This window comes from Myxococcaceae bacterium JPH2, from assembly GCA_016458225.1.
Lineage (GTDB): Bacteria > Myxococcota > Myxococcia > Myxococcales > Myxococcaceae > Citreicoccus.
On the sequence record JAEMGR010000017.1, the window covers coordinates 56746 to 114416 of the forward strand.

The following is a 57671-nucleotide window of genomic DNA, read 5'->3' on the forward strand; positions in this document are numbered from 1 at the left end:
TCGCCGCTGGGAAGCGTCCTGGACTTCTTCAAGAAGTTCTCGCCCGCGTTCCTGGGCACGTTCGTCATCTCCAAGAACTACGGCCTTCCGGGCACGCTGGAGTGCGCGGGCGTCAACACGTTCCCCGCCAATGGCGTCCACGGCCTCCAGGACCAGATGACCAAGTCCAAGTCGCTCTTGGACTACGAGCGGCCCCAGTGCTTCGACACCGCGCCGTTCCGCGACCGGGAGTTGGAGAAGTCGCAGTACATCAAGATCTTCGAGGCGCGCGGCGAGAACTTCATGGGCTGCAAGAACGCGCAGGCCGAGGACCCGTCCGCCGCCAACAGCGTGGCCGCCACCAAGGGCGATGAGAACCAGGACATCCGAAATTGTGAGTAGCGCGGCGGCGCGGCGGGGTCTGGTCCTCGTGTTGCTGCTCGGGGCGCTCAGTGCGAGCGCTCAGCAGGAGCTGCCCGTGTATCCGGGCACCGTCCACACGCGCATCGGGAACGATCTGGTCATCGCGGGGGAGTACTACCGCATGGCCTACTTCCTCACCGACGACCCGATGGACAAGGTCGTGGACTACTTCGTCAAGCAGTGGCGCTCCCAGGGCTATCCCACCGCGGTGGATGGCGACCTGAAGGAAGAGGCAGTCGTCTCGGCGCTCTACACACGCGAGGGACTCCAGCGCGGGGTGGTGCTGCGGCGGCATCTGGGGAAGACGCTCGGGTTCACGGTGTTGCGCGACCTGTGGATGAGCGCGCCCAAGAGTCCCGCGTCGGGGCTGGTAAAGTTGGAGGGCACGTTGTTCAGCGAGGACCTCGCGTCGCGCGACGTGACCGGAGGGGCGCAGCATCGCTCGGCGCTCATCGAGGGAGACATGGCCACGGTGCGCCAGCGCGTGGTGCAGGAGATGACCAAGCAAGGCTATTCGCCGGTGCGCGAGTCCGCGGTGAAGGTGGGCGGACAGACGCGCGTGACGCTGGAGCACGCGCGCAAGGGCGAGCAGGTGGTCACCAATCTGAGTCCCGTGGACGAGGGCGTCACCGCCATGCTGCAGATGTGGGTGGGCTCGGATCGCCCGGACGGCGTTCCCAACGACGCCGCGGTGCGCGAGAGCAAGGCCGCGTACGAGCGCGCGCAGAAGACCCAGAAGGAGGCAGCGCCGTGAGGGGCTGGGTGGCGATGGTGGCGTTGGCCGTGGGGTTGGTGGCTTCGCCCGGTCGGGCGAGCGCTCCTCCGCCCATGATGCGCGCGTTGATGGACCACATGGCCCGCGGCGTGCGCAGCGCCCAGGTGGGCGACTGGGTGACGTACAAGCTCGATGGGGGCGGAGCGCGCGTCCACTACTGGCGGCTGGCCTTCGTGGGACAGGAGAAGGACCGGCATGGTCGCGACGCGATGTGGCTGGAGATCGAGATTGGCACCCATCCGGCCATGCGCGCGCCCCTGGGGCAAATGAAGATGCTGGTGGCGCTGGAGGGGGCGGGGACGCAGGAGCCCATCACCCGCCTCATCGCTTCGGCGGGCTATGGCAAGCCGCAGGAGTACTCGTCCGAGGCGCTGGAGCACGTGTTGAAGGAGGGCCGCGAGCGTCCGGATGGGCCTCCCGAGGCACCGCCCACCGCGGCGGAGCGAGCGCTGCCTCCGCCCGTGATACGGTCCGGCCGCGAGGCGAGGTTGATGACGCAGGCGGGCTCCGTCACCGCGGTGCCAGTCGAGGTCGTGCTGCGCTCCACCGTGTTGAAGCGCATGTGGATGAGCCGGGAGATTCCCATCATGCATCTGGCGAAGATCGAGATTCCGGGGATCGGCCAGAGCATGGAGGTCGTGGAGCACGGCGTGGACGCGCAGCCCCGCATCCGCATGCCCACCCCCACCGAGGTGCCCATCCGGTTGGAGTACGCGGACCAGGCCTTCGGCAAGCTGCCGTGGTTGCAGGAAGAGGAGCCCCATCCATGAAGCCCGCGAAGTCGTCGCAGCGCGCCGCTCGCCGCGCCCGTCGCGGTCAGGCGATGGTTGAGTACTCCATGCTCAACTGGGTCCTCGTCGTGGCGCTCGTGGTGGGCGCCTCGGTGAAGATCCGCTGGAGCGCGGACAAGCAAGCCAACGTCATCGACCTCTTCATGGAGGCGTACCAGGTTTATTACGACTCGTATTACTTCGTGCTGAACCTGCCGTTCCCGTGAAGTCGGCCTCGAAGGGCGCACTCGCGACTTCCTCCGCGGGTCTGCGTTGGGTGCACGCCATCATCTTCCTGGGACTGGCGGCGCTCGTCTTCGGCGCGGCCTTTCCCGAGTGGCAGTACCTGGGCGAAGTCGCAGGCTGGCCCTACCACGTGGGCGAGCCGCCGCGCGGTGTGCTGCTGGTGGGCTCGGTCCTCACTGCCGTGGGGGTCCTGAGGTTGGGCGTGGCGCTCGTGCGCTCCGCCTCCGCTCCCCTGTGGGCCTCGGTCGGCATTCTGTTGGGCGTGCTGGCCACGATGCTCACGGGCTCCTGGGGCCCGCCGCAGGAGCGCTCCGAGCGTGCGGCGAACCTGGCCATCCTGTCCTCCGCGCGTCGCGTCCATCTGAGATGGGTGGGCGTGCTGCAGGAGGAGGGCGAGGTGCCGGCGAGCCGCGAGCCGTGGGAGGAGTCGCTCGCGGCGGTGACTCAGACCGCCTCGCGCGTCAGCGATCGCTTCTTCCGTCGGGTGCCGCCACGCCTGGTGTGGCTGTCAGCGCCGGATGCTCGACCCACTCCGCTCGTGCCGGGCGACGTCTGGGTCTTCGTGTCGCCCGACGGGATCGCGTTCGAGGTTCGCGCGGTGGGGGTGGAGGACGGGCAGCCCGTGTTCCTTCACGACGAGACGGGCGCCCCCGTCGTCCTGCGCGGCCTGTTCAATCCGGACCTGCCTCCCACCCAGCCCCGCGAACCCTGAGCGGCGGCCAGGGCCCGCACTCTCCTGTTGCCCGGAGCGCCTCCCTCGGCGACGCTTCACAGGGCCGGGTCTGAACGGACCCGACATCGCGTGAGTCTCCGGGAGAAATAACGCATGAAGTCGATGACGTGGCTGCGGATGGCGGCGGTGGGCCTGCTGGTCCTGTCGGGGTGCAGCGAAGACAAGGACGGTGGAGGCGGCGGAGGGGCAGGGGACAAGGCGGGGTTCGGGGATGATCGGGGCCGGCCGGTGGGGGCCGCGTGGTCGCTGCCGACGGGGCTGCGGCTCGACGGGGACCTGACGGGCACGGACGACGATGGCTACTGCGGCCCGGTGCAGCTGGATCCGGTGGGCTCGGGGTTCATGGTCCGGGCGTGCTTGCCGGTCCGCAACGATGGTGTCGTGGGCATTCCGCTCGACCTGCCGGCGGGGCTCATCCTCGTGGCATCCTCTCCCGACTACCAGCACGGGGTCCTGCTGGAGGACTCGCACGTGGTCATCTACCCCGGTGGCGCTGACGCGGGCCCCGAGGTGAAGGGCGGGCCGCTGCCCATCCATGCCTTCTGCCTCAACCACAGTCGATCCGCCTCCGAGCCGAAGGCGCGCTACACGCTGGGGCCCATCACCCAGAACGCGCAGGTCAAGGAGCTGATCTCGCTCATCAAGGGCAAGAACGTCGCGGAGGATGGCTCGAAGGTGGAGGTGGTCCAGGAGGCCCTCTGGCACATCACTGACGGCAGCGGCTTGACCGCGGATGATCGCGCGGCGCTCGCCGAACTGTGACGTGCCGCGACGGGGAGGGGATGGCGCGGGAAACTGCTCTGTCGCGAGAGGTGGTTTTGACACCTGCTCTATCACACGGCTAACATCCGCCGCCGTTTGCCGCTGGGCGCCGTACCCCCTTGGAAAGACTCGCCGCCATGACGGCGCCCCCCCGTTCTGGAGGTTCCTGAACCATGCTGAAGGGTAAGACTCCCCTCATCGTCGCGCTCGTGCTCGGACTGCTCGCGGGCGTCGTGGCCTATTCGGCCATCAAGAAGAAGGAAGCCGACGTTCGTCGTGGCTGGAACCTCGTGCCGGTCGTCGTGGCGGCCCAGGACATGCCCGAAGGCACGGTCATCAACTACGAGATGATCTCGCAGCGCTCGGTGCCCGAGCAGTTCGTCACGTCGTCCGTGGTGAAGCCGGACTCCGCTGGCTACATCGTGAACCAGAAGGTGCTGGTGGCGCTGCAGGCCGGCGACCCCATCCTCTGGAGCCAGTTCGAGACGACGAAGGCGGCCGAGCGCCTCTCCACCAAGGTGCAGAAGAAGGCCCGCGCCATCACCATCGAGGCCAAGCCGACCACGGCCGTGGGTGGCTGGATTCGCCCCAACGACCACGTGGACATCATCGGCACGTTCCTGGATCCGCAGTCCCAGGAGAACGTGGCCGTGACGCTGCTCCAGAACATCATCGTGGTGGCGACCGGAAAGATCACCGGTACCACCAACGTGAACCTCATCCCGGAGAACCAGCGCGACTACGCGAACGTGTCGCTGATGGTGCTGCCGGAAGAGGCGGAGATCCTGGTGCTCGCGACGGAGCTGGGTCAGCTGACCCTGTCGCTGCGCAACGAGGACGACGTCGATATGATCGAGGAGCGCGGCCGCGCCACCATCAGCACGCTGCTGTCCGGCGAGCGCACCCGCGTCCTGGAGCAGAAGCGCCGGGAGATCATCCAGATCATCAAGGGCGGGACCTCGGAAAAGGCCGCGGCCGCCGGTTCGCCGTAAGCGCCGCGCGCTGATCGCGACGTCTCGCCCCCGTCCCCCAGGGAACCGCGCGCATGCTTGCAGGAATCGTCCTCCTCCTCGTCACCGGCTCGGTCTTCTTCTTCAGCCTGGTGATCTTCAGCGTCCTGTCGAAGGCGTATGAGCAGTACCAGGAGCGGTACGTCGCCAAGTCGATGAACGACTTGAGCGACATGTTCCTCTTCATCGACGCACGGCAGATGTTGGTCCTCAACATCGCGTGCATGTGCTTGCTCGGCATCCTGAGCTACATCGTCTTCAACCCCGTGCTCGCGGTGGCCTCGACGGTGTTCGGCTTCTTCCTGCCGATGATCCTGGTGAAGTACTACCGCAAGCGCCGCATCAAGAAGTTCAACGTCCAGTTGGTGGACGCGCTGCAGGCCATGGCCAACGCGTTCAAGGCGGGTCTCACCTTCCCGCAGGCCATCGAGCACGTGGCCCGCGAGGCGCAGCCGCCGCTGTCCCAGGAGTTCGGCCTCTTCGTCAAAGAGGTGAAGCTGGGCGTGCCGCTGGAGGAGTCGCTCATCAACATGGGGCGCCGCGTGGGCAGTGACGACCTGGAGCTGGTCGTCGTCTCCACGAACATCGCGCGCCAACTGGGCGGCAACATGGCGGAGATGTTCGAGACCATCTCCGCGGTGATTCGCGAGCGCTTCCGTCTGGAAGGCAAGATCGACGCGCTCACGTCCCAGGGCAAGTTGCAGGGATGGATTGTGGCGGCCATGCCGGGCGTGCTGGGCATGGTGCTCAACTACATGCGTCCGGACCTGATGGAGCCGATGATGAACCACATCTTCGGCTACGTGCTGGTGACCATCATCGCCATCATGGAGATCCTCGGGATCTTGATCATCCGGCGCATCGTCAACATCGACATCTGAGAGGCGCACCGTGCAGGACATCCTCACAGTCATCCTGATCATCGGCTCGGCGCTTCTCACCGCGGCGGCGGTGGCGTTCCTGGGCATCGGTCTGTACCAGAACGTCTTCGAGCGCTTCTTGTCGGAGGTCCGCGACGAGTCGGGCGGCGGCATGAAGGGCGCCGGCTCGGTGGCCATCCGCAAGCTGGGCGTCATCAACCGGCGCTTCATGTGGCCGTCGTATGAGGCCAAGGCGCGGCGCAAGCTCATCAAGGCGGGCGAGCCCCAGGGCTACAAGCCGGAAGACATCATGGCCATGCAGGAGGTCAGCGCCGTGCTGGCGCTCATCTTCGGCCTGTTCGCCTGCAATGCCTTGAACGCGACGTTCGCGTGGGCGCTGCTGGTGATGTTGATCGGCCTCTACTACCCGCTCTTGTGGCTGAACGATCAGGTGAAGAAGCGCCACCTGGCCATCAGCCGCGCGCTGCCGTACAGCCTGGACCTGCTGACGCTGTCGGTGGAGGCCGGTCTGGACTTCACGGGCGCGCTCGCGAAGGTGGTGGAGAAGGGCAAGGCGGGCGCGCTGCGCGAGGAGCTGCAGCTGGTCCTCAAGCAGCTCAAGATGGGCAAGACGCGCGAAGAGGCGCTCAAGAGCATGATCGTCCGCGTGGACCTGCCGCCGCTCACCACGTTCGTCACGGCGCTCATCCAGGCGGACAAGATGGGCACCAGCTTGGGCAAGGTGCTGCGCATCCAGTCGACCCAGATGCGCATCGACCGCACCCAGCGCGCTGAGAAGCTGGCCGGCGAGGCCCCCGTGAAGATGCTCTTCCCGCTCATCGCGTGCATCTTCCCCACGGTCTTCATGGTGCTGTTCGGCCCCATCGTGTTCCAGTTCTTCTTCGGCGAGCTCGCGGGGTAGTCCTCTGCCTATCCGGCTCACCATTACCCAGGGGCTCCAGCAGGGGCGGGAGCTCGTTTTCGAGTCGGCCGAGGTGAAGATCGGTCGGACCTCGGAGAACGACCTGGTCCTGCACGACCACGGGGTGTCGCGGCGACACGCGAACCTCGTGGAGCGGGGAGGTCAGTACTTCGCCAGCGACCTGGGGAGCTCCAACGGCACCCTGGTCAACGGACTGAAGCTGGCGGCGGAGCAGCAGCTTCGCGACGGCGACCTCATCACCGTGGGGCCCGTGTCGTTCACCTTCGTCTGGGTCCCACCCGAGGGAGACGAGGACGCCACGCGCCCCATCCGGCGCGAGCTGCTCCGCGCCCATGTGTCTCCCGCGGGGAAGGGGACCGCGGAGCTGGCCGCGCTGGAGTCGGCGCCCACCGGCTTCCGGCCCGCGCTCGTGATTCCCGATCCGCCCGCCGCGGTGAGTGGCGGCGCCAGTGCGAGCCCCAGCGCGCTCGACAAGGTCGCGCCGAGCCCCGCCCCGGTCCGAGCCACGGGGGCGAAGGAGCCGCTGTCCGCCGCGGAGCGCGCGCGCCACCGCCGGGAGCTGCAGGGCTCGGTTCAGGGGCAGGTGCGCCTGTGGTGGGAGGGGATGCCTCGGGTGGCCCGATGGGGCGCCGCGAGCGTCGCCGGCCTGGGCCTGCTGTCGCTCGTGGCCGTGGTCGTCTGGGCCGTGGTGTTCCGCTCGGAGGGCGGCATCGGGCGGGGCGCGGAGCCCTCATTGGTGGGGGCGGAGGCGCTGGCGGACTCCTTCGGTCTGGGGAAGGACGTCACGTGGGAGCGGGTGGACCAGAAGGCGTTCGATTTCACCTTCGTGTCCCCCACGCGCGCGCTGGCGGTGCTGCACTACCAGGCGCGAGACATCTCGAAGGAAGAAGTGAACCTGGTGCTCAACGGCGTGGAGGTGGGCTGGGTGCCCGCGGACACGAACGCCACGGCGGAGCGGGAGATCGAGCAGCTCCTCCCGGTGGGCGTGCTGCGCCGGGGCCAGCACAACCAGATCCTCTTCGACAACGTCCGCAACCCACCGGGCCATGAGACGTGGCGCGTGTGGAACCTGCGGCTGGAGGTCATCCCCGTTCCCGAGCTGCCGCCGGATCAGCTCCTGGCGAGCGCGCGCCAGTACGCCTCGGCGGGCAAGAAGTTCTACGAGCTGCGGGACGTGGGCGCGGAGAACCTGTTCAAGGCGTGGCAGCAGTACCGCTTCGCCTGGGTGACGTTGGAGGCGCTGGAGACCAAGCCCGACCTGTACGAGGACGTCCGCGACCAGCTGGGCATCATCGTGTCGGAGTTGGATCAAAAGTGCGCCCAGCTGATGCTGGAGTTCCAGCGCCACGTGCAGTACCGGAACCGGAAGAAGGCCAAGGCGGCCCTGGAAGACGTGCGGCGGCGCTTCCCTACCACCGACCATCGCTGCCACAATCTGGCCCTGGAAAAAGCATACGAGCACGAGCTGTGAAGCCCGTGCCCACTTTGTAGGAAGCGGTGAACTCCCATGTCGAACGGCTCCCCTCCTGCGCGCCGCAGGCCCACATCCGGGACGCCCTCGGGCGGGACCGGCCAGCGCCCCGCGGCCAGACGTCCGGCGTCCGGCGCGTCGGGTGCTCGTCCCTCGGCGGCCCCTCGCTCCTCTCCTCGCCTCGTGGTGACCGCGGGGCCCAAGGAAGGCGAGGAGTTCGTCCTCGATGGCACCGAGTACGTCATCGGTCGCTCCACGGATAACCCCATCTGCATCGCCGACACGTCCGTGTCGCGCCGGCACATCTCCGTGCGCAACGACGGCTCGGGCTGGATGGTCAGCGACCTGGGCTCGGGCAACGGCACGATGGTCAACGGCGAGCCCATCTCCGAGGAGACGTTGCTGGCCAACGGGGACACCATCACCCTGGGCGACACGGAGCTGTCGTTCCAGGACGCCGCGAACTCCACGGCGATGGTGGCGCCCCCGGCACCTTCCCGGCCGCGTCCGACCGCGGGCGGGCGTCCCGCGGGGGGCGTGCCGCCTCGGCCTGGTGCTCGTCCCGAGGGCCGGGTGCGTCCGCAGGCGCGTGGAACCAACGTCGAGCAGCTCAGCCCCGAGGCGCAGCGCAAGCGGACCCGGCTGAAGCTCTTGGCCGCGGGCGTGGTGGTGGTGCTCTTCGCGGGCCTGGGCGTGGTGCGCATGCGCGTGCGCCAGCAGGAGTCGCTGGAGGCTCAGCGCGCGATGGCGGAGAAGGGCCGCCGTGAGGAACTCAGCTCCTTCTTCCAGGATGCGAAGAACCTGGTTCGCGAAGGGCGCTGGCAGGAGGCCCGCACGAAGCTGGAGGAACTCCAGGCGCAGGCGCCGGACTACCCCGGCGTGGCGGACTACCTGAAGGCCGCCGACAAGGAGATCCCCAACCAGACGCACCTGACCGCTGTCACCGAGGCGGTGAAGAAGGGGGAGCTGGCCAAGGCCACGGCCGAGCTGGCGAAGGTGGGCTCGGACACGCAGCTCTACGAGCAGGTGAAGACCGCGCGCAAGTCGCTGGTCGAGGCCGCCGACAAGCGCGCTCGCGAGGCGCGGGCGCTGCAGGACTCGAAGGCGCTGGAGAACATGGAGAAGGCGAAGGCCATCACGGACGACGTGCTGGCGGCCTTCCCGGAGCACCGCGACGCCAAGCTCATCAACGATGAAGCCGTGGTGGCCATCCGCATCGCGAAGGAGCCCAAGCCCACGGGGCCCGTCATCACACCCAAGCCCTGGGAGCCCGCGGTGGATCGCTTCCGCGATGGTGACCTGTCCGGCGCGGTGGCCATCCTCAATGCCTGCTCCGCTCGGCAGCCGCGCTGCAAGGGGTTGATGGGGCAGATGACGGAGTTCGGTGGCCTCTACAAGAAGCTGGAGGACCTGGACGCCAAGGGACTGTCGCGCCTGCTCTCGCTCGACAAGGACATCACCGACGGCAAGGGCAGCAAGATGGCGCGCAACGCGGGCACGCGCGCGGCCACCATCTTCTACAAGAGCGCCAGCGCGGCGAAGGCGTCGGGGCAGTGGGCTCGGGCCATGGAGTACGCGCGCAAGGCGCTCCAGGCGGACCCGGGACACGCGGGCGCGTCCAACATCGTCAACGACCTGAAGACGAAGGCCCGCGACCTGTACCTCCAGGCCTACTCCATCAAGGACTCGAGCCCCGAGGACGCGTTGCCCAAGTTCAAGGACGTCGTCTCGATGACGCCCGCGGACGACGAGTTCCACACCAAGGCGCAGGGCTGGGTCGAGAAGCTGTCGCGATGAAGAAGCGCAAGGGCGCGGGCGCCGAGTCGCCCCCACCAGTCGACCCGAACCAGGGCGACCTCTTTGGCACGTCGCTCCTGCCTCCGCTGCGTCCGGCACCGCGCGCGGCCTCGAAGAAGGCCGCCAAGGCGCCCACTCCAACGCCCGTGGCGAGCGCGGAGGAGGCGCCGCCCGCGGTGTCCGTGGCCGCGCCTGTCGTGGCCGTGCCCGTGGTGACGGCGGCGCCTGTGCCGGTGTCTCCTCGGGCGGAGCGCGTGGTGCTGTCGGTGGGCGAACTCACTCGACAGCTCAAGCATGCGCTGGAGTCTCGCTTCCCTCGCGTGCTGGTGCGCGGCGAGGTGTCTGGCTTCCGGGGCGCCAACGCGCGCGGCCACTGGTACTTCACGCTCAAGGACGCCGATGCGTCCATCGACACCAAGGTCTGGGCGTCGATGGCGGGTCGGCTGCGCTTCGCGCTGCGCGACGGCATGGAGGTGCTGGCCGAGGGCAGTGTGGACCTGTACGAGCCGCAGGGCCGCTACAGCCTCATCGTCCATCGGCTGGAGCCGGTGGGCGAGGGCGCGCTGGCGCTGGCCTTCGAGCAGCTCAAGGCGCGCCTTGCCGCCGAGGGGTTGATTGGCGACCGGCGCGTGCGGCTGCCTCGCCCGCTTCCGTTCCTGCCCCGGCGCGTGGGCGTGGTGACGAGCCGCACGGGCGCCGCGCTCCAGGACTTCCTGCGCGTGCTGCACTCGCGCAACCCGCGCATGGGCGTGCTGCTCGCGGACGCTCGGGTGCAGGGCGAGGGCTCGGCGGAGGAGGTGGCTCGCGCCATCGAGCGGCTGGGCCGCACCGACGTGGACGTCATCGTGGTGACGCGCGGCGGAGGCTCGGTGGAGGACCTCTGGACGTTCAACGAGGAGCGGGTGGCTCGGGCCATCTTCGCCTCGCGGGTCCCCGTGGTCTCGGCCATTGGCCACGAGATTGACTTCACCATCTCCGACTTCGTGGCGGACTGGCGCGCACCCACGCCCAGCGCGGCGGCCGAGCGGCTGTCCCCGGTGCTCGCGGACCTGGAGCTGAGCCTCGCCACGCAGGCGGGCCGGCTGCGGCGGGCCATGGAGCGCCGCGTCCTGGAGCTTCGTGAGCGACAGGGCTCGCTCGGGGCACGGCTGGCGGATCCCCGCCGCGCCATCAACCAGCAGCGCCTCCACTTGTCCGAGCAGGTGGAGTCGATGATGCGCGTGCTGCGCCCCTCCGTGCGAGAGCACCGCGAGCGCCTGCGCGCCCTGCACGAGCGGCTCCAGCGCGCCCGGCCTCAGGCTCGCCTGAGCGAGCAGCGCGCCCATCTGCACAAGCTGTCCCGCCGGCTGGCCGAGGCGGCGCGCGCGGGGGTGGCCCAGCGGCGCGGGGCCTTGGCGGATGCTCGGCTGGGGCTGGAGCGAGCGTCACCCACCGCGCAGGTGGCTCGCGAGCGGATGCGGCTTGCGGCCCAGCATGCCCGCCTGGTCGCGCTCCCGCGTCAATCGCTCTCCGAGGCGCGGAGGCGTTTCGAGACGCTGAGCGGGCGACTGGATGCGATGAGCCCGCTGAAGGTGATGTCGCGCGGGTACGCGGTGGCCTTCCGGCAGCGCGATGGTGCGGTGGTGCGCGCCGTCTCCGACGTGCAGGTGGGGGAGACGCTGGGTATCAAACTGGCCAACAACGGGGCGCAAACGTTGGGTGGCTGTGAGGAAATCGAAGCCACGGTCACGGCCGTGAAAGGGCCGGTGGACTGCTAGCGGGGCACCCTCTAGATTCCCGCGCCCCACAGGGGAGGTGGATGGCCGTGGCGAAGTCGGACAAGGCACCGAAGGTGGATGCATCCGCGGAGGCGGCGGTGCCGGAGCAATACGGGGATGTGGTGGCGCGCCTGGAGGAGACGGTGGCGCGGCTGGAGAGCGGGGACCTGTCCCTGGAGGCCTCGCTGAAGGCCTTCGAGGAGGGCATCCGATTGGTGCGCCGCGGCGAGAAGCTGCTCACCGAGGCCGAGCAGCGCATCGAGCAACTCCTGGTGGACGAGGACGGCAAGGACGTGGCGGCGCCGCTGGCGGTCGCGTCGCGCGCGGCCTCGGCGGTGGCCCCTCGGGCTCCCGCGGCGAAGCCCCCTCCCGAGGACGATGTTCCGTTCTAGGTGGAGCGGGTGGACGCCGGAATGTCGAAGCTGAAAATCACCATCGTCGACGACGACCGGGACACGCGCGACATGCTGTCGGTGGCCCTCGAGGAAGAGGGCTTCGACGTGACGTCGGCCGCCAACGGATTGAGGCTGATTGCCTCGCTCCAGTTGCACCGGCCGCACGCCATCCTCCTGGACGTGAACATGTCCTGGATTGACGGCTTCGAGCTGTGCCGGGCCGTGAAGAAGAACGAACACTTCCGGGACATCCCCATCATCTTCATCAGCGGGCGGGGAGACCCGGAGGACAAGCGGCGCGGCATGGAAGCAGGTGCCGCGGATTACTTCGTGAAGCCGCTGGACCTGGAGACGCTCGTGCGCCGCATCCGCGCGCTCATCCCGTCCCAGTCGGCAGAGGAGCCGTGAGGCCCATGTTCCCACTGGATTCGTTCCTTCGCGCGCAGCAGGAGCGCGTGGAGGCGCTGCTGAACGACCGCTCCGAGCGGCTCCGCCCGGCGGGGACACCTCCCCGCCTGTTGGAGGCCATGCGCTACTCCCTGATGGCGGGAGGCAAGCGTCTGCGGCCGGTGTTGTGCCTCACCTTCGCGGACACCGTGGCGCGCGCGAGCGTCGCCGCGCCCGCGGCCGAGGATGCGGCGTGCGCGCTGGAGTACGTGCACACGTACTCGCTCATCCATGACGACCTGCCGGCCATGGACGACGATGACCTGCGCCGGGGCCGTCCCACGAGCCACAAGGTGTACGGAGAGGCCATGGCCATCCTGGCGGGCGACGCGCTGCTCACCGAGGCGTTCACCCTGGTGGCCTCGGGGACCGAGCCCATGCGGGCCGCGCTGTGTGCCGAGCTGGCGCAGGCGGCCGGAGCGGCGGGCATGGTGGGCGGACAGGTGCTGGACATCGCCGAGGACCGGCCCGCGGAGCTGGACTACCTGCTGCGGCTGCATCGGCTGAAGACGGGCGCGCTCATCCGGGCCTCGTGCCGCATGGGCGTGCTGGCGGGCGGCGGTGATGCGCAGGCGTTGGCGCGCGCGGACATCTACGGCTCGGCGGTGGGGCTGGCGTTCCAGATCGCCGACGACGTGCTCGACGTGACGAGCAGCGCGGAGGTCATGGGCAAGCCGGTGGGCGCGGACGCCGAGGCCGGGCGCTTCACGTTCCCTGCCGTGCTGGGGCTGGAGGCCTCGCGGCGCATGGCGCGCGAGAAGGTGGACGAGGCGGTGGAGGCGGTGCGCTTCCTGGAGGGCGAGGACGGGCCGCTGGCGGCGCTGGCTCGCTTCACGGTGGAGCGGTCGTCCTGATGGCGGGGGTGCTGGCGCGGGTCGCCTCTCCCTCGGACGTGCGCGCGCTGCCCGAGGCGGAGCTGCCTCGGCTGTGCGAGGAGCTGCGCGAGGCCATCATCACCATTTGCGGCCGGGTGGGTGGACACCTGGGCGCGTCGCTGGGCGCGGTGGAGCTCATCGTCGCGCTGCACCGCGTGTTCCATTCGCCCTCGGACGCGCTCCTTTTCGACGTGGGCCATCAGGCCTACGCGCACAAGCTGCTCACCGGGCGCGCCGAGCGAATGCACACGCTGCGGCAGGAAGGGGGCATCGGCCCGTTCCTGGATCCGCGCGAGAGCCCGCACGACGCGTTGCTCGCGGGACACGCGTGCACGGCGGTGTCCGCGGCGCTGGGGTTGTTGGAAGGGCGCCGGCAGCTGGGCCATCGAGGCCACGTCGTGGCGGTGGTGGGCGATGGCGCGCTCACGGGTGGCCTGTCCTTCGAGGGGCTCAACAACGCGGGGGGCAGCCACCTGCCGCTCGTCGTCGTGGTGAACGACAACCAGATGTCCATCAGCGCCAACGTGGGCGCGGTGCCCGCGCTGCTGCGCACCCGCAACGCGCGGGCCTTCTTCGAGGCGCTCGGCTTCACGTACCTGGGGCCCGTGGATGGTCATGACCTGAGCGCGCTCGTGCCGGCCTTGCGTGAGGCTCGGTCCGCGTCCCGCCCCGTGGTGGTGCACGCCATGACGCGCAAGGGGCGCGGCTTTCCTCCCGCCGAGGCGGATGAGCAGACGCGCGGCCACGCCATGGGCCCATATGAGTGGCGCGACGGCAAGCTCGTGCGCTCGCGTGGAGGCCACCGCACGTTCAGTGAGGCCTTCGCCGCGGCGCTCGAGGACGCGATGGCGAAGGATCCTCGGGTGGTGGCGGTGACGCCGGCCATGCTGGAGGGCTCGGCGCTCACGGGGCTCAAGCGGCGCTTTCCGGACCGGGTCCACGACGTGGGCATCGCCGAGCAGCACGCCGTCACGTTCTGCGCGGGGCTGGCGGCGGCGGGCGCTCGGCCCGTGTGCGCCATCTACTCGACGTTCCTCCAGCGCGCGTACGATCAGATCATCCACGACGTGTGTCTCCCCGGGCTGCCGGTCGTCTTCGCGGTGGACCGCGCGGGGTTGGTGGGCGCGGACGGGGCCACGCATCAGGGGGCCTACGACGTGGCCTTCCTGCGCCCCATTCCGGGCCTGCGGCAGTGGGCGCCCGTGGTGGGAGAGGACCTGGGGCCCATGCTCCAGTCCGCGCTCGACGGCGGAGTCCCCGCGGTGCTGCGCTTCCCGCGCGGCACGTTGGTGCCCCTGCCGCCGGAGTTGAGCGCCGAGCCGACTGCGCCGACGGGCGCGCGGTGGCTGCGCCGCGTTCCGGACTCGCGCCTGACGCTGGTGACGCTGGGGCCTCTGGGGCTCGCGGCATTGGAGGCGGCGCGCGAGGAGCCCACGTGGAGCGTGCTGGATGCGCGGTGCGCGTGGCCGCTCGATGAGGCCGCGCTGCTCGAAGCCGCCGCGGGAGGCCACGTGGTGGTGGCCGAGGAAGGCACGGTGCGCGGAGGTCTGGGCAGCGCGGTGCTGGAGCTGTACGCGGCGGCGGGCGTGACGCCGCGCGTGCGCCTGGTGGGCCTGCCGGACCAGTTCATTCCCCACGGTGACGCACGCGTTCAGCGAGCGGAGCTGGGGTTGGATGCCGCGGGGCTGCGGCGCGCGGGCCAGGCCCTGCTGCGCGGAGAGGTCCTTCGATGAAGTCGAAGAAGGAGCGCCTGGACGTCCTGGTGGTGGAGCGCGGGCTGGCCGAGTCGCGCACCAAGGCGCATGCCCTCATCCTGGCCGGGCAGGTGGTGGTGGATGACCAGCGCGTGGACAAGCCCGGAGCGCAGGTGTCCGTCAGCGCCGAGCTGCGCCTCAAGGGCGAAGTGATGCCCTATGTGTCCCGAGGCGGGCTGAAGCTGAAGGCCGCGCTGGAGCAGTTCCAGCTTGACGTCACGGGGCGCGTGGGCGCGGACATCGGCGCGAGCACGGGCGGCTTCACGGACTGCCTGCTTCAACACGGTGTCGTGCGCGTGCACGCCATCGACGTGGGCTATGGCCAGCTTCACGAGAAGCTGCGCAAGGACCCTCGGGTGCGCTCGCGCGAGCGCGTCAACGCGCGCTACCTCACGGAAGAGGACCTGCCGGAGAAGGTGAGCGTCGTCGTCATCGACGTGAGCTTCATCTCGCTCACGCAGGTGCTGCCCTCGGTGCTGCCCTACCTGGAGTCGGGTGGCCTGCTCGTCGCGCTGGTGAAGCCGCAGTTCGAGGTGGGCCCGGACAAGGTGGGCAAGGGCGGGGTAGTGCGAGACGCCGTCGCGCGCCAGGAGTGCATCGACGCGATGACGGCGTTCGTGGGCACGCAGGGGCTCGCCGTGCGCGGGTGGATGGACTGCCCCGTCCCCGGGCCCGCTGGCAACGTGGAAGCGCTCCTCGTCGCCGAGCGGGCCTGAGGGCCGACCCGTTACGGGTGGACCTGGCGGTACTGGGACAGCTTGAGGGCCTGGACCAGCTTGTTGCCCACGCGGATCCACAGGCGGCCGTCGTCATCCACCGAGGCGGCGAGGCTGCTGGCCACCTCGTAGCGGAAGACCTCGCCCAGCTCGGCCGAGTCCACGCCGACAATCTCCACCGGCAAGGTGGCCGGGCCCGTCGCGCTGCGGGCCGGGCCGTTCAGCAAGTAGAACTCGGAGCTGGTGGAGCGGCTCGTCTGGACCTGGAGGATGCGCAGCGAACCGCTGGCGTCCACGGAGAGCCCGCCCTTGTTCTTGATGGTGCCGCTGGCGGTGTCGAGGAACCAGACGCGCTGGGCGCTGATGACGGCCAGTCGCGTGCCGGCGGCGTAGGGGATGAGGGCCGAGATGGTGCCGGGCAGGGTTCCACGGGTCCACTTCTGGTTGGTGCCCGCGCAGCCGTCCTGGCTGGTGATGCAGGCCATGACCTTGGACTGGTTGTTGGCCTGCACGAAGCCGATGTAGGCGACAGCGCCATCGGGACTGAAGGCCACGGTGGGGACGTTCTCCAGCTTGCCATTGTACTCAGCGAGGGCGTGCTCGGTGACGACGGCGCCCGTGGCACCGTTGAGCTGCGTGACGACGACCTGGAGGATGTCGGTGGTGCCCTTCTGTCGGGAGACCCCGAAGAGCACGTCGGCGCCGCGCTCGATGGGCAGCGCGGCCGTCTTATCGAAGAGGGTGGGTGCGTACGTCCACGTGAAGCTGCCGCTCGAGGCGGTGTGCTGCAGGCGCGAGACGCGGGTGACGCCCTCGGTGATGAGCGCGTCGCCGTTGGACATGACGGACAGTCCCTCGATGTCGAGGCCCGAGGACGTGCGCCCGGTGATGACGAAGTTGTCGTCCACCGCGAGCGCGCCCGAGCCCGGCGTCCACACCCAGCGCTTGCCGGAGGCCTCGTTGCGCGGCGTGACGACGGTGTCCGGGTTGCAGACGATGTCCATGTCCACCGTCTTGAGGACGGTGCCCGCCGAGTCCACGCGGTAGAGCGTGGACTGCCCCGTCGCGGGATTGCCGCAGCCGATGAAGTTGACCTTGGTGCCCCGGCCCTCGGCGAGGAACAGGTCCGTGACGACCTGCTCGCCCTTGGGGTCGGTGATGAGCTGCTCCACCGGGAAGAACGTCGCGGACTGGGGCTGCGAGACGTTCTTGCGCCCGTCCGAGCAGGTGGCCTGCGCCTTGAGGGCCAGGCTGGCCGCGATGCCGCTGGTGTACTTGATGTCGTTGGAGGCCAGCTCCAGCGGCGTATCCGGGCCCGAGTAGGTGAACGTCTTGAGGAACGTGTCGCGGTCGTAGAGGGACAGCTCCGCCACCTTGTCGCAGCCGGACACGGTGACAGTGACCTTCAGCGAGCGGGCCGCCGTGTTGGGCTCGGGGATGGTGAGCGAGACCTGGGGCGGGTCCGGCTGGGCAGGCGGCTTGGGGTCACCGCAGGCGGTGGCCCCCACCAGGGCGAGGCTCAGGAGCGAGGTGCGCAGCGCGCGACGGGATAGGAGTGCGGGGTGCATGGCCTCGCACTCTATCGCCGCGCCGCGTGGCCGGCATCACCGGTCCAGGATGAGCAACTCCACGCGGCGGTTCAGCTCCCGGCCCCTCGGGGTGAGGTTGGGTGCCACCGGCCGGCTGTCGCCGTAGCCCTCCGACTCCAGGCGCGTCGCGTCGATGCCCGCCCGAGCCAGCGCGCTCACCACGGCCTTCGCCCGGTCCTTGGAGAGCTGGAGGTTGGCATCCTTGTCGCCCTGGTTGTCCGTGTGGGCCTCCACCCGCACGCGGTGGTTGCCCGCGCGCACGAGTACGTCCACCACCTGGGCCAGCACCGCGTCGTTGTCCGGCAGGAGCAGGGCCTTTCCGTCCGCGAAGTGCAGCGGCTGGAGCAGCTCCAGCTTGTTGTCCTTGATGCTCACGAGCCGCTTCTTCGGCTCCGGCTCCAGGTCGAACGCGAGCGACAAGGGCGTGCCCTCCGCCACCTGCACGGTGCGCGTCTGCGCCAGGTAGCCCGGCGCGGTGACGACGGCCACGTAGGTGCCCGCAGGCAGCTCCGCGACACTGGGGCTGGAGGCGGACTCGGACATGGCGAGCTGCGCCGGCTTCGGGCCTTGGAGCGCCACGGTCGCCGTCACGGGCTTCTTCTTCGACGCCACCGAGACGGAGACCTGGGCGGGGCGTGCCTCACGCTGCAGCGTCAGCTCCACCACGGACTTCTCTCCGGGCTGCAGGATGAGTTCACGCGTCAGCGGGTGGTAGCCCTCCTTGCGCACGAGCAGCTTCACCGCGCCGGGCGTCAGCTCGTACGTGAGGAACCGGCCGGCCTCGGTGTCCGTGGCCACGGGCGGCAGGCCCGCCACCGCGACGAGGACGCCGCCCACCGGCTTGTGGGTTTCCGCATCCATCACCGTCCCCGACACCTGCGCGAGCTTGGGCGCGGGCGGTGCCACCTTTCGCTCGCGAACCTGCTCCACCACCTTCGTCGGCTCATGCCCCAGCACGTCCACCGTGTAGGCCGCGCCCACCACGAGGTTGAACGGCGGCACGGGCGCCACGCCCATGCCCACGTTTCGCTGGAGGCCGAATTCGGCGGCAGCGGTGAACGAGAGGTCCTTGAGGGCGGTGACTCGGGCGCCCAGGCCGAGCACCTGGGGCGCGACGCTGCCGGAGGACAAGGTGCGCCCATCCGGGGAGACGAGCGGACCGCCCGTGCCGAGCGGCTGCGCGCGGCTGTACTCCAGGAAGGGTGTCACCCCGGGGAGCGGCACCTCCACGCCGAGCGCGAGCGCCAGCCGGCTGTACCGGTTGATGCCCAGCGCGTACTCCTCCGAGGCGTTCAGCTTCGCGTCGTCCGCCAGACTCTGGGTGCCGTCGAACAGCAGGCCCAGGTTGGCGTGCACGCGCAGGGGCAGACGCGCATCGACCTCGTGCAGGTCATATGTGCCCACCAGCCTGGGCGCGAAGCCCCACGCGGTCTTGTCCACGGACGCATCCCCCACGCCCGAGAACGTCATCATGCGCACGTCGATGCCAGCCCAAAGTCCCGGCATCCACTGGCGCGAGGCGCGCGCTCCGAAGGTCACGTCGCCGAGCGCCTGGATGAGGCGCGGCGAGGTGCGCGAGTTGGTGTTGGCGGAGGCCGAGTAGGCCGCGAAGGCCTGGAGGAACTCCACGGGGGTGTACGCCAGCGAGAACGTCCCGGACGTGCGCGAGTTCGTCGCGTCGCGGACCGGGAAGTCGCTGCCGTGGGAGTACTCGCCCACCACGCCGAAGCGGAGCAGTCCGGGCGACCCCAGATCGGCGCCGGCGATGCGCAGCAGACCCACCCCGCCCGTGCTGGTGGAGCCTCGGCGCAGGTTGCGCGGATCCGTCCAGGCGTTGTGAAGGGTGGCCGGGCTGTGAGGTTCGTTGCCGGCGACGACGACCTCTCGCGTGGAGATGATCTCCGCGTCGTTCTCGGTGCGGGCGCTCGCGGGGAGCGCGCCGGGGGATTGGCTGGATGCCCGGCGGCCGGGCGACCCAGCAGCCTGGGCTTGGGTGGGGAAGGAAGTCGTCTCGTCGACGTTCTGGGCCCGAGCCGGGCCCGCCGTGCAGACGACCGAGGCCGTCAGGCACAAAGAGGGCACGACGAGACCCTGACGAAGGATTCTAGGGACACGCACGGCGAGCGAGTATATGTCGCGCCCCTTCTCTCACAATTCCCGCCAGGGAGGATCCGCCCGCATGCTGGCTCGCGGACGGGTTAGACGGCATGATCCGGATTCGACCATGACGCCTTACGCACCCACAGGGTTTCAGCAGCGCTCCCATCTGGCCCGCGCGGGCGGGGAGGCGCCGTGAGGATTGACCTCCTGGCGGAGCAGCGCGGCCGTGTCCTGGTGCTGGCGGAGAAGGGCCCGGGCGCCGCGTTGCTGGAGCGGCTCACCGCGAGTGGCTACCAGTGCGCCGCCGCCGAGAAGGCCACGGGCCTGGAAGAGGTGGTGGATCAACTCCAGCCCGAGGTGGTGCTGCTCGCGGTGACGGCCAAGCGGGCCGCGGCGCTGCTGGAGTCGGTGCGCAAGGTGGACAAGCTCCAGCGCTTGCCGGTGCTGGTGGACCAGGGGCGCACGCGCTCGGCGGGGGCGTTCAAGGAACTGGCGGTGGACGACTTCGTTCGCGGCGCGGACGAGCTGGTGCCTCGGCTGGAGTCCGCCCTGCGCGCGTGGCGGCTGCGGGAGCGCGAGGAGCGGATCCGCCTGCGCATGGGCATGCTGCTGGAGATCACCCAGGCGGCGACCAGCTCGCTGGAACTGGAGGAGATCCTCCGCATCGCCGTGGAGAAGGTGGGGCGGGTGACGGGCACGGACCGCTGCTCGGTGGTGCTCGTGGAGGGCAGCCACGCGCGCACCGCCACGGTCGTCGCCACGCAGGAGGATCCGAGCCTCGTTCAGCTCGACATCGAGGTGGCTCGCTATCCCGAGCTGCGGCGCGCGCTGGAGACGCGGCAGCCCGTGTTGATTGAAGAGGCCCAGCGGGATCCTCTGATGGCCGAGGTGCGGACCTCGCTCTTGCCCCTGGGCGTGAAGTCCATCCTGGTGCAGCCGCTCATCTGTCAGGACGACTTGTTGGGCGCGCTCTTCCTGCGCGTGTCGCGGGTGGACGCGTCGTTTGGTCGGGACGAGCAGGAGTTCGCCCAGGCCGTGGCCGGAGTGCTGGCCAACTCCATCCGCAACGCGCGCCTGCACACCGCGGTGAAGAAGAAGCGCGAGGACCTGGAGCTGGCGTACGTCGAGCGCTATCGCGAACTCAACGAAGCCAACCGGCGCCTGAAGGAACTCAACCGGCTCAAGGATGAGATCATCGCCGTGTGCAGCCACGACCTGCGCGCGCCGCTGCAGGTGCTGCTGGGCCACGGCCGTTTGTTGCTCGAGGGCCCCCTGGAGCCCCAGCAGAAGCAGTCCGCCGAGGCGATGATTCGCCAGGGCCGCAAGATCCTCACGCTGGTCGAGTCGCTGCTGGAGAAGGGGAAGGGCGAGGCGGCGCGCTTGTCCATCGAGCCGCGCGTGCTGGACGTGGCGCAGCTGTGCCGCGACGCGGTGAGCGAGCTGGAGATCCTCGCGGCCGAGCGTGGCGTGTCGTTGCGCTCCGAGTGCCCGGACAGCCTCATGCTCATCGGCGATGAGATGAAGCTGCACGAGGTGCTCCAGAACCTCATCAGCAACGCCATCCAGCACGCGAGCGCCTCGGGCGAGGTGGTGGTGCGCACGCAGCGTCTGTCGCGTCCGGATGGCGACGCGGTGCGGGTGATGGTGTCCGACGACGGCGTGGGCATTCCGCCGGACGAGCTGCACCTCGTGTTCGACCGCTACCGCCACGGCCCGAAGGGGACGGGGCTGGGGCTCGCCATCTGCAAGGAGTTCGTCGAGCTGCACGGCGGAGAAATCTGGGCGGAGAGCCCGACCGAGGGCGGCTGCACGTTCGTCTTCACGCTGCCGCTGGCCCAGGAGGCGGCGCGCAACCCTCGGCCGCAGCCCGCGCCAAGCGCCGTGCCCGAGCAGCCGCGCGTGCTCGTGGTGGAGGACGAGCCGGAGATCGCCGCGGTGCTCACGGAGGTGCTGCGCTCCAAGTACCGCGTGGAGGTGGCGCGCGATGGCGCGGAGGGCCTGGCCAAGGCTCGCGCGACGCGGCCGGACCTGGTGGTGATGGACGTGTTCCTGCCGAAGCTGGACGGCCTGGACGCGGCCATGCACCTGAAGTCCTCCTCGGACACGGCGCACATCCCCGTCATCCTGTTGTCTGCCCACCAGGGCGTGGCCGACAAGGTCCGCGCGCTCAACCTGGGCGCGGTGGACTACATGAGCAAGCCGTTCAACGCGGTGGAGTTGCTCAGCCGCACCGAGCGCGCGCTCAAGCTGCGCCAGGGCGAGAAGGAGCAGCAGGAGAAGGCCTCCGCGCTGCAGAAGCGCACGGGGAGCGACCCCTCCACGGGCCTGCACGATCGACGCGGCCTCTTGCTGCGGCTGGAGCAGGAGGTGGCGCGCAGCCGTCGCTACCACCGCGCGCTCAGCCTGGCGGTGCTGCGGCCGGACCGGCTGGTGGACACGCTGCCCTCGAACATGGGCGACGTCATGCGCAAGCGCGTCCGCCACCCCGACGCAATCGCCCACCTGGGCAGCGGCGTCTTCGCGGTGGTGTTGCCCGAGTGCAACGCCGAGGCCGCACGCACCGTCATCGGTCGGCTGCTGCCCGATGTCGAAAAGGTGACGTCCATCGAGTACCGCTCGGCGGTGGCGGACGTTAGCCAGGACAGCGACCCGGTGGAGAAGCTGCTGGAGAAGCTGGGCGCCCCGCCGCTCGAGGTGGTCTGAGCGACCTGCGCACGGGCGCCGGGCGGAGTAGAGTTCGGGGCAGCGTGCGCCCCGTCCTGCTCTCCGCCCGTGTCGTCCTGCTGCTCTGTGTCCTTGTCGCCGATGGTGCGTCGGCGGCGGGCCGCGCGAAGCCGCCCCGAGTGGACCGCGAGGCCATGCGCGAGGCGATGGACGCGGCCGCCGCGGACGACGGCTCGACGGCTTCGTCCGCCAGCTACGCGCACTTCCTGCAGTCCCGACTGATGCACTGGGACGGCGACCACCGTGGCTCGGTGGACGAGCTGCGGCTGGCCCTGGCCACGGATGAGGGCAACCCGCTGCTGCTCACCCGCTTGGGCGAGGAGTACGCGCGCGCGGGAGATCTCGACCGCGCCGAGCGCGAGCTGAAGCGCGCCGTGGAGAAAGCTCCGACGTACTACGCGGCGCACGTGATGTTGGGGCGGGTGCTGCTCGAAGGAGGGCGCCTCACGCGCGCGCGCCAGCACCTGCGTCGCGCCATGTCGCTGCGCCCTCGCGACCCAGAGGCCTATCTGGTGCTGGCGCAGCTCGAGCTGGAGGGCGGCGCGCCCGCCGAGGCCGTGAAGGTCGTGGATGCGCTCGCGGTGGCGCTCCCGGGCGAGGCCTCGGGATATCAGCGCCTGGGGTTGGCCCTGGCCGAGCGCGGCGACTCGGCCCGCGCCGAGCGCCTCTTGCAGAAGGCCACCGAGCGAGACCCGGGCGACGTGGACTCGTGGACCGCGCTGGCGCACCTGTACGACGGGACGGGCCGCGCGGCCGAGGCGGAAGAGGCGTTGGCGAAGGCGCTTCAAGGGGATCCGGATCGCCAGGACGTCTTGCTGGCCGCGGGTCGCGCGGCGCTCAAGGCGGGCTCCCCCGTTCGGGCGCGCGCGTACTTCGACCGCTTGCTGTCGCTGACGGACGAGCCGGAGACGGCGGTGCGCGTGGCGTTCAGCTACTTGTCCGCGAGGCAGACGGACGCCGCCGCCGAGGTGCTGGACACCGCTCACAAGGTGGCTCCGAGCGAGCCTCGGCTCCCGTACTATCTGGGGCTGGTCTTGGAACGTCAGCGCCGCTTCAGCGCCGCGGCCAGTGCCTTCGCGGAGGTCCCCGCCAGCGCCGAGGTCTTCGTCGATGCCCGCACGCGCCGGGCCCGCTGCCTCTCCCTGGCCGGGGAGCACGCGCGGGCGCTCGCGCTGTTCCGCGCCGCGCAGCAGGACGCGCCGGAGGACCTGGACCTGCGCGTGCTCCATGCCCGCGCGCTGGAGCGGGGTGGGGCGCCCGCCAAGGCGGAGGCCTTGCTGCGCGAGGCGCTGGCGACCGCGCCCACTCCGCTCGTGTACGACGCGCTGGCCGCGACGCTGGAGCGGCAGGGCAAGGGGGCCGAGGCGCTGGCGCTCTTGGGCGCGGCGCTCGCGAAGTCGCCTCGAGATCCAGGGCTGCTCTACTCGCTGGCCACGGTGCATGAGCGTCAGGGCCAGCTCGACGCCGCACGGGCTCGGATTCGTGAGCTGCTCACGGTGGAGCCGGACCACGCCTCGGCGATGAACTTCCTGGGCTATCTCCTGGCGTCCTCGGGGCGCGAGCTGGACGAGGCCGAGCGCCTCGTCGCCCGCGCGCTCCGGCTGCGCCCCGACACCGGGGCGTTCCTCGACTCGCTGGGGTGGGTGTACTTCCATCGAGGAGAGACCCAGCGAGCCGTGGACGCGCTGGAGCGCGCCTCCGAGTTGGCTCCGGATGAGCCCGTCATCCTCGAACACCTCGGCGATGCCTACGCGCAGGCTCGGCGCGCCGCGGACGCAGCCCGGGTCTGGCGCCGCGCGGTGGAGGTGCTGGCCTTGGAGCCCGAAGCGGCGGAGCCGGCAGATCAGCGTCTGGGCCTCGAGCGGAAGTTGAAGGCGCTATCCACCGCCGCCACGGGCCGCTAAGGTCTCGCCTCTATGCCGCGTCACGACGAAGGCTTCTTCACCGCGAAGGATCAGACCCGGCTCTTCTGGACGCTGGACCTGCCCGAAGGTGAGCCGAAGGCCCATGTCGCCGTGCTCCATGGCTATGGCGACCATGTGGGCCGCTACCGCCCGGTCATCGACGCGCTCGTGGCGGACGGCTTCGCGGTGCATGGCGTGGACTATCGCGGGCACGGCCGCGCGGACGGTCGCCGCGGGTACTGCGCGAAGTGGCCGGACTACCTGGACGACCTGGACGGCTTCTGGCAGCGCGTGCGTCGCGAAGCGGGGACGAAGAAGTCCTTCCTCCTGGCGCACAGCCACGGCGGCCTGATGGCGGCGCACCAACTGGCGCGCGGCATGGAGGGCCTGTCCGGCGCGGTCCTGTCAGCCCCGTACCTCAAGCTGGCCATCACCCCGCCGGCCCTCAAGGTCCTGGCCGCGCGCGTGGTGGGGAAGGCCGTGCCGTGGTTGCAGCTCAAGACGGAACTCAAGCCGGAGGACCTGAGCCGCGACGTCCAGGTGCAGAACGCGGTCCGTGAGGACCCGCTCTACAACCCGACGGTGACGCCGCGCTGGTTCATCGAGTCCACCCAGGCCCAAGGCCAGGTGGCGCTGCTGGCGCCGAAGATTCAAGTACCGCTGTTCGTGCTGTGTGGCTCGGAGGATGGGGTGGCGGCGCCGACGGCGGCGCGGGCCTTCTTCGAGGCGGCGGGTACAGCGGACAAGAAGTTCAAGGAGTATCCCGGCATGCGCCACGAGCCTCTGAACGAGGTGGGGCGCGAAGAGGTGTTCCGGGACATCTCCGGCTGGATCTCCGCGCATCTCTGACATAATCAAGGCGCCCGGCTCCCGACGGAGCAGGCGCTTGGCGAGGGTCACCGCATGGCAACGGGTGAGACGGGCATCATCGGCAAGGGCATCGTCATCAAGGGCAACCTCACGGGTGGAGGTGACCTGGTCATCGAGGGGCGGGTGGAGGGGCAGATTGCCCTGAAGAACCACCTCACCATCGAGGGCACGGGTCGCGTCCAGGCGGACATCCGCGCGGAGGAGTTGACCATCAATGGCGAGGCCAGCGGCAACATCGACGCGTCCACGCGCGTGGCCATCAACGCCTCGGCGAAGGTGGCGGGCGACATCAAGGCGCCGCGCGTGGTCATCGAGGATGGCGCCGTGTTCAATGGCTCCATCGAGATGGACGTGAAGTTGCCGGACGACATCTAGCATCCACCGGCCCAACCGGGCTCCCAGGCGCACCACCTTCAAGAGGGGCGGACAACACTCATGGCGAATACGGTCATTGGTTCGAGCATCGTCATCGACGGTGAGATCTCCGGCGACGAGGACCTGGTCATCCAGGGCACCGTCAAGGGGAAGATCTCCCTGAAGGAGAGCCTCTTCGTGGAGGGCTCCGGCGTCGTCGAGGCGGACATCGAGACGCAGAACGTCGACATCGCCGGGCGCGTGACGGGCAACATCGTCGCCAGCGACAAGGTCGAGCTGAAGACGGACTGCCGCGTGGTGGGCGACATCAAGGCCCCGCGCATCCTCATCGCCGATGGTGCCTCCTTCAAGGGCAACGTCGACATGGACATGAAGGAGCGCTGATTCGTGGCCACCGCGAAGGATCTGGGAGCGAGCAACACCGTCGACAACACCGTGGTGGGGCCTTCCATCCTCATCAGCGGCCGTCTGACGGGTGACGAGGACCTCACGGTCCGCGGGCGCGTCGAGGGCGAGCTGACGCTCAGCCGGACCCTCATCGTCGAGCCCTCGGGCGTGGTGAAGGCCAACGTGGCGGTGAGGAACGCCATCGTCAGCGGCGTGGTGGTGGGCAACATCAACGCCACCGAGAGCGTGGAGCTGACCCGCGAAGGACGCATGGTGGGCGACATCCGCGCCCCGCGCGTCATCATCGTGGACGGCGCCAGCTTCCGCGGTCGCGTGGACATGGGCGATGTGGAGCCGGGCCGTCTGCCGGCCGAGCGCCCCGTGGTGGCCCGTCCGACCACGACCACTCGCCCGACCATCCGCCCGGGCGCCACGCCGCCGCGGCCGCCGGTTCCGCCCGCGCGCCCCGCGCCGACGCCGCCTTCGGCTCCGCGCGCCGCGCCCGCTCCGACGGTCGTGAGCCGCCCGGCCGCCAAGCCGCTGCCTCCGCCTCCGCCTCCGGCCCCCGCTGCGCCGCGGCTCCCTGAGCCCCGTCCGGCGCCAACTGAGCAGGCTGGCGGTGCCAACGCCCCAACGCCCATGCTGATGGGTGCTGGTGCGAAGAAGAAGGTCGTGGTGAAGAAGAAGACCCGCTAGAGCCTGCCCGCGCCGCGGACACATGCGGCGCGGCGGCAGGCAGACGAGGGGTGCCACCATGGACGCCGAGCACAGGGTTGAGGGACAGGAAGGGATGACGGGCACGCCAGAGGGAAGTCCGCCGTCGACCTCCCCCGAGGCGGCGGCCGTGCCGCATTCCCCGGGGGAGTCGCCGCGTCCGGAAGAGACCGCGCAGCCACCACCGGAGGCCGTGCAGGCCTCTGCTGAGGCTGGGCAGCCATCCGCCGAGGCTGGGCAGCCGCCCCTGGGCGAGGGGATGGCCGCGCCGTCCTCCGTCACGGAGGCCGCGGCGAGCGCGCTCACGGAGGCTGCCAGCCAGGGCTCGGAGTCCGTGGGTGACTCAGGGCCGACCGTGCCCGAGGAGCCCGCGCGCTCCGAGGAGACGCCGGCTTCGTCCGAGTCCGTGTCCGACACAGAGTCCTCTCGGGGCGAGCCGCGCCGGGTGGGGCGGGTCTCCACGGTGATGCTCGCGCTGGAGAAGCTCGAGGATGCGCCTCGGTTCCGGTTGCGGCCGGAGGGGGACATCTCCGGGCTGGCCACGGACATCGCGCGGCTGGGGCAGCTCTTCCCGGTGGACGTGCGTCCAGTGGGAGAGGACCGCTACCAGCTGGTGTGCGGCTTCCGCCGGGTGGCGGCGCTGCGCTTCCTCAAGCGCGACGAAGTGCAGGCGCGCGTCCACGAGCATCTCTCGGACGAGGACGCGCTGCTGCTGTCGCTGGCCGAGGCCATCCACTCGGAGCCGCTGGACCTGGAGGTCCTGGAGGCCAAGCGCGAGGCGCTGGAGTCCGAGGGCCGGCTGACGGCGCCGGTGCGCGACATGCTGGAGAAGGCGCTCGCGACCGATGAGTCGCTGGCGCCCGAAGGCGTCGAGGAGGAAGTCGACGCGGATGAGCTGGCGGGGGAGGTCGCGCAGCGGATGGGCGCGCTCAACCAGGATCTCTCGCTGCTCGCGGATGTGTTCGCCGCGCTGGATGAGTCGCGCAAGGCGGAGCTGTTGATGCAACTGCGGTACGCGTCCGAACTCGTGGCGTACCTGGAGGGTCTGTAGTCATGGCGGAGCCACTCGCGCGCGATCGCACCCGTTTGCTGGAGCTGCTCACGGAGCGCTCCTTCGAGCGCCGGCGCGTGGTGCTGTCGTCGGGCAAGGAGTCGGACTTCTACATCGACTGCAAGCGCACGGCGCTGCTGGCCGAGGGACACTTCCTCATCGGCCGGCTGTTCCTGGACGCCATCCGTCGCGAGGCCCCCACCGCGGTGGGCGCGGGCGGCCTGACGTTGGGCGCGGATCCGCTGGCCTCGGCGGTGGCGCTCTCCAGCTATCTGGCGGGCCAGCCGCTGCACGCGTTCATCGTCCGCAAGGAGCCCAAGGGGCACGGCACGGGCCAGTGGATTGAAGGGCTCGCGGCCCTGGGCCCGGGCGCACCGGTCGCCATCCTCGAGGACGTGGTGACGACGGGCGGCTCCACGCTCAAGGCCATCGAGCGCGCCCAGTCCGAGGGCCTGAAGGTGCTCGGGGCCTTCGCGCTCGTGGATCGCCTCGAAGGGGGACGCGAGGCCGTGGAGGCCACCGGCCACCGGCTCACCACGCTGTTCACCCGCAAGGACTTCATTCCGTGAGAAGGCTGCTCGTCGCGGTGCTGGTGGTGCTGTCGGGGGCTTGTGCCAGCACGCCACCGCTCGTCGGTGAGCCCGCTCCCACGCTGGATGACCCCAAGGCCGAGGCGGCGTACCGCACGGTGTTGGACCGCTACTCCGCGCGCGACGAAATCTACGATGGCTTCGACACGCGCATCTTCACGGGCGCGACGCTCCTGACGCCGGCCTTCCGCGAGGCGCGCGTGCGCCGCCAGGGGCTCTTTCAGGTGCTGCCCCCCGCGAAGGTGGAGTCCCTGCTCGCGGACGAACTGGCGGACGCGGCCAAGTTCCACGAGTTCTTCCTCGGCGTTCACGTCAACGACTACCGCTACGACGACTTCGCGCAGAAGCGCTCCATCTGGCGGCTGGCGCTGGTGACCCCCACCGGGGAAGTGACTCCGGTGGAGGTGCGTCGCGTGGGCCGCGCGGACCTCAACCTCCGGGCGTACTACCCGTACACCAGCGTGTTCTGGGTGGGCTACCGCGTGCGCTTCCCCACCACGTTCGCCAATGGTCAGCCAGTCATTCCGCCCGGCACCGAGAACGTCATGCTCCGCGTGGCCTCCACGCTGGGGCAGGCTGAGCTGAAGGTCTCCGCGCGCTGAGTCGCGGCGCTGCTCTCAAGTCTGCTCGGGCCGCCGCAGCCACTTCTCCACGGGGGGCAGGGCCGGGCCTTGCAGCAGCCGCTCCACCAGCGCGCGAGGCTCGGGGCTCACCGCGTAGGGAACCGCCTGGGCCTCGGGGACGAAGCCCGCGTCCACCATGCCGCGCACCATCGCCAGCAGTGGCTGGAAGTAGCCGCCCACGTCCAAGAGCCCCATGGGCTTCTGGTGCAGGCCGAGCTGGGCCCAGGTGGTGATCTCGAACAGCTCGTCCAGCGTCCCGAAGCCGCCGGGCATCGCGATGAAGGCGTCGGAGCGCTCGGCCATCAGCGCCTTCCGCTCGTGCATCGAGTCCACGAAGATGAGCTCGCCCAGGTTGCCGTGCGCCAGCTCCTTCTCGCGCATGAAGCGCGGCAGCACGCCCACCACGTGCCCGCCCGACTTCACCACGCCATCGGCCACCGCCCCCATCAGCCCCACGCGCGCGCCGCCGTAGACGAGCGTCAGGCCGCGACGCGCCAGCTCCTCGCCTAGCGCAGTGGCGGCCTCGCGGAACTCGGGCCGCGCTCCCGGCCGAGAACCACAAAAGACGCAGACGCTGCGGAGGCTGCCAGCCACGGACTTCGTCACGGAACGCCTCGTCGCTCGGGGTGGGCCGCCAGGAGCGCCACCACCGCGGTGATGAACAGGATGAGCGGCAGCGCGCGGGCATACACGCGCGGGCCCATGCGCAAGGCCAGGCCGCACGGGAGCCCGAAGAGGAAGCCGCCCAGATGGCCGGCCCAGCTCACGCCGGGCAGCAGGCTGATGACGGCCACCTGTGCCAGCCAGAAGCCCAGCTCGCGCCGCCCCTGGCGAGTGGCCACGGGCAGCATGGCGCCGCCCCACCCGAGGATCATCCCCGAGGCGCCCACCGTGACGATGTTGAAGTTGAAGTAGAGGGACGACGCGGCGGCCCCCAGCGCGGTGACGAGCGACAGCCCGAGGAAGCGCAGGCTCCCGATGCCGCGCTCCAGCGTGAACCCCAGCGTCACCACCACCGACATGTTGAACAGCAGGTGCATGGCGCCGCCGTGCTCGAACACGGCCCCGAGCATCCGCCAGTACTCGCCTCGCTGGACCACCGGGCCAAAGAGCGCCAGCGGCTGGAGCGAGCCGACCATCGTCCCGTTCGCGTCCACGATGGGCCGGGCCAGGAAGCGGTCCAACAGGAACATCGCCACCGCGCCCGCGATGATGCCGTAGCACACCCAGGGGCGAGGCCGCGGCCCGGGCGGGGGTTCCGGTGGCGGCGGCTCGCCCGGGGCACCCCCTCCGGGCTCATCAAGGATGCGGCGCGGGCGCGACATGGGCGCTCACAGCCCTCGGGACAGGACGGTGTCCCGCTGCCCGAGGTGGTCGTCCGAGTGGGGATAGTCGAGCGTGAAGTGCAGGCCGCGGCTCTCCTTGCGGCGGCTGGCGCAGTCGACGATGAGGTGCGCCACCTCGGCGATGTTGCGCAGCTCGATGACGTCGCGGGTGACCTTGAAGCGCCAGTAGTAGTCGCGAATCTCCTCGCGCAAGAGCTCCAGGCGGCGGCGGGCGCGCATGAGCCGCTTGTCCGTGCGAACGATGCCGACGTAGTTCCACATCAGCCGGCGAATCTCGTCCCAGTTGTGGCTCACCACGACGCTCTCGTCCGAGTCCACCGCGCTGCCCGAGTCCCAGGGCGGCGGCTCCTCCTTCGGGTGGGGCAGGGTGGCGAGCTCTTCCGACGCGGCCACTACCGCGCGGTGGCCGAACACCAGGCCCTCCAGCAGCGAGTTGGACGCGAGGCGGTTGGCGCCGTGCAGGCCCGTGCTGGCCACCTCGCCCACGGCATACAGCCCCGGCACCGAGGTGCGCCCGCTCAAGTCCGTCACCACGCCACCGCACTGATAGTGGGCCGCGGGCACGACGGGAATGGGCTGCGAGGCCATGTCGATGTTGAAGGCCTTGCACGTGGCGTAGATGTTGGGGAAGCGCTCGGTGAGGAACGCCCGTCCCAGGTGCGTCATGTCCAGGTAGACGCACTCATCGCCGGTGCGCTTGAGCTCCGCGTCGATGGCGCGCGCCACCACGTCACGCGGGGCGAGCGCGCCCATGGCGTGGTAGCGCTCCATGAACGTCTGGCCGCCCTTGAGGCGCAGCTTGCCGCCCTCGCCGCGCAGGGCCTCGCTGATGAGGAAGCTCTTGGCCTCGGGGTGGTACAGGCAGGTGGGGTGGAACTGGTAGAACTCCATGTTCGCCACCTGCGCCCCGGCCCGGTACGCCATGGCCACGCCGTCGCCCGTCGCCACGTCCGGGTTCGTCGTGTACAGGTACACCTTGCCGGCGCCGCCCGTGGCCAGCACCGTCACGCGCGCCAGGAAGCGCTCGATGCCGCCGCCCTCCAGGAGCGCGTACACGCCCAGGCAGCGGCTTCGCCCATGGGACGACGCGCGCGCGTCCAGGATGAGGTCGATGGCCGCCGTGTGGGGGAAGAACGTGATGTTGGGCTGCTCGTCGCACGCGGCCAGGAGGGCGCGCTCCACCTCGCGGCCGGTGATGTCCCCCGAGTGGATGATGCGCCGGGCGGAGTGGCCGCCCTCGCGGGTGAGGTCGAACTCGCCGCCCGCGTGCCGGTTGAACTCCGCGCCGAGCGCCACCAGCTCCTTCACCCGGTCCGGCCCCTCGCGCACCGTCACCTCCACGGCATCGCGGTGGCAGAGGCCGGCGCCGGCCACGAGCGTGTCCTCGATGTGCGCGTCGAACGAGTCCGACGGCGCGAGCACGCTCGCGATGCCTCCCTGGGCGTAGGCCGTGTTGCCCTCGCCGCGCGCCCGCTTGGTGAGCACCGCGACCGTCCCATGCCGGGCCGCCTGCAGGGCGAACGAGAGTCCAGCAACACCACCACCCAGGACCAGGAAGTCGAAGCGATGAGGCATGGACGACAGCCTTAATGGTGGTAAGTGCTGGAAACAAGGCGTTTTCTTGAGGACTTTCCGGCCCTTGTCTAAGGTTCGGGCGCTGCCATGCGTGCCATCCCCGCGCTCATCGCCATGGTCCTCTTCGTCGCGCCTGTCGCGTCGGGGGCGGAGTCCATCTACCGCTACGTCGAGAAGGACGGGACCATCGTCTACACGAACGTCCCGCCCGCCAGTGGGCGCAAGGCTCGGCGGATGCAGGGCTCGTTCGCGCCCGCACCCTCCAAGAGCGCGCCGGTGCAGGCCCGGTCGAAGGCCCCGCCGGAGTTGGATCCGCACATCGCCGCGGCGGCCCTGCGCTATCGCATCCCCACGGCGCTGGTGCGCGCCATCATGCACACCGAGAGCAACTACAACCCGAACGCGCTGAGTTCCAAGGGCGCCAGCGGGTTGATGCAGCTCATGCCGGCGACCGCGTCGGACATGTACGTGAAGGACATCTTCGACTCGAAGGACAACATCGAGGGCGGCGTGCGCTACCTGCGCGTGCTCGCCAACATGTTCGACGGGGACATGGTGAAGATGATTGCCGCGTACAACGCGGGGCCGGACGCCGTGCGCAAGTATGGCGGGAAGGTGCCCCCGTACACCGAGACGCAGGAGTACGTGCGCAAGGTGCTCCAGCTCTATTACCACTACAAGGAGCGCGAGCGGCCCGCCCAGGCCGGGGGCCGCGAGCTCACACCCGAGAATGACGACGCGCGCGAAGGGACGGGGGGAGACGAGCCCCGCTGAAGACGAGTTCCTCCAGCAGATGCACCGAGGGGGCGAGCTGCTCGCCGCCAACAAGGTCATCGAGGCGAAGGCGTTCCTGGAGCGGGCCCACCAGCTCCAGCCCCGCAACGAGAAGGCGCAGAACCTGCTGGGCCTGACGTACTTCAAGCTGGGCCTGTTCGACCGCGCGGCCGAGCTTTACGAAATGCTCGTGCGCGACAACCCGGTGGACCCCACGCTCAGGGTCAACCTGGGCCTCGTGTACCTGAAGACGAACGCGCTCCAGCGCGCCGCGCGCGAGTTCGAGACCGCGACGGACCTGGCGCCGGACCACCAGAAGGCCCACAACTACATGGGCCTGACGCTCGCGCAGATGGGCGAGTACGGCCGCGCCCGCGAGCACTTCCTCCTGTCCGGCAGCGACGCCATGGCGGAGAAGATGACGCGCGCCATCGCGGGCGAGGCCTATGCCCGCGCGCCCACCCCCGCGCCCACGCGCGCCCGTCCCACGCCCGCCCCCGTCGAGCCGCCGGCCCCCGCCCCGCGTGGCGCCTCGGGAGGAAGCGCGGGCGAGGGCGACTGGGGCGCCCAGTTCGGTCTGGACGAGCGGGCCTCCGCCAGCCCCGCCCCCGCCCCCGCCCCGGTGGAGGAGGAGATCCGCTTCGCCGAGGACGAGGGGCCCAGTGCCCTCGCGGAGACCGACAGTACGCAGGCCGAACCGGTGGACGACCTGGGGCCCGCCGAGGACATCTCGGTGGCCGATGACGAGCAGGGCCCGGACGTCACCTTCGAGGAGACCTCCGCGGCGCTCGGAGGGAGCCAGGCGCTTCCGCCGCCCGAGCCCCCCGTCGCGTCTCCGCCTGAGCCCCCCGTCGCGCCGCCGCCCGCGGTGGACGGCATGCCGCCCCCGGTTGTTCCGGGCCCGGCGATGGTCCTGGCCGAGCTGGCGCCTCAGGTCGCGCTGGAGGAGGGCGAGGCGGGGAACCCGTTCGTCCTCGGATCGCATGGGTTCTCCGTGCGGGTGGAAGGGGAGCTGCTGACCCGACTGGAGGGGCTCATCGCCTGGCGGGGGACGCTTGCCTTCCAGCCGGAGGTGAAGCGCTTCCGCGGCCGGGCCACCGACAAGCCGTTTGGCGAGGGGCCGTCCCGGATGGTGCGCGCGAGCGGCCAGGGCGTCCTCTTCATCGAGCCCATGGCGCAGCGGGCGTTCCTCGCGGTGGACCTGGGCGAGGAGTCCGCCTACTTCCGCGACGAGTGCGTGTTCGCCTTCGAGGAGCCGGTGATGTTCGAGAACGGGCGCGTCCCGTCGGACATCGCGCCGGACCTGGACCTGGTGCACCTGCGCGGGCAGGGCCGGGTGCTGCTGAGCCTGGGCGGGCCGCTGCGCTCGGTTCCCGTGCGGCAGGAGGCGGCGGTGGCGGTGCCCCTGTCGCACCTGGTGGGCTGGCAGGGCAACCTCACGCCGCGCATCGTGCCGCTGCTCAAGTCCCCGTCGGGGGAGACGCTGCGGACCGCGGTGGAGTTGAGCGGTGAAGGTTTTGCCCTCATCGCGCTCGGTGTTCGCTAGAAGGCGCCCATGGCCATAGACCGAGCGACCCGGAAGCAGCGCAGGGAAGAGCGGGCTCGGCGGCGCGCGGAGCGCCGTCCCAGCGTGCTGGTGCAGGAGTTCTGGAACCTGCCCAACATGCTCACCCTGGGGCGCATCCTCCTCATCCCGGTCTTCGTCTGGCTGACGTACGACGCGGATCCGCTCCACTCGCTGGCCGCCGCCGCCGTGTTCGCCGTGGCCTCCATCACGGACGTGATTGATGGCTATCTGGCCCGCCGGTGGAACCTCATCACCGTGGTCGGCAAGTTCATGGACCCCCTGGCGGACAAGCTCATCGCCATGGCGGCCCTGGTGATGATGGTCCGGCTGGGGCGCATCGCCGCCTGGGTCGTCATCGTCCTGCTGGCCCGCGAGTTCATCGTCAGCGGCCTGCGCACCATCGCGGCCAGCGAGGGCATGGTCATCGCGGCGGGGCAGGAGGGGAAGTGGAAGACGTCCCTCCAACTGGTGGGCATCATTTCACTGTGCGTCCATTACGTGCACCCGTTGGACCTGGGGTTCCGCACGGTGCCTGTCGACTACAACCAGGTGGGGAAGGTGCTCGTGTATCTCTCGGGCGCGTTTTCACTCTGGAGCGCAGTCGTCTACTTCCGTGCGTTCCTCGCCATGCTCGCCCGCCGTGGCGGGGCGGCGGCGGATGCGAAAAGTGTTTGACGTGTCGGAAGCAGCTCTGTATACCCCATCTCACTTCCGGCGCGGCGCTGCCGAGCGGAAGCGGCGGGCAGCAAGGCAGTACCTGATGCGGGAATAGCTCAGCGGTAGAGCATCGCCTTGCCAAGGCGAGGGTCGAGGGTTCAAATCCCTTTTCCCGCTCCAAAAACGAAGGCCCCCTGGGAAACCAGGGGGCCTTTTTGTTTTCCGGGGGATGGGTCAACGCCGCGGGTCGGGCGAGCCTGTCTCTGAAATCAAAAGGTGTGGCAGGGAAGCGAAGCAGGCGACGCGGGGTTCGATGGCCTGCGTGGTCCCTGGGGAGACGGGCCGGTCCCCAGCGGGAAGGGCGAAGCGCGGGGTCCCCCTGTTGCCTCGCATCCTGGCTTCGCCCTGCTATATGAAGGCCGCTCTCATGATCCGCCTCGTCCGTGAGCTGTACCAGTACCGGGGCCTGCTGCTCAGCCTCGTCCAGCGCGAGCTGAAGGCGCGCTACCGTGGCTCGTTCCTAGGGTTCTTGTGGACGTTCCTGAACCCCATGCTGCACATGATGGTGTACGCGCTGCTGTTCACCGTCGTGATGCGCAACAACACGCCCAACTACGCCTACTTCATGTTCGTGGGCCTGTTGCCGTGGATCTGGTTCAGCAGCTCCATTGGTGGAGGCGCCAGCGCCATCAGTGACCGCCGGGACCTGATGACCAAGGTCCGCTTCCCGGCCCAGGTCCTGCCCACCACCGTGGTGGTCACCAACCTGTGCAACTACGTGCTGTCGCTGCCCCTCATGTTCCTCATGGGGGCGCTCTACGGCCAGTGGCCCACCTGGCACATCATCGTCTTCCCCGTGGTGGTCATCATCCAGCTCTGCTTCACCACGGCGCTGACGTACATCCTCGCCGCGGTGAACGTGACGTTCCGGGACCTCCAGCACATCGTCATGAACCTCATGACGCTGTGGTTCTTCGCCACGCCGGTGCTGTTCCAGCTCTCCACCATCCAGAACGAGCGGATGCGGATGCTGGTGGGCCTGGTCAACCCGATGTCCATCATCATCACGTCCTACCAGGCCATGTTCTACGAGCACCGCCTGCCGGATGGTGAGCCCTTGTTGATCCTGGCCGTGTTCTCGGTCGCGCTCCTCTGGGCTTCTTCCTCCATCTTCGAAGCCCGCCGCGAGGAGTTCGCGGAGTCGATTTGAGTCCCCCCGCCATGCAGATGCCGCCATCCACGGACGCCATCGTTCTGCGCGATGTCGTCAAGAGCTTCAAGAAGCGCACCATCCGGGGCGAGTACACGACCTTCAAGTCCGAGTTGCTGCGGTGGCTGCGCGGCGAGCGGTTGCCCAAGGAGAAGGGGCTCATCACCGCGCTGCGCGGCATCAACCTCGTCATCCCCCGGGGGAAGACGGTCGGCATCATCGGCCGCAACGGCTCCGGGAAGAGCACGCTGCTCAAGCTCATCACCGGCATCTACGCCCCCACGTCCGGGGAGATGCAGATCAACGGTCGCATCTCCGCGCTGTTGGACCTGGGCGCGGGGTTCCATCCGGACTTCTCCGGCCGGGAGAACATCCTCATCAACGGCATCATCCTGGGGATGTCTCGCGCGGAAGTGCGGGCGCGCATGGATGAGATCATCGCCTTCAGTGAGCTGGGCGAGTTCATCGACGAGCCGGTGCGCACCTACTCCAGCGGCATGTACATGCGCCTGGCGTTCTCGGTGGCCACGCACGTGGATCCGGACATCCTCATCATCGACGAGATCCTCGCGGTGGGTGACGAGCACTTCGCCAAGAAGAGCCTCGCGAAGATGACGGAGTTCAAGAAGCAGGGGAAAACCATCGTCCTGGTGACGCATGACCTGGGCACGGTGGATCGCTGGTGTGACCTGGTCGCGTGGATTGATGGCGGCTACATGCGCCGCGTGGGCCCCCCTGCGGAGATCACCCGGGAGTACAAGCAGGCCATCGCCCTGGCCGAGGCCCAGTCGGTGGTCTTCACGCCGCCCGCGCTGACCGAGGGTGGCGGTGCCCTGCCGCAGGTGAACCCGACGCCGGAGTCCGCTCCGGTGGCCGCGCCGTCGCCGGTGCGCATCACGGGCGTGTGCTGGAAGGGGGCGACTGGCGAACTCGTGGAGGCGCTGACGCCCGAGCAGGGCGCGGAAGTCTGCGTGGAGTACGCGGCGGACGCGGGCTGCGCGGATGCCGAGTTCGAGCTGTCGCTGCTGTCCGCGGATGGCCGCACGCTCTATGAGACGAGCACGCGGCTGGAGTCCGTGGCGCTGCCTCAGCACCTGCCGCCCGAGGGGCGCCTGCGCTTCGTGATGGAGCGGGTGGGGCTGCTCGCGGGCGAGTACGTGCTGCGCGTGACGGCGCGCAGCTCGGGCGCCACGGTGGTGGAGCGCCGCACGTTCCAGGTGACCGCGCCGCAGGTGGATCGCGGCGTGTTCCGGCCAGTGCATCGGTGGGTGGTGGAGGACGCGGCCGTGGCGAATCGCCCGGCCTCGACGCAGGCCAACAGCGTGGCCTCGTGAGTCTGGGGCGGCCGTAGCAGGGGAGGGCGCGGTGAAGACGATTCTGGAGAGGCTGGCCGGGGAGCCGGTGGCGCCCGACGCGCCGCCGGACGCGGGGGACCTGGCGCGGATGGTGGCGGTGGTGCGGAGGCTGCTCGACGAGCGCCGGCCGTGTCTCCCTGAGCGGTGTGAGGAGGTCACGGCCCTGGAGGCCACGCTGCGCCTGCTCACCCAGGCGCTGCATCAGGCTCGGCCTTCGGGCTCCCTCCCGCTGTCGCCGCTTCAGGAGGCCGCGCGCCTGTCGGTCCCGCACGAGTTCGAGGTGCCCGCGTCCCATCGCGCGCGTCTCGGACGGGTGGTGACCGCCACCAAGCGCGCCTTCGTCGACGGGCTTCGCCCGCTCCACGTCGAGGCGCTGCGCCCCCAGGCGGACTTCAACAAGGCCGCGGTGCGCGTGCTGGAGCACCTGTCCGTGCATCGCGGGCTGGGCCTGCGCGAGACGCTGGTGCCGTGGATCCGCCAGCAGTTGGAAGCGAAGGCGGACCCCACGCGCTGGCAGGTGGTGCGCTCGCACCGAGGGGGCGCGCTGGGCTCCGTGGTTCAGGCGGCGAAGCGCTCGTATCTCTCCGCGGTGGGGCCGGTGCTGGAGGCGCTGCTCGAGCGTCAGCGGAGCTGGAACATCGCGCTGGTCGAGGCGCTCGTCACCGCGGCGGGGCCCGTGCCTCCGGATGAGGCCACCTCGGCGCGGCTCATCGCGGAGCTGTGCGGCCAGGTGGATCCGCTGCGTGCGGACGCGCTTCCCAAGGTCCTGCAGGCCACCTCGCCCTTGTGGGGCGAGTTGCTGCGCCGCCAGTCCCGATTCAACGAGCAGGTGGTGCTGGCCCTGGCGGGCGTGCTGGGGACCCGTACCCCCGCGCCCCAGCCTCCGGAGCTGGGTGACTTCGCGGGATGGTGTGCCCGACGTGAGCCAGGGGAGATTGCCGCCGCGCGCGAGGGCGTGGCCCGGCTGGAGCGCCGGCCGCTCGTCTCGCTCGTCACGCCGGTCTACGACACGCCCGAGCCGTACTTCCGAGAGTGTCTCGCGTCCGTGCGGGCGCAGCTCTATGCCGAGTGGGAGTGGGTGCTCGTCGATGACGCGAGCCCGGCGCCGCATGTCGCGCGGATGCTTCGTGAGGCCGCCGCGAGCGACTCGCGCATTCGCGTGGTGTCGCTGGAGCGCAATGGCGGAATCGCCCGCGCCACCAACGCGGGACTCGCCGACGCGCGGGGCGAGTTCGTGGGCTTCCTCGACCATGACGACACGCTGGCGCCTCATGCGCTGGCCGAGGCCGTGCTGGCCTTCGCGGCGGAGCCCTCGTTCGATGTCGTCTACAGCGACGAGGACCGGTTGGACTCGGAGGGGCGGCGCACCGCGCCCTTCTTCAAGCCCGACTGGTCGCCGGACCTGCTGCGCTCGGTCAACTACATCTGCCACTTCGTGGTGGCGCGCCGAAGTCTCCTGGAGTCGGTGGGCGGACTGCGCGAGGGCTTCGACGGCTCGCAGGACTACGAGCTGTTGCTGCGCCTGAGCGAGGCCACTCGGGGCATCGGGCATGTGCCTCGGCTGCTGTACCACTGGCGCGCCAATCCGGCCTCGTTCTCCAGTCAGTCCGCGGGGCTGGCTCGGGCCACGGAGGCGGGCGTGCGCGCGCTGCGCGAGCACCTGGGCCGCACCGGCGAGTCCGCCGAGGTGTCGAGCCCCGTGCCCACGCAGTATCGGGTGCGGTACGCCGTGCGGGGTGCGCCCAAGGTCTCCATCGTCGTTCCGTTCAAGGACCGGCCGGACCTGCTCGACACGCTGGTGACGTCGCTGCTGGGGCTCACCGCGTATCCGAACTACGAGGTGCTGCTCGTCTCCAACAACAGCACGAAGCTGGAGACGTTCGCGCTGCTGGAGCGCCTCACGGATCCACGTCTGGTGAAGCTCACGTGGGACCACCCCTTCAACTACCCGGCCATCAACAACTGGGCGGCGAAGCAGGCGACGGGGGAGCTGCTCCTCTTCCTCAACAACGACATGGAGGTGGTGGACCCCGGCTGGCTGGAAGAGCTGGTATCCCAGGCCCAGCGCCCCGAGGTGGGCGCGGTGGGCTGCAAGCTGCTCTTCCCCGAAGGGACGGTGCAGCACGCGGGCTGTGTCGTGGGGCTCACCGGCTTCGCGGGCCATCCGTTCTGGCGGCTCCCGGACGCGCCCGTGGCCACGCCCTTCGGCCATGCGCAGTGGACGCGCAACTGGCTGTCCGTCACCAGTGCCTGCGTGATGGTGCGCCGGGCCGTCTGGGAGGAGTTGGGCGGCTTCGACGAGCGCTTCCAGGTGTGTGGCAGTGACGTGGAGCTGGGGCTGCGGTTGAACCGCCGGAGCCTGCGCGTGGTGTACACGCCGCACGCGCGCCTCATCCATCACGAGTCCGCCAGCCGTCGCGCGGACGCCATTCCCGAGTCCGACTACTGGTGGTCCTTCGTGGCCTACCGGCCTTGGTTGGGCCCGCGCGGGGACCCCTTCTACAACCCCAACCTCACGCTGCGAGGCACGGACTGCGTGCTGCGCGAGCACGATGAGGACGGGGAGGCGTTCGCCGTGCGCACCCTGGGCCGCGACGTGCCGAGCGCTCAGGACCCCGCGCTGGAGGAGCGTGCCCGCCAGCAGCGACACCTGGTGGAGCACCTGAGCGAGCTGGACTTCACTCCGGAGGAGGCGCGCCGCTCGCGTGACGAGGCGCCTGGAGCGCTGGCTTCGCTGCGTGCTCGGGGCCGGGTGGAGACGGCCACGTGGTTCGTGCCCGCCTTCGGCCATGTGTACGCGGGCGTTCAGACCCTCTTCCGCTTCGCGGACCTGATGCATCGGCGCCATGGCGTGCGCAACGACTTCGTCATCTACGACCGGCCGGGCGCGCGTCCAGGGGACTTCGAGTCGCGCGTGGCCGCGACGTTCCCCTCTGTCGCCGGTGCGTTCCGGGTGCTGTCCGGGCCCGCGGAGCTGGCCTCGCTGCCCGCGTGCGACCTGGCCGTCGCCACGTATTGGACGTCCGCCTATCAAGTCCTCCGGCACCCGCGTGCCTCCGTGCGCGCGTACTTCGTGCAGGACTACGAGCCGATGTTCTTCGCCGCGGGGACCCAGTGGGCGCTGGCCGAGCAGACGTACCTGCTGGGCTTCCAGGGCCTCTTCAACACGCCGGGCCTGCGCGACCACGTGGCCGCGCAGCACGGAATGGGCGGGTTCGCCTTCGAGCCGGCGGTAGAAGGCGACGTGTTCCACGCGCGGCGCCCGGCCCGCTCGGGGCCTGTGCGCGTGTTCTTCTACGGACGCCCTGGGAACGAGCGGAACGGGTTCGAGCTGGGGCTCGCCGCGCTGGCTCGCCTCAAGCGCGAGCTGGGCTCGGCCGTGGACATCGTCACCGCGGGGGCGGAGTGGAACCCCGAGTCCTATGGCGTCCGAGGGCTGGTGACGAACCTGGGCGTGCTGCCCGCGGAGCGCACGGCCGCGCTCTATCGCGAGTGCGACGTGGGCCTGTGCTTCATGTTCACGAAGCACCCGTCCTATCTGCCGCTGGAGATGATGGCGTGCGGCGTCTGCGTGGTGACCAATGACAATCCCGCCAATCACTGGTTGTTGCGAGATGGGGACAACTGCCTGCTGGCCGCGCCGACCGCGAGTTCGGTGCTCGGCCAGCTGCGGCGCGCGGTGAGTGATTCCTCGCTTCGCCAGCGATTGGGCGTGAGCGCCGCCGAGCGCGTGCGCCGCACGACCTGGGAGTCAGAGGCGGATCGGATGATGGACCATCTTCTCGGGCGCACGCTTCAGGACCGCGGGGCCGCTTGAGCAGGGTGTGCTGACCGGGGGAAAAGTCATATTGACCCGAACATTCCAGATGCCCGAGACTCGGTCGGCGGCCTCGCTTGAAGCGCGCAGGCACTCTCCATCATGTCCGATACGAACAAGAGCACGGGCCACGAGGGGGGCTCTGCTCCGAGCACCCCAGAAAGCCTTCTTTTCTGGAAGAAGACCAGCGGCTACTCCTACCGCGAGATGATCCGAAGCCGCGAGGCGAAGGGTAACCCTGCATATCGGCAGCAAGAGCAGGTGCTGACCCAGCTTGTGCAGGCTGAGCAGCAGAGACAAGAGCGCGCCCTGGATGTTCTTGAGTTCGGCTGCGGCTTCGGTCGCCATGCGGCCTACCTCAGTGGGCTCCCTGGCGTCCGCTACCACGGATACGACATCTCTGAGGCGATGCTCGCTCCCTTGCGAGCCAGTCCTCCGAAGTCGCTCGTCCCGCTCGAAGAGCGGCTCTTCGTGGGTGAAGACCCGCTGCGGGCCACGGGGGGGCGCCAGTTCGATGTCGTCTTCACCGTCTCGGTCCTCATCCACAATCCGATCGAGCAGCTCCCGAAGATCCTTGAGTCGATGGGGCGGATGCTGCGTCCGGGTGGGCTGCTGGTGCTCATCGAGAACCAGCTGGTGCCCTTCAGCCTGTGGGACAACACCTGGCATGAGGGGTGTTGGCTGCATGCCTTCCAGGACCTGGTTCCGGATGGCTGGGACCTTCACCACGGCTCGGGGCTCGTGACCACGCACGATGTCTACGTACTCAAGCGGAATGGTACCGAGCAGGGCGGTCGACGGTTCTTCCACTTGATGGGTCCCGATCGTGCCCGCGACGAGGTGCAGCCGATTTCCCGTGAGGCGTTGTGCCTGCAAGCCTTGCCGCGCGCCCAGCAGTGGGCGACGCAGGCGGGGGCAGCTCTGCAGCACGCCACGCGGAGTGGGGATGTTCGGGTCGCGGAGCTGACGGAGCGCCTCTCCACAGAGACGGAGCGCTTTCAGCGTCGACAGCGGCTGTTCTCGCTGGCGGACGACCTGGCTGGACTGCGGGGGCGCCGTCACGTGAGCGGGGCAGAGGCCACCGCGCTGGAGCCTGCCCACGCGCACCCCCAGACGCCTCCTGCCGTGCTCTTTGACGATGCGCTCGATACTCGCTGGGCGAATTCATTCCCCCAGTTCGGGCGACTGATGCACGTCTTCCACCAAGAGTGGCATGGCATTCGGGCCGCCGCTGGGTACCTGCCAGGCCACAAGCTGGCCATCACCTCCGAACGGCCGCTGTCCGTCGCGGATCTCCGCAACGTCATCGAGACGATCTCTGGGAGCTTGTGCACCCAGGTCATCGTCCATGGCTATTCGCCCAATGCTCATGAGCTGTTGGTCGCCACGCGCAAGGCGCTTGGCTCCTCGGTCCGGTTGCTGTGCGTGTGGCATGGCTCGACGGCGCAGTTTCATCACTCCTTCGAGCTGGAGTGCTTCGCGCAGTTGCTGGAGCTGTGCCGTCGCGGTGTCGTGGACCGGGTCGGCTCCGTCAAGCCTGGGATGCATCGGTTTGCGACGGAACTCTTTCCCAAGACACTGCTCAACCTTCCTCCGAAGGTGGCTGCCTCTGCGCAGCAGGTGCCGGGAACCCGCGCGAGCCGGACGGCGCTCATTCCCACGCCCAACGACTGGCGGAAGAACTTCTACACGAACCTCTTCGCCTTCACCGCGTCGCCGCGGCTCGATGACGTCTACGTGACGGCGGACTTCAAGCTGCCGCCAGCGCTCAAGCCGACCAAGCGGATTCACCGGGTCCGGCGGCCGAGCCGCACCGAGTTCTTTGACCTGGTCCGCAAGTCGGATGTGGTTCTCAATGCATCCCTGTCGGAGTGTCAGCCGATGACCGGGCTGGAATCGCTGTCGCTCGGGGTGCCGTGTGTCTCGGGGCCGCTCAGTCTTGGGGCCTTGGACGCACATCCCTATCAGCGGCTTGCCCAGGTCGCGGGAGTCGACACCGTGGAGGTCGTGGAGGCTGCCATCGAGCAGCTGCTGGCCCTTCGCGAGCGGGCACCCGTGGAGTTGTCGCAGATGATGGCGGACTACGCGAAGTGCCTGTCCTCCGACGCCGTCCAAATTCTTGAGGATTTCGTGCAGCCATGAAGCCGCGTCGCGTCTGTTTCGTCACCTCAGAGATCTATCCCGCCACCGCCGGCGGCATCGGCCGCATCATCCACAATCTCATCGAGGAGTCGCTCCGACGGACGGATGCCGTGGAGTTTCATCTCCTCCTGTGCACGGAGTCGGGGGCGGATCCGCTCGTCGTCTCGAATCACTTCGGGGGCAAGGTGACGGTGCATGCCACCCCTCCGCGCGAGCCGTGGAGCCAGGCATTCGACGAGCAAGGCGTCTATGCTCCTCGCGAGTCTTTCACCGATTCGTATTGGCATGGCGAATCGATGGGGATCCTGCTTCACCTCCGCAAGCTTGCCAGCCAGGGACTCCACTTCGATGTGATTGAGTTCCCGGACTACACAGGTGTCGCATTCTGCACCCTGCAAGACAAGCTGCTGGGGTGCGGTTTCCAGGACACGGAGATCGCGGTTCGCTTGCACTCGACGTCCGGCGTGTTGGTTCCGCACGAGCCGAACCTCCTGAATCGGGACTACCTGGGCGAGTTCGAGCTGGAGCGGAAGGCGCTCCTCGATGCCGACCGCGTCATCTCGCATCTCCCTGGCGTGGCGGAGCACAACCGCCAGTTCTATGGGTTTCCAGAGTCCTGGCTGACGAAGGTGGTGCAAGAGTTTCCGCCGGTGGCCCCGCGGATGGCGTCCCGTCCCGAGCTGTATACCGGTGAGCGGGACGTGCTCTTCGCGACGAAGATCCAGACGCTCAAGCGGCCGGACCTCTTCGTTCGTGGGGTCAGTGCGTTCTTGCGCAGCTGCCCGGAGTATCGAGGGCATGCCGTTTTTTCCTGCCACGCGCCCTCGGAAGATACGCTGAGCGCCATCAAGGCGCTCATCCCGCCGGACCTGCGCCGGCGGTTCCGTTTCGTCCCGCCAGGCCCAGACCGGGACGAGCTCCTGCGAAAGAGCATCGTCGTCATTCCGTCTGACTACGAGTCGCTCAACCTCACAGCCTATGAAGCCTCCGTTGCGGGTGCGACGCTAGTCCTCAACGGTGCCTGCCCTGCCTTCGCCCCAGGGACTCCCTGGGCGGATGGCAAGAATTGCTACACGTTTGACGGCTCCGTGGAGTCCCTCGCGGCCGCGCTCCAGCGCGCGTGGCAGACGCCCGTGACGACCCCGGTGGAGTGGTCGGTCGACGTGCCCTACTGGGAAGGTGCGCTGCGCCACGCTCCGCCGGAGCCCGCCCCACGCTCGACTCGACCGCTGGTCAGCGTGCTCATCACCAACCACAACCTGGCGCGCTACCTGCCCGAGACGCTGGCCAGTGTGGCCGCCAGCAGCTATCCCGAGATTGAAATCATCATCGTCGATGATGCGTCGACGGAGGCTTTCGATCACGAAGTGCTGCAGCGGATCTCCGAGGATATCGCCAAGGGCGACTCGGGGGTGCGGTTGGTCCGCAACACTGTCAATCGAGGTCTCCCGGCTTCGCGCAACATTGGCATCCGGGCCGCGAAGGGCGCTTACATCCTCCCGCTCGACGCGGACGACTGCATCAGCCCGACCTTTATTGAGATGGCGGTGAATGCGCTGGAGCGCCATGCGGAGTTCGACGTGGTGGTTCCTTCGACGGGCTACTTCCCGGACGATGCCGCGCTCGAGGCTCGCAGGTTCTCGGACTACGCGCTGTTCATTGGCGACTGTCCCACCATGGGAATGGTGGCCAATCGTCTGTCTTGCGCGACATCCCTCATGCGGCGCTCTCTCTTTGACCGGTTCAAGTACAACGATCGGTTGACGAGCTATGAGGACTGGGACCTCTATTTGCGCCTGTCCCACGCCGGGCACCGGTTCCTCGTGACCAATGCGATTCACTTTCACTATCGCAAGCGCCCGGGCTCCATGATTTCGGGAGTGAATCCCCGTCGTCATGTCGAACTGCTTCGCCAGATGCACATGAGCCTGCCGCGGCCCATGACTGCCGCAGCCCACGCCTGGGCCTTCTTCTCGGTCGCGGAGCCCGCGCGTCCTCATGCGGCGGCCCCCGTGATGACTTCCACGGATTTGCCCGCGCTTCGCTATGAGTTTGCGGATGCCCTCAATGGCGCGCTGAAGCGCGTGCCCCTGGTGCATACCTTGCTCAAGCAGGCGGCGAGTGGCTTGGGGGATGGTGCTGACAAGCCCAGGCGCCATGAGCTGATGGACATGCTCAATAGCACCCTCAAGCGACTGCCGGGCGTCCACTCCACGCTGAAGCGGGTGGTGAAGCCCGGGGGCCGAGGCGCCTGAGGGCAGGAGGCCCGGGCGCCCGCGGGGGGCCCGGGCTCACTCGACCGCGCGCCCGAGTTCCCGGAGGCGCGCGGGTCTGGCCTCAAGCCGCCGGAGTCGAGGTGGGGGCGGCAGGTGCAGCGGCGGTCCCGGCATTCGCTGCGGGGCGAGAGGCCCGAGTGCCGGCGAGCCACGTGGGGACCAGCATCAGGGCAATCAGGAAGACCGGATACTGGTAGCGCATGTCTGGCGCCGGAATGAGCAGGACCAGTGCCGCGGTGTGCATCAGCAACGGGAGAAGGATCGCCCCGTGTCGCCAGTTCCGTTGCCGAACGCAGGCGACCGCGCAGGCAAGGAGCGCGAGGTAGAGCGGGAGGGCCGGACGCCAGAACAGCCAGGACATGTCGGGCTGAAGGGAGCGCACAATCCATTGCAACATGCGTGCGCCAAAGTTCGGCAGCACGGGCTCGGCGCGAACCTCGGCTTCCACAGGGTCAATGGTCTTGGGCGGCTGATCGTAGGGGATCCAGAGTGCGAGCGCGTAGAGGGGATCCCGTCCCTGCTCGATCTTCCACATCAAGCTGGTGACGCAGGCCACGTGGGCCAGCGTCGCGGAGGGGTTCCTCCAGGTGAGTCGCGCGAGCAGTCCCGGGAGCGCCCGGGAGTGACGCGCGGTCGCCGCATACGAGAAGCGACCGTCCCAGAGCGTCGGGACGTTGGAGAAGCAGTTGTAGTGCCACTTGTCATCGAGCGGGTGGATCTCGCTCAGGATGGTCTGCTCCTCCGGCAGCAGCTCGGTTCCAGCCGCGACATGGGCCCCCAGGTGGCCTGCGAGCACGAGCGCGCCTGACGACATGGAGGTGGCGGAGTAGGCGCGAAACAAGGCGGTACGCGTCCCCGCCGCGAGCACGAAGGTCGCGCAGACGAGGGCCATGACGGACACGTACTTGCGCGGCCTCAAGACCCACAGCGCGAGCGCCACGCCGAGGACCGCGGGGACGCCGTTGTGGCGGAAGAGCATCGTCATGGCCCCCAGAACGGCCAGTCCCGCCCAGAAGGGCCAGCGCCAGGGCTCGTCCGGGTTCGCGGATGCACGGAAGAGCATCAGCGTCATCATGAGGATGCACAAGCTGAAGGGGATGTCCTTCCAGAGCGTGATGAGCATTGCTCCGTTGACGGGTGCCAAGGCCATCAAGCCCGCCGTCACCGCGATGACGACGCTTGATACGCCCGCTCGCGCCAAGGTCGCGCACCCGAAGGCGACCACGGCAGCCAGTCCCAGGATCTGGGCAATGCCAACCATGGCGGGGGATGCCCAGAGCTTCTGGAGGAGCCGGATGGTGTAGGTGTGGAACACGGGATGCGCATCCGCGAACTGATCTCCGCGAAGCGCCTGGTGCCACTGATCCGATGAGTCCGAACTCATCATTCCGGGGAACAGTGCCAGCAGCCATACCGTGCCCATCACCACCAGCGGGATGGCGTGAATGAACCCGGCCCCGCGAAGGGGAACTGAAGCAGCGGTCGAGGGCGCGCGCGTGGAGCAAACCAAGCCCAGCGACAGAAGCACAGCTCCCAGCGTGAGCCAGTGCGCGCTGTGGAATGCGAGGTTCCACACCGACGAATCGCTCCCAAGCGGGAATGCGTCAGGCGCCGCGGGAGCGTGGAGCGGGAGGGCGCGAAGCAACAGGAACGACAGACCGCCGCAGGCGCTCAACCACAGCCCTCTCCCTCGAGGCGTGAAGTGCTCCATGGCCTTGGAGAGTCGCGGGAGCAGCCAGCGGTAGCTCAGGAATCCCAGGGCCGCCGTGCCCAGCAGCAGCAGGCTCCAGTCTGCAATCGTCCACGGAGCCGCGACCGCGTGGACCGCCACCACAAAGCTGGCTGCCAACGAGAGGAGCAGGCTGCTACCGCCGCGCCAGGAGGCGAATCCTCGGGAGGGTGTGTCGGCTGGCGCTGGTGGGGCGATAGGAGAGGATTCCATGGGCAGCCTAGTAACGTAGGCCGGAGCTTCGAGTCCAGGTTTGGTCCCGGCTCCTCAGCAGGTGCTCGTCTGGTGCTTGTGACCTCATGGGTGAGACGTCTTGAGACGCCGGTCGATGACCGAGCGGCCTCGAACCGCAGATGCCTGATTGGCGCCCTTGGGCATGCTCCGCCTGAACTCTGCCCGCGGGATGGGGCGGGGGATTGCGCCACGATGCCTGGTGCCGTAAGGAGGGCGGATTCAATGTGGGATGGACAGCGGTGCACGGACCGCCTTTCCCTTTCACCCACGCGCCTCCCTCGTGACCGGACGATGGGGGCTTGAGGAGCACTCCAACGTGTCGCTGCTATTCATCTGCGTGGCCGTGGCTTTCTTTGGGTGGATCTTCTCCCAGTTCGGCTCGTGGCTGGCGGCTCGGCATGCCGTCACCTGGTACCTGGTCAGTGGCTTCATCCTGGTCGCGGCCATCCGTCCGGATTGGCTGCTGCCGGTGGCGCACCTGCTGGGCATCACCCTGGTCAGCAACATGGTGCTCGCGGGACTGACCATGTTCCTGTTCGTGCAGATGCTCGAGCAGTACGCGGAGAACAACGGCCTGCGCCGGCAGATGGTGCGCATGGTCTCCTCGCTGGCGGCGGACACGTTCCCGTCGCGTGAGGCCTCGGACACGCGGACGCGCGTGCTCGTCGTGCTGCCTTGCTACAACGAGTCGGAGAGCCTCCCCGTGCTCGTGCCGCGCCTCACGGCGCTCCAGCGCGCGACGCCCGAGCTGGACCTGGACTTCTGCATCGTCAATGACGGCTCGGTGGATGCCACGCCCGCCGTGCTGCGGCGGCTGGCTCCGCAGAACCACGTGACGCACCACACGAACATCGGTGTGGCGGGCGGTCTGCGCACGGGCTTTCTCATCGCGCAGCGGACGGGCGCGCACTTCGCGGTGCAGTGTGACTCGGATGGCCAGCATCCCATCGAGTCCATCCCCGAGGTGGTTCGCGTGGCTCGCGAGCGCTCCGTGGATCTGCTCATCGGCTCGCGGTTCGCGGGCGGCGGCGCGGAGGGCAATGACACGCTGGCCAGCACCACGCGCATGCGCCGCGCGGGCGGCATCGTGGTCAGCACGCTCCTGGGCCTCTTCGGCCGCGGCGCTCGCGTGTCGGATCCGACGTCCGGTTTCCGCGTCTACTCGCCGCGCGCCATGGCCACGCTGCTGCGCTGGATGCCGGATGAGTACCCGGAGCCCGAGTCCATCGCGCTGGTGGCGCTGAATGGACTGCGCGTGGAGGAGACCGCGGTGGTGATGAGCCCGCGCACGACGGGCACCTCCAGCCTCAGCGGCATCAAGAGCCTGCGCTTCATGACGAAGGTCGCGTCCGCGCTCCTGGGGCTGCGCCTGCGCTCCATGCCGCAGGCGACCCCGGTGTCCGTCCCCACGGAGTGAAGCGGGAGGGACGCGGCTCAGCGCTTCGTCGCGCCGCGTGCCTTCGCGCCAGGTTCGAGGCGCGCGAGTCGTGCCTCCACGTCTCGGCGCCACTGGGCCTGCGTGCGCGCGTGCTCCCGCTGGTTCTCGATGACGGTGGCGAGGGCGTCGAGGATGGACTCGTTGAACTCCACCTGACGCCGCAGCATCTCGTTGATGAAGGGCTGGAACGTGAAGCGGAAGGCGCGCTTGACGGCCACCAGCACCGGGCCCACGCCGGGACGGTGGGACGTGGCGGGCTCGGCGTGGCGCGAGTCCATCTTCCCGCGCGCCTCTTGGAGCAGGGTCGGCCACTCGGCGGCCACCGGCGTCCGCGTGGAGGACTCCAGCGCTTCTCTCAGGGCCTGTTTCGCCTTCGGGTCGGGCTCGGGGAGCTGACGCGTTTGGGCGGCGACGGCCTCCGCCGTGGGCGACTGGGTCAGCAGATCATCCGCGTTCATGCAGGGGGCCGCCTCGGGAAGAGAGGGATTGGAACAGGGCTTCGACCGTGGACTCGATGTGCTCGGGCGCAAGCTCGAACAGGCGCGCTCCCAAGCGATGGGATGCGTCGCCCTCCGCGCGCGCCTCGCTGGTGGCTCGCACACCCCACGCTGGCGCGGAGGTGAGAGGCAGCAGCGTTGACGCGACCTCGGTGTCCACGCCCAGGTAGACATGGGGCGCGGACGATGCGCGTGCGGCGGTCTCCAGCGCGGAGGAGCCGGGCAGGGGCTCCGCGGGGAGTCCCACGGGTTGATCCGCCGTGAAGTGCCACACGGGTGGTCCCTCGACGTCCTCGGGACCCGGTGCGGCGCGCGGCGCGACGGTGCGGGGACGCAGGGCCAGCACGCGCGCCTCGGGCACGCGCGATGCGAGCGCGCGGGCCAGCCGTGACATGGGCGCGTCGGGCCGCAGGGAGTAGCCGGGGCAGATGAGTTCGATGCGGGCGGGCGCGGGAGGCGAGGGGAGGGCCGGCATGCGCCCCTCGAAGCAGTCGGACAGGGCCTCGCGCACCTGCTCGGCGACGGTGTCCTGGGAGAACGCGGCCACGCGGGCCCGCTGCGCGTCAATGACCTGGGTGCGGAGGGCTCCCGAGCGCTCCAGCACGGCGAGGAGCTGCGCGACCTCCATCGGATCTCGCGAGAACGTCGCGATGCCCGCGCCGCCCATCGTCTCGGGCACGGCGGCGGCGGCATGGGCCACGACGGGGACGCCTCGGTACATGGCCTCCAGGAGGGGCACGCCGAAGCCCTCGTGGCGGCTCATGGACACGTAGGCCGTGGCCACGGAGAAGCACGCGGAGAGCTGCGCGGCGCTCACGCGGCCGAGGAAGTGGACGCGCTCGGGGCCCAAGAGGTCCTTGAGGCCCAGGAGGAACGCGCCGTAGGGCGAGTCCCGGTTGAGCGCGCCCGCGATGAGCAGGCGGCTTCGGGGTTGGTACAGGCGCTGGTACGCGGTGAAGACGCGCAGCACGTCGTCCATGCGCTTGCTGGGCACGGCTCGGCCCACGAAGAGGATGTTGGCGCAGCCGTCATCCAGCTCGGCCTGGAGCGTGGCATCCGGGGGCGTGTCGAAGCTGCTCCAGTCGATGGCGAAGGGCAGCACGGCGACGTGGCGGTATCCCGCGGCGGCCAGCTCCTCGGCGCTGAAGCGCGAGTAGGCGAAGGCCGCGTCCATGTGCTCGCGCATGGCGAGCAGCTCGGCGCGGGCCGCGTCGCAGGCGATCGCCACCTTGCGCTCGAAGCCCTCGAAGAGCCGGGCGGGCGTGACGTTGTGGTACACGAGAAGCTTGCGGCCGGGCGACCGGGCGATCATCGGCACCATGCGCGACTCGAAGCTGTGGTGGACGATGAGCACCGAGTCTCGCGAGGCCTCGCGGGGATAGTCACGCGCGGGGCGGACCTGATCCCGGCACGTGTCGTCCCACTGCTCCGCGTAGATTTCCGAGACATGGCCCCAGGAGCGCAGCAGGCTCTGCAGGTAGCGGACCTGGTTGCCGACCGCATCTCCCCAGGCCAGCCGGGCAACGAACTGGTGGATGTGTCGGGGCCCGTTGGTCCCCGCCGCCTCTGGCCGAGTCTTCACGGGCGGCACCCTTACAATCCTCCTGTCCCGACGTACAGGGGCGCCTCTCGCGGCGCCTTGACGGGGGGGACCCCCTCCAGTACGCAGGCTCGTCTTCTCACGTGGCGGGCCCTCGGGAATTGGGAATGAACGTTCTGGTGACAGGCGGCTGTGGCTTCATCGGCTCCAACCTCGTGAAGTACCTGCGCCGCGAGCGACCGGACTGGAAGGTCGTCAACCTGGACCGGCTCACCTACGCGGGCAACCTGGAGACGCTCGCGGACCTGGAGGGTGACCCCGGCCACGTCTTCGTTCGCGGCGACATCGGCAACCGCGAGCTGGTCGAGCACCTGATGGCGCAACATTCCATCGACGCGGTGATGCACCTGGCGGCCGAGAGCCACGTCGATCGCTCCATCCTCGGGCCCGAGGTGTTCATCACCACGAACGTGCTGGGCACCCAGCGGCTGTTGGAGGCATCTCGTGCGCGGGGCGTGCGGCGCTTCCTGATGGTGTCCACCGACGAGGTCTATGGTTCGCTCGGCCCGACGGGCGCCTTCACCGAGTCCTCGCCGCTGCAGCCCTCCAGCCCCTACTCGGCTTCGAAGACGAGTTCGGACCTGGTGGCGCTCGCGTACCACCACACGTTCCAGCTCGACGTGGTGGTGACGCGCTGCTCGAACAACTACGGGCGCTATCAGTTCCCCGAGAAGCTGATCCCCTTGATGGTCGTCAATGCGCTGCACGACAAGCCGCTGCCCGTGTATGGCGATGGCGGCAACGTGCGCGATTGGTTGCACGTGGAGGACCACTGTCAGGCATTGCTGCTCGCGCTGGAGAAGGGGCGGGCGGGCGACGTCTACAACATTGGCGGGGGCGCGGAGCGCCGCAACCTGGAGATCGTCCGGAGCATCCTCGCGCTGCTGGGCAAGCCCGAGTCCCTCATCCGCTTCGTGACGGACCGGCCGGGGCACGACCGGCGCTATGCCATTGACCCGTCGAAGATTCGCGCGGAGCTGGGCTGGAAGGCGGCGCACACCTTCGAGCAGGGCCTGGAGCAGACGGTGCGCTGGTACGTGGACAACCCGGCGTGGTGGGAGCGCGTGATGAGCGGCGCGTATCGGCAGTACTTCGACACGCAATACCAGACGCGGCTCCACGGCCGGGGAGCCTGAGGCCACCATGCGCTTTCTCGTCACGGGCTCGAACGGACTGGTAGGGCGGCGGGCGTGCGCGCAGCTGGCCCACGAGGGACACGAGGTGGTGGGGTTGGGCCGAGGCCCGCGCCGCGCCGCCGGTGACTTCCGCTACGCGTCGGTGGACCTGACGCGCGAGGCGGAGGTGGTGGAGGCCGTCAGCGCGGCCTCGCCTGAGGTCATCCTCCACTGCGCCTCCATGACGGAGGTGGACGCGTGCGAGAAGGACCCCGAGGCGGCGTACGCCGGCAATGTCTCCGCGACAGCCTTCGTGGCGCGGGCCGCGCGCAAGGCGGGGGCGCACCTGGTGCACGTGTCCACGGACTACGTCTTCGATGGAGACGCGGGGCCGTATGACGAGGAGGCGGTGCCCAACCCGCGTGGCGTGTATGCCATCACCAAGCACATGGGCGAGCAGGCCGCGCGGGTGCTCGCGCCGGGCTGTGCGATTGCGCGTACGGCGGTGGTGTATGGCTGGCCCGCGGTGGAGGGCCGGGTGAACTTCGGCGCGTGGCTGGTGGGCGCACTGGAGAAGGGGCAGCCCGTGAAGCTCTTCGAGGACCAGGTGGTGTCCCCGAGCCTCGCGGACAACGTGGCGGCCATGTTGGTGGAGCTGGGAGCACGGCGCCTGGGCGGCGTGTGGAACACGTGCGGCGCCGAGGTGTTGGACCGCGTGGCCTTCGGGCGCGCGGTGTGCGGGGTGTTTGGCTTTGACCCCGCGTTGATTGTCCCGACGCGGATGGCCGACCTGAAGCTCCCGGCGCCGAGGCCTCTGCGCAGTGGCTTGAAGACGGACAAGGCGCGGGCGCAGCTGACGCAGCGACCGATGGCGCTCGGAGATTCCCTGTCGCGCTTCCACGCGGCATGGAAGGCGGCGCGCGAGGTGCGGCCATGAAGGGAATCGTCCTCGCGGGGGGCTCGGGCACGCGCCTGTACCCGCTGACGCGCGTGGTGAGCAAGCAGCTGCTGCCCGTACACGACAAGCCGATGATCTACTACCCGGTGTCCACGCTGATGCTGGCGGGCATCCGGGAGCTGCTCATCATCTCCACGCCGCAGGACCTGCCGCGCTTCCGCGAGCTGTTGGGGGACGGCTCTCAGTGGGGCGTGTCCTTTCAGTACGCCGAGCAGCCGCGACCGGAAGGTCTGGCGCAGGCGTTCGTGATTGGGCGCGACTTCGTCGGGAAGGATCCGGTGTCGCTCATCCTGGGCGACAACATCTTCTACGGGCACGGCCTGAGCGAGCAGGTGCAGCGCGCGGCGCGGCGGGCCTCGGGCGCGACGGTGTTCGGGTACTACGTGAAGGATCCGGAGCGCTACGGCGTGGTGGAGCTGGATGCCCAGCAGCGCGCGCTGAGCATCGAGGAGAAGCCGGTCCGGCCCAAGTCGAACTACGCCGTCACGGGCTTGTACTTCTATGACAACCAGGTGGTGGAGATCGCCCGCGACCTGAAGCCGAGCCGCCGAGGCGAGCTGGAGATCACCGACGTCAACGCGGAGTACATGCGTCGGGGCCAGCTCACCGTGGAGTTGATGGGGCGCGGGTATGCGTGGCTGGACACGGGCACGCATGAGTCGCTCATGCAGGCGTCCAACTTCATCCAGATCATCGAGCAGCGGCAGGGCCTGAAGGTGGCGTGCCTGGAAGAGATTGCCTTTCGCATGGGGTACATCGACGCGGCGCAGCTCGCCCGTCTGGCCGAGCCCATGCGAAAGAACGAGTACGGCCAGTACCTGCTGGCGCTCAGCGAGAATCGAGGAGCGGTGTCGTGAAGGTGATTCCCACCGAGCTTCCCGGAGTGTTGCTCCTGGAGCCGAAGGTGTTTGGCGATGACCGGGGCTTCTTCCTGGAGACGTTCCACGCGGGCCGCTACGCGGACGCGGGCATCCCGGGGCCCTTCGTGCAGGACAACCTGTCGCGCTCGGTGAAGGGCACGCTGCGCGGGCTGCACTTCCAGGAGCCGCAGGCGCAGGGGAAGCTGGTGCAGGTCCTCGCGGGCGCGGTGTGGGACGTGGCCGTGGACATCCGCCGAGGCTCGCCGCACTTCGGCCAGTGGATGGCGGTGGAGCTGTCCGCGGACAACAAGCGCCAGCTCTGGGTGCCTCCGGGCTTCGCGCACGGCTTCTGCGTGCTGAGCGACTCGGCGGACTTCTCTTACAAGTGCACGGCGCTGTATGCGCCGAACTGCGAGCACGGCATCGCGTGGAATGATCCGGACCTGGGCATTCCCTGGCCGGTGAATCCGCCGCTCCTGTCGCCCAAGGATGCTCGGGCGCCTCGGCTGAAGGATGCTCCGTTGCTGCCGGTGTTCGCGGGCTGAGTGACTGCCTCTCAGGGAGCGATCTCGGGAGGCAGGTCGGCCTTGCAGCGCGAGATGGCGGACTGGGCATCGCGCGCCTTGGGGAACAGCTTCAGGACCTCGCGATACGTGCGGATGGCGGACTCGCAGGCTCCATCGCGGGCCTGGGTGTTGCCTCGGTTCATCAGCGCGGTGGCCTTCGAGACGTTCGCGCGCAGCTCCTCCAGTCGAGGCTCCGCCGCCGCCAGCTCCGGCGCGCTGTCGAGGATGGCCTGCGCATCGCCCAGCTTGCCTGTGGCCAGCTCGAGGTTGGCGCGGAAGAGCAGCTCACGCGCCTGACGTTGTTCATCAGGTGTCGCGGGGCTCGGAGGTCGGGGCACGGCGTCCGTAGGCGGTGGAGCGGAGTCCGTTCCTGCGCCGACCACGGGCGTCGCGATGGCGGGTACCGTTCCGGTCGGGGGCGCGGCAGTCCCATCTGGAGTCGGTGATTCGGTTCCCGCCGAGGGCGGTGCGGCGCCGCTCGGGGTTGTCGCGCCCACCGAGGGTGCTGTCCCGCCAGTGGCGCCGAGCGCGGGCTGCTGTGGGGACGTAGCGCCGCTTCCTTCCGCTGGAGGGGTGCGCAGATGCACGACGCCCAGTCCCGCGGCCATCATGATGCCGCCCACCACGATTGCGCTCAGCAGACCGCTCCGTCGGTTCGAGGGCGCGGCGTACGGCGATGCCGGCAGCGCGGTCTTGTCCAAGCCGTCGGAGAGGGGACGCGCGCCAGGCGCAGGCTGGGGGAGCGAACTCGGCGCTGCGGGCGTGGCAGCCGTTACTGGCTGCGTGCGCGCAGCGGGCGTTGCACCTGGCGCGGGCTGGGTGAGTTGAATGGGCACCGCGGGCGTGGCGGCGGCGGGCGTGGCGCCTCGAATGAGCGTGGCCTCGGTGCCGTCTCCGTAGAGGAGGGTGCCGGGGGCCTGGGGCGCAGCGGGCGCGCCTCCTGGAACCGGAGTGAGGCTGAGCGCGGAGCGCCCCGTCAGCGTGGGCAGCGCGTTGCTCAGGTCCGAGGCGAAGGCCTCCATCGTCGCGTAGCGCTCGACCCGATTCTTCGCGGTGGCCTTCTGGATGACGGTGTCGAGCGCGGGCAGTTGAAGATCCGGGCAGAGGTCCGCCAGCCGGGGCATGGGCTGGTGCACCTGCTTCTGCATGATCTCCGGGATGGTGGTCCCATCGAAGGGCTGCCGGCCGGTGAGCATCTCGAACAGGACGATGCCCACCGCGTACACGTCCGCGCGCGCGTCGGCGTCCAGGCCCAGCACCTGCTCCGGTGCCATGTAGCGAGGCGTCCCCGCCACCGCGCCTTGCACCGTGAGGCGCGGCGCGCCGTCCGCGATGCGTGCGATGCCAAAGTCGAGCACCTTCACATGGAAGCCGCGCAGTCCCTGGCGGACCATGATGTTCTCGGGCTTGAGGTCGCGGTGGATGACCTGTCGCGCGTGCGCATACGCGAGCACGTCCGCGACCTGGAGCATGATGTCGCCCGCTTCGTGCGCGGGCCGCCGCCCCGCCGCGTGCAGCAAGCGCTTGAGGTCGTCTCCCTCCACGTACTCCATGGAGATGTAGAGGCCGCCTTCCTCGTCCTGACCGAAGTCGTGCAGCATCACCGCGTTGGGGTGCGCCACGCGCGCGTAGCTCTTGGCCTCGTTGAGGAAGCGCCGCGCTACATCCGGATCCATGGACAGGCCGCTGTTGAGGAACTTGAGCGCCACCTGCTGGCCAATGCCCACCTGCTCGGCCAGATAGACGGAGCCCATGCCGCCCTGGCCCAGCCGCCGCAGGATGCGATAGCGCCCGGCCACCACGCGGCCCGGCATCCGGTCCTCGGTGGGCGTGAGCGTGAGCAGCTGGGTGCCGCCGCATGCAGGGCAGGCGCCGTTCCAGGTGTCGTGCTGGGCCTCGCAGCGCTGGCAGATGTGGATGGCCATGTCCGGGCGCGCCTCGTCAGCGGGTGGGGGCGGTGGCGTAGCGCTGGAAGAGCAGTCGCTCCAGCTCACGCGCACCGGCTTCGGGTGACTGCGACTGCGCCGTCGCCGCGCGCAGCACGTCCGTGCGCGAGTCCTGTGGCAGCTCCGCCTCCATCACCGCGAGCGCGCCCGGCAGGTCTCCCGCCTGCTGGAGCGCGGAGGCGCGCCACACGCGGTACTCGGGACGCGAGGGCGCCGCCGCGGCGGCCTGGGCGAACAGGGCCTGGGCCTTGCGCGCATCTCCCGCGCGCAGCGCCCCCTGTCCCTCCAGGAACGGGAGCTGAGAGGCCGCCTGGGCCGCGGGCTCGCCCGTATCTCGCGCGAGGTCGAACAGTGCGCGGGCCTCGCGCAGCCGCTCGGGCTCCACGGCCTCTCCCGCGAGCGCGTTGCCATGGAGCGTCTCGGTGGCCGCTCGACACGCGGCGCTCAACCGACTCCCCATCTCTCCGAGGTCCACGCCCAGGTAGCCCTGCGACACGAGCGTGGTCAGCAGATCTCCCGCCGAGCCGGTCCCCACGAGCTTGCCCGCCTCCAGCGCGGTGAAGAACGCGGACTTCAGCTCCACGTGGCGCGCGGTGAGATCGGCCGGTGCCTTCTTCTTGCGGTACGCCGCCTTGAACTGCCGCTCACACAGCTCCAGCTCGCGCTTGGCCTTGCCTCGGTCCTGGATGTCCGGAGCGCTGCGAAGATAGGCGCGATACGCGACGCACGCGCCCGCCACGTCCTTCGCCCCGAGCCGCGAGCGCGCCAGTCCCAAGTAGGCCGGCAGCGTGGCGGGGCTGGCGCGGGTGGCCTGGAGGAACAGGCGCGAGGACTCCGCATACTTCTTCTTGTTGTAGAGCCGCTGGCCCTCGGCCACGAGCCCGTCGCCATTGCCCACCGAGGGGCCGACCAATGGCTCCGCGAGGCTCGCGGTGGACAGCGCGAGGACAGCGAGGAGACACACGCGGCGCAGGTCAGAACGCATAGCCGAATCCTCCGCGGAAGTTGCTGGTGCCCGAGATGTTCTTCGTCAGCGAGAAGCTGTGCTGGTACCCGGCGGAGGCGTAGAGCCCCTCGTAGAGGAACACGCGCAAGGTGGCCTGCCCCATGGCGTGCACGTCCAGCGTGTAGAGCCCGTCGGAGAAGAGCTGTCCTTCTCCGCGCTCCTTGAGCAGCACGCCTTGCAGCTCCAGTCCCGCCTGCGCGGACAGGGCCACGGGGCCGAGCACCCATCGCAGCTGCGGCTGGAGCGCGCGCACGCGCAGGAACTGCGCCTTCACGTCCAACGCGCCGCGGCTCTTCACCGCGTCCACGCTCTCGCCGGTGGCCTCGTCTGGCACCGTGACGCCCAGGGTCCACGTGTCGCCGG

The 57671-nt window shown here is 69.5% G+C and carries 50 protein-coding genes and 1 tRNA gene (2 of these 51 only partly in view); 40 read left to right on the plus strand and 11 right to left on the minus strand.

Going from position 1 to position 57671, the window contains the following annotated elements:
• The 17 genes from JGU66_24820 to JGU66_24900 all read left to right on the plus strand — a co-directional run.
• A protein-coding gene (locus JGU66_24820) for a pilus assembly protein (GenBank protein ID MBJ6764009.1) crosses the window boundary here: on the plus strand, positions 1-381 show its 3' end. Its footprint begins 783 nt before the window's first position; the window shows 381 of its 1164 coding nt (coding positions 784-1164); its start codon lies off the left edge, out of view; the stop codon is at positions 379-381.
• Entirely contained in the window at positions 350-1156 is an 807-nt protein-coding gene (locus tag JGU66_24825) for a hypothetical protein (GenBank protein MBJ6764010.1), read from the plus strand. Before JGU66_24820 ends, JGU66_24825 begins: the two co-directional genes overlap by 32 nt.
• A gap of 14 nt (positions 1157-1170) precedes the next feature.
• Positions 1171-1947: a hypothetical protein gene (locus JGU66_24830; protein MBJ6764011.1), complete on the plus strand. Its 777-nt coding sequence runs from the start codon at positions 1171-1173 to the stop codon at positions 1945-1947.
• Positions 1944-2174 (plus strand): hypothetical protein, encoded by a 231-nt coding sequence (locus tag JGU66_24835; GenBank protein MBJ6764012.1) that lies wholly within the window; start codon positions 1944-1946, stop codon positions 2172-2174. Before JGU66_24830 ends, JGU66_24835 begins: the two co-directional genes overlap by 4 nt.
• Positions 2171-2905, plus strand: a complete 735-nt coding sequence (locus JGU66_24840) for a hypothetical protein (GenBank protein ID MBJ6764013.1) — start codon at positions 2171-2173, stop codon at positions 2903-2905. Before JGU66_24835 ends, JGU66_24840 begins: the two co-directional genes overlap by 4 nt.
• 114 nt (positions 2906-3019) lie before the next feature.
• Entirely contained in the window at positions 3020-3688 is a 669-nt protein-coding gene (locus tag JGU66_24845) for a hypothetical protein (protein MBJ6764014.1), read from the plus strand.
• A 173-nt stretch (positions 3689-3861) separates the two neighbouring features.
• The gene (cpaB, locus tag JGU66_24850) at positions 3862-4680 is read left to right on the plus strand and encodes a Flp pilus assembly protein CpaB (GenBank protein MBJ6764015.1); all 819 of its coding nucleotides are present in this window, start codon (positions 3862-3864) and stop codon (positions 4678-4680) included.
• Between the two features lie 53 nt (positions 4681-4733).
• On the plus strand, positions 4734-5579 hold the full coding sequence (locus tag JGU66_24855) for a type II secretion system F family protein (GenBank protein MBJ6764016.1): 846 nt from the start codon (positions 4734-4736) through the stop codon (positions 5577-5579).
• A 10-nt stretch (positions 5580-5589) separates the two neighbouring features.
• The gene (locus JGU66_24860; protein MBJ6764017.1) at positions 5590-6480 is read left to right on the plus strand and encodes a type II secretion system F family protein; all 891 of its coding nucleotides are present in this window, start codon (positions 5590-5592) and stop codon (positions 6478-6480) included.
• A 4-nt stretch (positions 6481-6484) separates the two neighbouring features.
• A complete protein-coding gene (locus JGU66_24865) occupies positions 6485-7972 on the plus strand; it encodes an FHA domain-containing protein (protein MBJ6764018.1) in 1488 nt (495 codons plus the stop codon).
• Positions 7973-8008: 36 nt separating this feature from the next.
• Complete coding sequence (locus JGU66_24870) at positions 8009-9769, plus strand: FHA domain-containing protein (protein MBJ6764019.1); 1761 nt, start codon at positions 8009-8011, stop codon at positions 9767-9769.
• A complete protein-coding gene (gene xseA / locus JGU66_24875; GenBank protein MBJ6764020.1) occupies positions 9766-11526 on the plus strand; it encodes an exodeoxyribonuclease VII large subunit in 1761 nt (586 codons plus the stop codon). The genes JGU66_24870 and xseA overlap by 4 nt, the downstream gene beginning before the upstream one ends.
• Positions 11527-11567: 41 nt before the next feature.
• A complete protein-coding gene (gene xseB / locus JGU66_24880; GenBank protein ID MBJ6764021.1) occupies positions 11568-11918 on the plus strand; it encodes an exodeoxyribonuclease VII small subunit in 351 nt (116 codons plus the stop codon).
• A 21-nt stretch (positions 11919-11939) separates the two neighbouring features.
• Positions 11940-12329, plus strand: a complete 390-nt coding sequence (locus JGU66_24885) for a response regulator (protein MBJ6764022.1) — start codon at positions 11940-11942, stop codon at positions 12327-12329.
• A 5-nt stretch (positions 12330-12334) separates the two neighbouring features.
• Complete coding sequence (locus JGU66_24890; protein ID MBJ6764023.1) at positions 12335-13222, plus strand: polyprenyl synthetase family protein; 888 nt, start codon at positions 12335-12337, stop codon at positions 13220-13222.
• Complete coding sequence (locus tag JGU66_24895; GenBank protein ID MBJ6764024.1) at positions 13222-14976, plus strand: 1-deoxy-D-xylulose-5-phosphate synthase; 1755 nt, start codon at positions 13222-13224, stop codon at positions 14974-14976. Before JGU66_24890 ends, JGU66_24895 begins: the two co-directional genes overlap by 1 nt.
• Positions 14973-15713, plus strand: a complete 741-nt coding sequence (locus JGU66_24900; GenBank protein MBJ6764025.1) for a TlyA family RNA methyltransferase — start codon at positions 14973-14975, stop codon at positions 15711-15713. Before JGU66_24895 ends, JGU66_24900 begins: the two co-directional genes overlap by 4 nt.
• A gap of 11 nt (positions 15714-15724) precedes the next feature.
• Here JGU66_24900 and JGU66_24905 read toward each other — a convergent pair whose 3' ends face one another.
• A complete protein-coding gene (locus JGU66_24905) occupies positions 15725-17281 on the minus strand; it encodes a hypothetical protein (GenBank protein ID MBJ6764026.1) in 1557 nt (518 codons plus the stop codon).
• A 36-nt stretch (positions 17282-17317) separates the two neighbouring features.
• On the minus strand, positions 17318-19201 hold the full coding sequence (locus tag JGU66_24910) for an OmpA family protein (GenBank protein ID MBJ6764027.1): 1884 nt from the start codon (positions 19199-19201) through the stop codon (positions 17318-17320).
• 399 nt (positions 19202-19600) lie between these two features.
• Between JGU66_24910 and JGU66_24915 the strand changes: the two genes are divergently transcribed.
• From JGU66_24915 to JGU66_24955, 9 genes are read left to right on the plus strand one after another with little or no spacing between them, the layout of a single operon-like run.
• Positions 19601-22105 carry a response regulator gene (locus JGU66_24915; GenBank protein MBJ6764028.1) on the plus strand — a complete coding sequence of 835 codons (2505 nt, stop codon included), beginning with the start codon at positions 19601-19603 and terminating at the stop codon, positions 22103-22105.
• 44 nt (positions 22106-22149) lie between these two features.
• Positions 22150-24030 (plus strand): tetratricopeptide repeat protein, encoded by a 1881-nt coding sequence (locus JGU66_24920; GenBank protein MBJ6764029.1) that lies wholly within the window; start codon positions 22150-22152, stop codon positions 24028-24030.
• A 12-nt stretch (positions 24031-24042) separates the two neighbouring features.
• The gene (locus JGU66_24925) at positions 24043-24879 is read left to right on the plus strand and encodes a lysophospholipase (GenBank protein ID MBJ6764030.1); all 837 of its coding nucleotides are present in this window, start codon (positions 24043-24045) and stop codon (positions 24877-24879) included.
• Between the two features lie 54 nt (positions 24880-24933).
• Entirely contained in the window at positions 24934-25275 is a 342-nt protein-coding gene (gene bacN / locus JGU66_24930; GenBank protein ID MBJ6764031.1) for a bactofilin BacN, read from the plus strand.
• A 60-nt stretch (positions 25276-25335) separates the two neighbouring features.
• Positions 25336-25659 carry a polymer-forming cytoskeletal protein gene (locus JGU66_24935; protein ID MBJ6764032.1) on the plus strand — a complete coding sequence of 108 codons (324 nt, stop codon included), beginning with the start codon at positions 25336-25338 and terminating at the stop codon, positions 25657-25659.
• Positions 25660-25662: 3 nt separating this feature from the next.
• Positions 25663-26358 (plus strand): polymer-forming cytoskeletal protein, encoded by a 696-nt coding sequence (locus tag JGU66_24940; protein MBJ6764033.1) that lies wholly within the window; start codon positions 25663-25665, stop codon positions 26356-26358.
• Between the two features lie 58 nt (positions 26359-26416).
• The gene (locus JGU66_24945) at positions 26417-27427 is read left to right on the plus strand and encodes a ParB N-terminal domain-containing protein (protein ID MBJ6764034.1); all 1011 of its coding nucleotides are present in this window, start codon (positions 26417-26419) and stop codon (positions 27425-27427) included.
• A gap of 2 nt (positions 27428-27429) precedes the next feature.
• Complete coding sequence (pyrE, locus tag JGU66_24950) at positions 27430-27996, plus strand: orotate phosphoribosyltransferase (GenBank protein MBJ6764035.1); 567 nt, start codon at positions 27430-27432, stop codon at positions 27994-27996.
• The gene (locus tag JGU66_24955) at positions 27993-28619 is read left to right on the plus strand and encodes a hypothetical protein (GenBank protein ID MBJ6764036.1); all 627 of its coding nucleotides are present in this window, start codon (positions 27993-27995) and stop codon (positions 28617-28619) included. Before pyrE ends, JGU66_24955 begins: the two co-directional genes overlap by 4 nt.
• Before the next feature lie 15 nt (positions 28620-28634).
• Here JGU66_24955 and JGU66_24960 read toward each other — a convergent pair whose 3' ends face one another.
• Genes JGU66_24960 through nadB form a run of 3 tightly spaced genes read right to left on the minus strand, consistent with a single transcriptional unit; the run spans position 28635 to position 31561 of the window.
• Complete coding sequence (locus JGU66_24960; GenBank protein ID MBJ6764037.1) at positions 28635-29234, minus strand: TIGR00730 family Rossman fold protein; 600 nt, start codon at positions 29232-29234, stop codon at positions 28635-28637.
• A gap of 8 nt (positions 29235-29242) precedes the next feature.
• Positions 29243-29965 carry a rhomboid family intramembrane serine protease gene (locus tag JGU66_24965; GenBank protein MBJ6764038.1) on the minus strand — a complete coding sequence of 241 codons (723 nt, stop codon included), beginning with the start codon at positions 29963-29965 and terminating at the stop codon, positions 29243-29245.
• A 6-nt stretch (positions 29966-29971) separates the two neighbouring features.
• Positions 29972-31561: an L-aspartate oxidase gene (gene nadB / locus JGU66_24970; protein MBJ6764039.1), complete on the minus strand. Its 1590-nt coding sequence runs from the start codon at positions 31559-31561 to the stop codon at positions 29972-29974.
• 87 nt (positions 31562-31648) lie between these two features.
• Here nadB and JGU66_24975 point away from each other — a divergent pair, with 87 nt between their 5' ends.
• From JGU66_24975 to JGU66_25015, 9 genes are all read left to right on the plus strand, one after another.
• Positions 31649-32335: a lytic transglycosylase domain-containing protein gene (locus tag JGU66_24975; GenBank protein MBJ6764040.1), complete on the plus strand. Its 687-nt coding sequence runs from the start codon at positions 31649-31651 to the stop codon at positions 32333-32335.
• Positions 32292-33881, plus strand: a complete 1590-nt coding sequence (locus JGU66_24980) for a tetratricopeptide repeat protein (protein ID MBJ6764041.1) — start codon at positions 32292-32294, stop codon at positions 33879-33881. Before JGU66_24975 ends, JGU66_24980 begins: the two co-directional genes overlap by 44 nt.
• Positions 33882-33890: 9 nt before the next feature.
• Positions 33891-34577 carry a CDP-diacylglycerol--glycerol-3-phosphate 3-phosphatidyltransferase gene (gene pgsA, locus JGU66_24985; GenBank protein ID MBJ6764042.1) on the plus strand — a complete coding sequence of 229 codons (687 nt, stop codon included), beginning with the start codon at positions 33891-33893 and terminating at the stop codon, positions 34575-34577.
• 87 nt (positions 34578-34664) lie between these two features.
• Positions 34665-34739 (plus strand) — tRNA-Gly (locus JGU66_24990).
• 247 nt (positions 34740-34986) lie between these two features.
• Complete coding sequence (locus JGU66_24995) at positions 34987-35769, plus strand: ABC transporter permease (GenBank protein MBJ6764043.1); 783 nt, start codon at positions 34987-34989, stop codon at positions 35767-35769.
• 17 nt (positions 35770-35786) lie between these two features.
• Positions 35787-37103 carry an ABC transporter ATP-binding protein gene (locus JGU66_25000; protein MBJ6764044.1) on the plus strand — a complete coding sequence of 439 codons (1317 nt, stop codon included), beginning with the start codon at positions 35787-35789 and terminating at the stop codon, positions 37101-37103.
• Between the two features lie 109 nt (positions 37104-37212).
• Positions 37213-40941, plus strand: coding sequence for a glycosyltransferase (locus JGU66_25005; GenBank protein MBJ6764045.1), 3729 nt, complete (start codon positions 37213-37215; stop codon positions 40939-40941).
• Positions 40942-41043: 102 nt separating this feature from the next.
• A complete protein-coding gene (locus JGU66_25010; protein MBJ6764046.1) occupies positions 41044-43083 on the plus strand; it encodes a methyltransferase in 2040 nt (679 codons plus the stop codon).
• Positions 43080-45338: a glycosyltransferase gene (locus tag JGU66_25015; GenBank protein MBJ6764047.1), complete on the plus strand. Its 2259-nt coding sequence runs from the start codon at positions 43080-43082 to the stop codon at positions 45336-45338. Before JGU66_25010 ends, JGU66_25015 begins: the two co-directional genes overlap by 4 nt.
• Positions 45339-45420: 82 nt before the next feature.
• Here the strand turns inward: JGU66_25015 and JGU66_25020 are convergent, their stop codons facing one another.
• Positions 45421-47208 (minus strand): hypothetical protein, encoded by a 1788-nt coding sequence (locus JGU66_25020; GenBank protein ID MBJ6764048.1) that lies wholly within the window; start codon positions 47206-47208, stop codon positions 45421-45423.
• A 343-nt stretch (positions 47209-47551) separates the two neighbouring features.
• Here JGU66_25020 and JGU66_25025 point away from each other — a divergent pair, with 343 nt between their 5' ends.
• Positions 47552-48739, plus strand: a complete 1188-nt coding sequence (locus tag JGU66_25025) for a DUF2304 family protein (GenBank protein ID MBJ6764049.1) — start codon at positions 47552-47554, stop codon at positions 48737-48739.
• Between the two features lie 17 nt (positions 48740-48756).
• On the opposite strand, the gene JGU66_25030 is transcribed toward JGU66_25025, so the two are convergent.
• Both JGU66_25030 and JGU66_25035 read right to left on the minus strand, forming a co-directional pair.
• Positions 48757-49218: a hypothetical protein gene (locus tag JGU66_25030; GenBank protein ID MBJ6764050.1), complete on the minus strand. Its 462-nt coding sequence runs from the start codon at positions 49216-49218 to the stop codon at positions 48757-48759.
• Complete coding sequence (locus JGU66_25035) at positions 49205-50839, minus strand: glycosyltransferase (GenBank protein MBJ6764051.1); 1635 nt, start codon at positions 50837-50839, stop codon at positions 49205-49207. Before JGU66_25035 ends, JGU66_25030 begins: the two co-directional genes overlap by 14 nt.
• A gap of 125 nt (positions 50840-50964) precedes the next feature.
• Between JGU66_25035 and rfbB the strand changes: the two genes are divergently transcribed.
• From rfbB to rfbC, 4 genes are read left to right on the plus strand one after another with little or no spacing between them, the layout of a single operon-like run.
• Positions 50965-51993, plus strand: coding sequence for a dTDP-glucose 4,6-dehydratase (rfbB, locus tag JGU66_25040; GenBank protein MBJ6764052.1), 1029 nt, complete (start codon positions 50965-50967; stop codon positions 51991-51993).
• 7 nt (positions 51994-52000) lie between these two features.
• On the plus strand, positions 52001-52909 hold the full coding sequence (locus tag JGU66_25045) for an SDR family oxidoreductase (GenBank protein MBJ6764053.1): 909 nt from the start codon (positions 52001-52003) through the stop codon (positions 52907-52909).
• Entirely contained in the window at positions 52906-53787 is an 882-nt protein-coding gene (rfbA, locus tag JGU66_25050; GenBank protein ID MBJ6764054.1) for a glucose-1-phosphate thymidylyltransferase RfbA, read from the plus strand. The genes JGU66_25045 and rfbA overlap by 4 nt, the downstream gene beginning before the upstream one ends.
• Positions 53784-54335, plus strand: a complete 552-nt coding sequence (gene rfbC / locus JGU66_25055; protein MBJ6764055.1) for a dTDP-4-dehydrorhamnose 3,5-epimerase — start codon at positions 53784-53786, stop codon at positions 54333-54335. Before rfbA ends, rfbC begins: the two co-directional genes overlap by 4 nt.
• An 11-nt stretch (positions 54336-54346) precedes the next feature.
• On the opposite strand, the gene JGU66_25060 is transcribed toward rfbC, so the two are convergent.
• The 3 genes in view from JGU66_25060 to JGU66_25070 are tightly spaced (at most 16 nt apart) and all read right to left on the minus strand, a layout consistent with a single transcriptional unit that may run on beyond the window.
• Positions 54347-56281, minus strand: a complete 1935-nt coding sequence (locus JGU66_25060; GenBank protein MBJ6764056.1) for a protein kinase — start codon at positions 56279-56281, stop codon at positions 54347-54349.
• Positions 56282-56297: 16 nt separating this feature from the next.
• A complete protein-coding gene (locus JGU66_25065; GenBank protein ID MBJ6764057.1) occupies positions 56298-57287 on the minus strand; it encodes a tetratricopeptide repeat protein in 990 nt (329 codons plus the stop codon).
• Positions 57277-57671: the 3' portion of a PEGA domain-containing protein gene (locus JGU66_25070; GenBank protein ID MBJ6764058.1), read on the minus strand. 1306 nt of this gene lie beyond the right edge of the window; the window shows 395 of its 1701 coding nt (coding positions 1307-1701); its start codon lies off the right edge, out of view — the gene reads right to left on this strand; the stop codon is at positions 57277-57279. The genes JGU66_25065 and JGU66_25070 overlap by 11 nt, the downstream gene beginning before the upstream one ends.

Coding starts and splice junctions, on each gene's coding strand:
- JGU66_24825 (MBJ6764010.1), top strand. CDS start 350: ATGAGAACCAGGACATCCGAAATTGTGAGTAGCGCGGCGGCGCGGCGG.
- JGU66_24830 (MBJ6764011.1), top strand. CDS start 1,171: ATGGTGGCGTTGGCCGTGGGGTTGGTGGCTTCGCCCGGTCGGGCGAGC.
- JGU66_24835 (MBJ6764012.1), top strand. CDS start 1,944: ATGAAGCCCGCGAAGTCGTCGCAGCGCGCCGCTCGCCGCGCCCGTCGC.
- JGU66_24845 (MBJ6764014.1), top strand. CDS start 3,020: ATGAAGTCGATGACGTGGCTGCGGATGGCGGCGGTGGGCCTGCTGGTC.
- cpaB (MBJ6764015.1), top strand. CDS start 3,862: ATGCTGAAGGGTAAGACTCCCCTCATCGTCGCGCTCGTGCTCGGACTG.
- JGU66_24855 (MBJ6764016.1), top strand. CDS start 4,734: ATGCTTGCAGGAATCGTCCTCCTCCTCGTCACCGGCTCGGTCTTCTTC.
- JGU66_24870 (MBJ6764019.1), top strand. CDS start 8,009: ATGTCGAACGGCTCCCCTCCTGCGCGCCGCAGGCCCACATCCGGGACG.
- xseA (MBJ6764020.1), top strand. CDS start 9,766: ATGAAGAAGCGCAAGGGCGCGGGCGCCGAGTCGCCCCCACCAGTCGAC.
- xseB (MBJ6764021.1), top strand. CDS start 11,568: ATGGCCGTGGCGAAGTCGGACAAGGCACCGAAGGTGGATGCATCCGCG.
- JGU66_24885 (MBJ6764022.1), top strand. CDS start 11,940: ATGTCGAAGCTGAAAATCACCATCGTCGACGACGACCGGGACACGCGC.
- JGU66_24890 (MBJ6764023.1), top strand. CDS start 12,335: ATGTTCCCACTGGATTCGTTCCTTCGCGCGCAGCAGGAGCGCGTGGAG.
- JGU66_24895 (MBJ6764024.1), top strand. CDS start 13,222: ATGGCGGGGGTGCTGGCGCGGGTCGCCTCTCCCTCGGACGTGCGCGCG.
- JGU66_24900 (MBJ6764025.1), top strand. CDS start 14,973: ATGAAGTCGAAGAAGGAGCGCCTGGACGTCCTGGTGGTGGAGCGCGGG.
- JGU66_24905 (MBJ6764026.1), bottom strand. CDS start 17,281: ATGCACCCCGCACTCCTATCCCGTCGCGCGCTGCGCACCTCGCTCCTG.
- JGU66_24925 (MBJ6764030.1), top strand. CDS start 24,043: ATGCCGCGTCACGACGAAGGCTTCTTCACCGCGAAGGATCAGACCCGG.
- bacN (MBJ6764031.1), top strand. CDS start 24,934: ATGGCAACGGGTGAGACGGGCATCATCGGCAAGGGCATCGTCATCAAG.
- JGU66_24935 (MBJ6764032.1), top strand. CDS start 25,336: ATGGCGAATACGGTCATTGGTTCGAGCATCGTCATCGACGGTGAGATC.
- JGU66_24945 (MBJ6764034.1), top strand. CDS start 26,417: ATGGACGCCGAGCACAGGGTTGAGGGACAGGAAGGGATGACGGGCACG.
- pyrE (MBJ6764035.1), top strand. CDS start 27,430: ATGGCGGAGCCACTCGCGCGCGATCGCACCCGTTTGCTGGAGCTGCTC.
- JGU66_24965 (MBJ6764038.1), bottom strand. CDS start 29,965: ATGTCGCGCCCGCGCCGCATCCTTGATGAGCCCGGAGGGGGTGCCCCG.
- nadB (MBJ6764039.1), bottom strand. CDS start 31,561: ATGCCTCATCGCTTCGACTTCCTGGTCCTGGGTGGTGGTGTTGCTGGA.
- JGU66_24975 (MBJ6764040.1), top strand. CDS start 31,649: ATGCGTGCCATCCCCGCGCTCATCGCCATGGTCCTCTTCGTCGCGCCT.
- JGU66_24980 (MBJ6764041.1), top strand. CDS start 32,292: ATGACGACGCGCGCGAAGGGACGGGGGGAGACGAGCCCCGCTGAAGAC.
- pgsA (MBJ6764042.1), top strand. CDS start 33,891: ATGGCCATAGACCGAGCGACCCGGAAGCAGCGCAGGGAAGAGCGGGCT.
- JGU66_24995 (MBJ6764043.1), top strand. CDS start 34,987: ATGATCCGCCTCGTCCGTGAGCTGTACCAGTACCGGGGCCTGCTGCTC.
- JGU66_25000 (MBJ6764044.1), top strand. CDS start 35,787: ATGCCGCCATCCACGGACGCCATCGTTCTGCGCGATGTCGTCAAGAGC.
- JGU66_25005 (MBJ6764045.1), top strand. CDS start 37,213: ATGGTGGCGGTGGTGCGGAGGCTGCTCGACGAGCGCCGGCCGTGTCTC.
- JGU66_25010 (MBJ6764046.1), top strand. CDS start 41,044: ATGTCCGATACGAACAAGAGCACGGGCCACGAGGGGGGCTCTGCTCCG.
- JGU66_25015 (MBJ6764047.1), top strand. CDS start 43,080: ATGAAGCCGCGTCGCGTCTGTTTCGTCACCTCAGAGATCTATCCCGCC.
- JGU66_25025 (MBJ6764049.1), top strand. CDS start 47,552: ATGGACAGCGGTGCACGGACCGCCTTTCCCTTTCACCCACGCGCCTCC.
- JGU66_25030 (MBJ6764050.1), bottom strand. CDS start 49,218: ATGAACGCGGATGATCTGCTGACCCAGTCGCCCACGGCGGAGGCCGTC.
- rfbB (MBJ6764052.1), top strand. CDS start 50,965: ATGAACGTTCTGGTGACAGGCGGCTGTGGCTTCATCGGCTCCAACCTC.
- JGU66_25045 (MBJ6764053.1), top strand. CDS start 52,001: ATGCGCTTTCTCGTCACGGGCTCGAACGGACTGGTAGGGCGGCGGGCG.
- rfbA (MBJ6764054.1), top strand. CDS start 52,906: ATGAAGGGAATCGTCCTCGCGGGGGGCTCGGGCACGCGCCTGTACCCG.
- JGU66_25060 (MBJ6764056.1), bottom strand. CDS start 56,281: ATGGCCATCCACATCTGCCAGCGCTGCGAGGCCCAGCACGACACCTGG.
- JGU66_25065 (MBJ6764057.1), bottom strand. CDS start 57,287: ATGCGTTCTGACCTGCGCCGCGTGTGTCTCCTCGCTGTCCTCGCGCTG.